At 44.8% G+C, this 56,299-nt stretch carries 64 protein-coding genes, 1 tRNA gene and 1 pseudogene (1 of these 66 cut by a window edge); 20 read left to right on the forward strand and 46 right to left on the reverse strand.

Features of this window, described 5'->3' with window-relative positions; genetic code table 11:
* Positions 1-584 (reverse strand): annotated as a pseudogene (locus tag AC3OH0_RS04510) (indolepyruvate ferredoxin oxidoreductase subunit alpha); the annotation flags it as partial.
* A 122-nt stretch (positions 585-706) separates the two neighbouring features.
* Here AC3OH0_RS04510 and AC3OH0_RS04515 point away from each other — a divergent pair.
* Positions 707-1,060 carry a hypothetical protein gene (locus AC3OH0_RS04515; RefSeq protein WP_193436046.1) on the forward strand — a complete coding sequence of 118 codons (354 nt, stop codon included), beginning with the start codon at positions 707-709 and terminating at the stop codon, positions 1,058-1,060.
* A 7-nt stretch (positions 1,061-1,067) separates the two neighbouring features.
* On the opposite strand, the gene AC3OH0_RS04520 is transcribed toward AC3OH0_RS04515, so the two are convergent.
* Positions 1,068-1,700: a hypothetical protein gene (locus AC3OH0_RS04520; protein WP_498344914.1), complete on the reverse strand. Its 633-nt coding sequence runs from the start codon at positions 1,698-1,700 to the stop codon at positions 1,068-1,070.
* 52 nt (positions 1,701-1,752) lie between these two features.
* Between AC3OH0_RS04520 and AC3OH0_RS04525 the strand changes: the two genes are divergently transcribed.
* From AC3OH0_RS04525 to AC3OH0_RS04535, 3 genes are all read left to right on the forward strand, one after another.
* Positions 1,753-2,256, forward strand: a complete 504-nt coding sequence (locus AC3OH0_RS04525; protein ID WP_498344915.1) for a hypothetical protein — start codon at positions 1,753-1,755, stop codon at positions 2,254-2,256.
* 33 nt (positions 2,257-2,289) lie between these two features.
* A tRNA-Lys gene (locus AC3OH0_RS04530) sits at positions 2,290-2,363 on the forward strand.
* Positions 2,364-2,392: 29 nt separating this feature from the next.
* Complete coding sequence (locus AC3OH0_RS04535) at positions 2,393-3,292, forward strand: metallophosphoesterase (RefSeq protein WP_498344916.1); 900 nt, start codon at positions 2,393-2,395, stop codon at positions 3,290-3,292.
* Between the two features lie 206 nt (positions 3,293-3,498).
* Here the strand turns inward: AC3OH0_RS04535 and AC3OH0_RS04540 are convergent, their stop codons facing one another.
* Positions 3,499-3,888 carry a putative metallopeptidase gene (locus AC3OH0_RS04540; RefSeq protein WP_498344917.1) on the reverse strand — a complete coding sequence of 130 codons (390 nt, stop codon included), beginning with the start codon at positions 3,886-3,888 and terminating at the stop codon, positions 3,499-3,501.
* A gap of 195 nt (positions 3,889-4,083) precedes the next feature.
* On the opposite strand from AC3OH0_RS04540, the gene AC3OH0_RS04545 reads away from it, so the two are divergent.
* Positions 4,084-5,226: a zinc metalloprotease HtpX gene (locus AC3OH0_RS04545; protein ID WP_498344918.1), complete on the forward strand. Its 1,143-nt coding sequence runs from the start codon at positions 4,084-4,086 to the stop codon at positions 5,224-5,226.
* 2 nt (positions 5,227-5,228) lie between these two features.
* On the opposite strand, the gene AC3OH0_RS04550 is transcribed toward AC3OH0_RS04545, so the two are convergent.
* The 6 genes from AC3OH0_RS04550 to AC3OH0_RS04575 form a co-directional block, all read right to left on the reverse strand.
* The gene (locus AC3OH0_RS04550) at positions 5,229-5,729 is read right to left on the reverse strand and encodes a hypothetical protein (protein WP_227410852.1); all 501 of its coding nucleotides are present in this window, start codon (positions 5,727-5,729) and stop codon (positions 5,229-5,231) included.
* A 33-nt stretch (positions 5,730-5,762) separates the two neighbouring features.
* A complete protein-coding gene (locus AC3OH0_RS04555; RefSeq protein WP_498344919.1) occupies positions 5,763-6,344 on the reverse strand; it encodes a TATA-box-binding protein in 582 nt (193 codons plus the stop codon).
* 48 nt (positions 6,345-6,392) lie between these two features.
* A complete protein-coding gene (locus AC3OH0_RS04560) occupies positions 6,393-8,078 on the reverse strand; it encodes a DUF2070 family protein (RefSeq protein WP_498344920.1) in 1,686 nt (561 codons plus the stop codon).
* Positions 8,078-8,596, reverse strand: a complete 519-nt coding sequence (locus AC3OH0_RS04565) for a hypothetical protein (RefSeq protein WP_498344921.1) — start codon at positions 8,594-8,596, stop codon at positions 8,078-8,080. Before AC3OH0_RS04565 ends, AC3OH0_RS04560 begins: the two co-directional genes overlap by 1 nt.
* Before the next feature lie 75 nt (positions 8,597-8,671).
* Positions 8,672-9,439, reverse strand: coding sequence for an ATP/GTP-binding protein (locus tag AC3OH0_RS04570; RefSeq protein ID WP_498344922.1), 768 nt, complete (start codon positions 9,437-9,439; stop codon positions 8,672-8,674).
* Positions 9,440-9,596: 157 nt separating this feature from the next.
* Positions 9,597-11,432: an ATP-dependent DNA ligase gene (locus tag AC3OH0_RS04575; RefSeq protein ID WP_498344923.1), complete on the reverse strand. Its 1,836-nt coding sequence runs from the start codon at positions 11,430-11,432 to the stop codon at positions 9,597-9,599.
* A 375-nt stretch (positions 11,433-11,807) separates the two neighbouring features.
* Between AC3OH0_RS04575 and AC3OH0_RS04580 the strand changes: the two genes are divergently transcribed.
* Complete coding sequence (locus tag AC3OH0_RS04580; protein WP_498344924.1) at positions 11,808-13,526, forward strand: hypothetical protein; 1,719 nt, start codon at positions 11,808-11,810, stop codon at positions 13,524-13,526.
* Here the strand turns inward: AC3OH0_RS04580 and AC3OH0_RS04585 are convergent.
* Positions 13,523-14,131 (reverse strand): uracil-DNA glycosylase family protein, encoded by a 609-nt coding sequence (locus AC3OH0_RS04585; protein ID WP_498344925.1) that lies wholly within the window; start codon positions 14,129-14,131, stop codon positions 13,523-13,525. The genes AC3OH0_RS04580 and AC3OH0_RS04585 overlap by 4 nt on opposite strands.
* 84 nt (positions 14,132-14,215) lie before the next feature.
* Here AC3OH0_RS04585 and AC3OH0_RS04590 point away from each other — a divergent pair, with 84 nt between their 5' ends.
* Together AC3OH0_RS04590 and AC3OH0_RS04595 are read left to right on the forward strand one after the other, a co-directional pair.
* Positions 14,216-14,983, forward strand: coding sequence for a GtrA family protein (locus AC3OH0_RS04590; protein WP_498344926.1), 768 nt, complete (start codon positions 14,216-14,218; stop codon positions 14,981-14,983).
* 10 nt (positions 14,984-14,993) lie between these two features.
* On the forward strand, positions 14,994-15,242 hold the full coding sequence (locus tag AC3OH0_RS04595; protein WP_193436059.1) for a DUF5622 domain-containing protein: 249 nt from the start codon (positions 14,994-14,996) through the stop codon (positions 15,240-15,242).
* 34 nt (positions 15,243-15,276) lie between these two features.
* Here AC3OH0_RS04595 and AC3OH0_RS04600 read toward each other — a convergent pair whose 3' ends face one another.
* The gene (locus tag AC3OH0_RS04600) at positions 15,277-15,933 is read right to left on the reverse strand and encodes a metallophosphoesterase (protein ID WP_498344967.1); all 657 of its coding nucleotides are present in this window, start codon (positions 15,931-15,933) and stop codon (positions 15,277-15,279) included.
* A gap of 65 nt (positions 15,934-15,998) precedes the next feature.
* On the opposite strand from AC3OH0_RS04600, the gene AC3OH0_RS04605 reads away from it, so the two are divergent.
* Positions 15,999-16,484, forward strand: a complete 486-nt coding sequence (locus AC3OH0_RS04605; RefSeq protein ID WP_498344927.1) for a hypothetical protein — start codon at positions 15,999-16,001, stop codon at positions 16,482-16,484.
* Positions 16,485-16,495: 11 nt separating this feature from the next.
* Here the strand turns inward: AC3OH0_RS04605 and AC3OH0_RS04610 are convergent, their stop codons facing one another.
* From AC3OH0_RS04610 to nucS, 8 genes are all read right to left on the reverse strand, one after another.
* The gene (locus AC3OH0_RS04610) at positions 16,496-17,365 is read right to left on the reverse strand and encodes an NAD+ synthase (RefSeq protein WP_498344928.1); all 870 of its coding nucleotides are present in this window, start codon (positions 17,363-17,365) and stop codon (positions 16,496-16,498) included.
* A gap of 30 nt (positions 17,366-17,395) precedes the next feature.
* Positions 17,396-18,061, reverse strand: a complete 666-nt coding sequence (locus tag AC3OH0_RS04615; RefSeq protein ID WP_498344929.1) for a TIGR00296 family protein — start codon at positions 18,059-18,061, stop codon at positions 17,396-17,398.
* Positions 18,042-18,578: a Mut7-C RNAse domain-containing protein gene (locus tag AC3OH0_RS04620; protein ID WP_498344930.1), complete on the reverse strand. Its 537-nt coding sequence runs from the start codon at positions 18,576-18,578 to the stop codon at positions 18,042-18,044. Before AC3OH0_RS04620 ends, AC3OH0_RS04615 begins: the two co-directional genes overlap by 20 nt.
* Complete coding sequence (locus tag AC3OH0_RS04625; RefSeq protein ID WP_498344931.1) at positions 18,571-19,395, reverse strand: CBS domain-containing protein; 825 nt, start codon at positions 19,393-19,395, stop codon at positions 18,571-18,573. Before AC3OH0_RS04625 ends, AC3OH0_RS04620 begins: the two co-directional genes overlap by 8 nt.
* Before the next feature lie 2 nt (positions 19,396-19,397).
* Positions 19,398-20,348, reverse strand: a complete 951-nt coding sequence (locus tag AC3OH0_RS04630) for a CBS domain-containing protein (protein ID WP_498344932.1) — start codon at positions 20,346-20,348, stop codon at positions 19,398-19,400.
* A 75-nt stretch (positions 20,349-20,423) separates the two neighbouring features.
* Positions 20,424-20,699: an LSM domain-containing protein gene (locus AC3OH0_RS04635; protein ID WP_193436064.1), complete on the reverse strand. Its 276-nt coding sequence runs from the start codon at positions 20,697-20,699 to the stop codon at positions 20,424-20,426.
* A 45-nt stretch (positions 20,700-20,744) separates the two neighbouring features.
* Positions 20,745-21,275: a class I SAM-dependent methyltransferase gene (locus AC3OH0_RS04640; protein ID WP_193436065.1), complete on the reverse strand. Its 531-nt coding sequence runs from the start codon at positions 21,273-21,275 to the stop codon at positions 20,745-20,747.
* Between the two features lie 2 nt (positions 21,276-21,277).
* On the reverse strand, positions 21,278-22,075 hold the full coding sequence (gene nucS, locus AC3OH0_RS04645) for an endonuclease NucS (protein WP_193436066.1): 798 nt from the start codon (positions 22,073-22,075) through the stop codon (positions 21,278-21,280).
* Positions 22,076-22,170: 95 nt separating this feature from the next.
* On the opposite strand from nucS, the gene AC3OH0_RS04650 reads away from it, so the two are divergent.
* Positions 22,171-22,806, forward strand: coding sequence for an RNA methyltransferase (locus AC3OH0_RS04650; RefSeq protein ID WP_193436067.1), 636 nt, complete (start codon positions 22,171-22,173; stop codon positions 22,804-22,806).
* An 8-nt stretch (positions 22,807-22,814) separates the two neighbouring features.
* On the opposite strand, the gene AC3OH0_RS04655 is transcribed toward AC3OH0_RS04650, so the two are convergent.
* Positions 22,815-23,102 carry a hypothetical protein gene (locus AC3OH0_RS04655; protein ID WP_193436068.1) on the reverse strand — a complete coding sequence of 96 codons (288 nt, stop codon included), beginning with the start codon at positions 23,100-23,102 and terminating at the stop codon, positions 22,815-22,817.
* Between the two features lie 65 nt (positions 23,103-23,167).
* Here AC3OH0_RS04655 and rqcH point away from each other — a divergent pair, with 65 nt between their 5' ends.
* Both rqcH and AC3OH0_RS04665 read left to right on the forward strand, forming a co-directional pair.
* Positions 23,168-25,162, forward strand: coding sequence for a ribosome rescue protein RqcH (rqcH, locus tag AC3OH0_RS04660; protein WP_498344933.1), 1,995 nt, complete (start codon positions 23,168-23,170; stop codon positions 25,160-25,162).
* A 65-nt stretch (positions 25,163-25,227) separates the two neighbouring features.
* The gene (locus AC3OH0_RS04665) at positions 25,228-26,460 is read left to right on the forward strand and encodes a methionine adenosyltransferase (RefSeq protein WP_498344934.1); all 1,233 of its coding nucleotides are present in this window, start codon (positions 25,228-25,230) and stop codon (positions 26,458-26,460) included.
* Positions 26,461-26,465: 5 nt separating this feature from the next.
* Here AC3OH0_RS04665 and AC3OH0_RS04670 read toward each other — a convergent pair whose 3' ends face one another.
* The 4 genes from AC3OH0_RS04670 to AC3OH0_RS04685 all read right to left on the reverse strand — a co-directional run bounded on the left by AC3OH0_RS04670 (position 26,466) and on the right by AC3OH0_RS04685 (position 31,847).
* Positions 26,466-28,397, reverse strand: a complete 1,932-nt coding sequence (locus AC3OH0_RS04670; RefSeq protein ID WP_498344935.1) for a DUF460 domain-containing protein — start codon at positions 28,395-28,397, stop codon at positions 26,466-26,468.
* A 62-nt stretch (positions 28,398-28,459) separates the two neighbouring features.
* Positions 28,460-29,335: an RIO1 family regulatory kinase/ATPase domain-containing protein gene (locus AC3OH0_RS04675; RefSeq protein WP_498344936.1), complete on the reverse strand. Its 876-nt coding sequence runs from the start codon at positions 29,333-29,335 to the stop codon at positions 28,460-28,462.
* Positions 29,332-30,477, reverse strand: coding sequence for an aminotransferase class V-fold PLP-dependent enzyme (locus AC3OH0_RS04680; RefSeq protein ID WP_498344937.1), 1,146 nt, complete (start codon positions 30,475-30,477; stop codon positions 29,332-29,334). Before AC3OH0_RS04680 ends, AC3OH0_RS04675 begins: the two co-directional genes overlap by 4 nt.
* 17 nt (positions 30,478-30,494) lie before the next feature.
* Positions 30,495-31,847, reverse strand: coding sequence for a RuvB-like helicase (locus tag AC3OH0_RS04685; RefSeq protein WP_498344938.1), 1,353 nt, complete (start codon positions 31,845-31,847; stop codon positions 30,495-30,497).
* 231 nt (positions 31,848-32,078) lie between these two features.
* Here AC3OH0_RS04685 and AC3OH0_RS04690 point away from each other — a divergent pair, with 231 nt between their 5' ends.
* Positions 32,079-32,909, forward strand: a complete 831-nt coding sequence (locus tag AC3OH0_RS04690) for a hypothetical protein (RefSeq protein WP_498344939.1) — start codon at positions 32,079-32,081, stop codon at positions 32,907-32,909.
* Between the two features lie 53 nt (positions 32,910-32,962).
* Positions 32,963-33,439 (forward strand): hypothetical protein, encoded by a 477-nt coding sequence (locus tag AC3OH0_RS04695; RefSeq protein WP_193436076.1) that lies wholly within the window; start codon positions 32,963-32,965, stop codon positions 33,437-33,439.
* 15 nt (positions 33,440-33,454) lie between these two features.
* On the opposite strand, the gene AC3OH0_RS04700 is transcribed toward AC3OH0_RS04695, so the two are convergent.
* The 4 genes from AC3OH0_RS04700 to AC3OH0_RS04715 form a co-directional block, all read right to left on the reverse strand.
* Entirely contained in the window at positions 33,455-33,856 is a 402-nt protein-coding gene (locus AC3OH0_RS04700; RefSeq protein ID WP_498344940.1) for a DUF2153 family protein, read from the reverse strand.
* Positions 33,857-33,953: 97 nt separating this feature from the next.
* Positions 33,954-34,325 carry a Trm112 family protein gene (locus tag AC3OH0_RS04705; RefSeq protein WP_498344941.1) on the reverse strand — a complete coding sequence of 124 codons (372 nt, stop codon included), beginning with the start codon at positions 34,323-34,325 and terminating at the stop codon, positions 33,954-33,956.
* A 14-nt stretch (positions 34,326-34,339) separates the two neighbouring features.
* Complete coding sequence (glmM, locus tag AC3OH0_RS04710) at positions 34,340-35,710, reverse strand: phosphoglucosamine mutase (protein ID WP_498344942.1); 1,371 nt, start codon at positions 35,708-35,710, stop codon at positions 34,340-34,342.
* 3 nt (positions 35,711-35,713) lie between these two features.
* Entirely contained in the window at positions 35,714-36,082 is a 369-nt protein-coding gene (locus AC3OH0_RS04715) for a hypothetical protein (protein WP_498344943.1), read from the reverse strand.
* Between the two features lie 80 nt (positions 36,083-36,162).
* On the opposite strand from AC3OH0_RS04715, the gene AC3OH0_RS04720 reads away from it, so the two are divergent.
* Positions 36,163-36,480: a hypothetical protein gene (locus AC3OH0_RS04720; protein ID WP_498344944.1), complete on the forward strand. Its 318-nt coding sequence runs from the start codon at positions 36,163-36,165 to the stop codon at positions 36,478-36,480.
* A 3-nt stretch (positions 36,481-36,483) separates the two neighbouring features.
* On the opposite strand, the gene AC3OH0_RS04725 is transcribed toward AC3OH0_RS04720, so the two are convergent.
* The 7 genes from AC3OH0_RS04725 to AC3OH0_RS04755 form a co-directional block, all read right to left on the reverse strand.
* Positions 36,484-37,644 (reverse strand): OBG GTPase family GTP-binding protein, encoded by a 1,161-nt coding sequence (locus tag AC3OH0_RS04725; RefSeq protein WP_498344945.1) that lies wholly within the window; start codon positions 37,642-37,644, stop codon positions 36,484-36,486.
* Entirely contained in the window at positions 37,610-38,356 is a 747-nt protein-coding gene (gene rnhB, locus AC3OH0_RS04730) for a ribonuclease HII (protein ID WP_498344946.1), read from the reverse strand. Before rnhB ends, AC3OH0_RS04725 begins: the two co-directional genes overlap by 35 nt.
* A gap of 26 nt (positions 38,357-38,382) precedes the next feature.
* Positions 38,383-38,784, reverse strand: coding sequence for an Hsp20/alpha crystallin family protein (locus tag AC3OH0_RS04735; protein WP_498344947.1), 402 nt, complete (start codon positions 38,782-38,784; stop codon positions 38,383-38,385).
* A gap of 11 nt (positions 38,785-38,795) precedes the next feature.
* Positions 38,796-39,587 (reverse strand): proteasome assembly chaperone family protein, encoded by a 792-nt coding sequence (locus AC3OH0_RS04740; RefSeq protein ID WP_498344948.1) that lies wholly within the window; start codon positions 39,585-39,587, stop codon positions 38,796-38,798.
* A 186-nt stretch (positions 39,588-39,773) separates the two neighbouring features.
* Positions 39,774-40,934 carry an AAA family ATPase gene (locus AC3OH0_RS04745; protein ID WP_498344949.1) on the reverse strand — a complete coding sequence of 387 codons (1,161 nt, stop codon included), beginning with the start codon at positions 40,932-40,934 and terminating at the stop codon, positions 39,774-39,776.
* A gap of 41 nt (positions 40,935-40,975) precedes the next feature.
* Entirely contained in the window at positions 40,976-41,815 is an 840-nt protein-coding gene (locus AC3OH0_RS04750; protein WP_498344950.1) for a hypothetical protein, read from the reverse strand.
* An 84-nt stretch (positions 41,816-41,899) separates the two neighbouring features.
* A complete protein-coding gene (locus AC3OH0_RS04755) occupies positions 41,900-42,589 on the reverse strand; it encodes a CdvA-like protein (protein WP_498344951.1) in 690 nt (229 codons plus the stop codon).
* 428 nt (positions 42,590-43,017) lie between these two features.
* Between AC3OH0_RS04755 and AC3OH0_RS04760 the strand changes: the two genes are divergently transcribed.
* Positions 43,018-43,263 carry a hypothetical protein gene (locus tag AC3OH0_RS04760; RefSeq protein WP_193436089.1) on the forward strand — a complete coding sequence of 82 codons (246 nt, stop codon included), beginning with the start codon at positions 43,018-43,020 and terminating at the stop codon, positions 43,261-43,263.
* Between the two features lie 37 nt (positions 43,264-43,300).
* Here the strand turns inward: AC3OH0_RS04760 and eno are convergent, their stop codons facing one another.
* Positions 43,301-44,614 (reverse strand): phosphopyruvate hydratase, encoded by a 1,314-nt coding sequence (eno, locus tag AC3OH0_RS04765; protein ID WP_498344952.1) that lies wholly within the window; start codon positions 44,612-44,614, stop codon positions 43,301-43,303.
* A gap of 25 nt (positions 44,615-44,639) precedes the next feature.
* On the opposite strand from eno, the gene AC3OH0_RS04770 reads away from it, so the two are divergent.
* The 3 genes from AC3OH0_RS04770 to AC3OH0_RS04780 are packed head-to-tail and all read left to right on the forward strand — an operon-like array spanning position 44,640 to position 45,776.
* Positions 44,640-44,966: a hypothetical protein gene (locus AC3OH0_RS04770; RefSeq protein ID WP_498344953.1), complete on the forward strand. Its 327-nt coding sequence runs from the start codon at positions 44,640-44,642 to the stop codon at positions 44,964-44,966.
* 2 nt (positions 44,967-44,968) lie between these two features.
* A complete protein-coding gene (locus AC3OH0_RS04775; RefSeq protein ID WP_498344968.1) occupies positions 44,969-45,289 on the forward strand; it encodes a chromatin protein Cren7 in 321 nt (106 codons plus the stop codon).
* Positions 45,249-45,776, forward strand: a complete 528-nt coding sequence (locus AC3OH0_RS04780; protein ID WP_498344954.1) for a signal peptidase I — start codon at positions 45,249-45,251, stop codon at positions 45,774-45,776. The genes AC3OH0_RS04775 and AC3OH0_RS04780 overlap by 41 nt, the downstream gene beginning before the upstream one ends.
* 164 nt (positions 45,777-45,940) lie before the next feature.
* On the opposite strand, the gene AC3OH0_RS04785 is transcribed toward AC3OH0_RS04780, so the two are convergent.
* The 4 genes from AC3OH0_RS04785 to thsA form a co-directional block, all read right to left on the reverse strand.
* Positions 45,941-48,016: a DNA topoisomerase I gene (locus AC3OH0_RS04785; RefSeq protein WP_498344955.1), complete on the reverse strand. Its 2,076-nt coding sequence runs from the start codon at positions 48,014-48,016 to the stop codon at positions 45,941-45,943.
* Between the two features lie 38 nt (positions 48,017-48,054).
* A complete protein-coding gene (locus tag AC3OH0_RS04790) occupies positions 48,055-49,179 on the reverse strand; it encodes a site-2 protease family protein (RefSeq protein ID WP_498344956.1) in 1,125 nt (374 codons plus the stop codon).
* On the reverse strand, positions 49,121-49,444 hold the full coding sequence (locus AC3OH0_RS04795) for a DNA-directed RNA polymerase subunit K (protein WP_193436969.1): 324 nt from the start codon (positions 49,442-49,444) through the stop codon (positions 49,121-49,123). The genes AC3OH0_RS04790 and AC3OH0_RS04795 overlap by 59 nt, the downstream gene beginning before the upstream one ends.
* Before the next feature lie 99 nt (positions 49,445-49,543).
* Positions 49,544-51,196: a thermosome subunit alpha gene (gene thsA / locus AC3OH0_RS04800; protein ID WP_498344957.1), complete on the reverse strand. Its 1,653-nt coding sequence runs from the start codon at positions 51,194-51,196 to the stop codon at positions 49,544-49,546.
* A 144-nt stretch (positions 51,197-51,340) separates the two neighbouring features.
* Here thsA and AC3OH0_RS04805 point away from each other — a divergent pair, with 144 nt between their 5' ends.
* On the forward strand, positions 51,341-51,691 hold the full coding sequence (locus tag AC3OH0_RS04805; RefSeq protein ID WP_498344958.1) for a thioredoxin domain-containing protein: 351 nt from the start codon (positions 51,341-51,343) through the stop codon (positions 51,689-51,691).
* A gap of 66 nt (positions 51,692-51,757) precedes the next feature.
* Here AC3OH0_RS04805 and AC3OH0_RS04810 read toward each other — a convergent pair whose 3' ends face one another.
* The 6 genes from AC3OH0_RS04810 to gatE all read right to left on the reverse strand — a co-directional run.
* Positions 51,758-52,441, reverse strand: coding sequence for a hypothetical protein (locus tag AC3OH0_RS04810; RefSeq protein ID WP_498344959.1), 684 nt, complete (start codon positions 52,439-52,441; stop codon positions 51,758-51,760).
* A 157-nt stretch (positions 52,442-52,598) separates the two neighbouring features.
* Positions 52,599-52,925 (reverse strand): hypothetical protein, encoded by a 327-nt coding sequence (locus tag AC3OH0_RS04815; protein ID WP_498344960.1) that lies wholly within the window; start codon positions 52,923-52,925, stop codon positions 52,599-52,601.
* A gap of 89 nt (positions 52,926-53,014) precedes the next feature.
* The gene (locus tag AC3OH0_RS04820; protein ID WP_498344961.1) at positions 53,015-53,938 is read right to left on the reverse strand and encodes a metallophosphoesterase family protein; all 924 of its coding nucleotides are present in this window, start codon (positions 53,936-53,938) and stop codon (positions 53,015-53,017) included.
* Between the two features lie 21 nt (positions 53,939-53,959).
* Entirely contained in the window at positions 53,960-54,874 is a 915-nt protein-coding gene (locus tag AC3OH0_RS04825) for a hypothetical protein (protein ID WP_498344962.1), read from the reverse strand.
* Positions 54,864-55,241: a hypothetical protein gene (locus AC3OH0_RS04830; RefSeq protein WP_498344963.1), complete on the reverse strand. Its 378-nt coding sequence runs from the start codon at positions 55,239-55,241 to the stop codon at positions 54,864-54,866. Before AC3OH0_RS04830 ends, AC3OH0_RS04825 begins: the two co-directional genes overlap by 11 nt.
* 159 nt (positions 55,242-55,400) lie before the next feature.
* Positions 55,401-56,299 carry the 3' portion of a Glu-tRNA(Gln) amidotransferase subunit GatE gene (gatE, locus tag AC3OH0_RS04835; protein ID WP_498344964.1) on the reverse strand. It continues 1,048 nt past the right edge of the window, so the window shows 899 of its 1,947 coding nt (coding positions 1,049-1,947); the start codon falls outside the window, past its right edge; its stop codon occupies positions 55,401-55,403.

Genomic DNA, 56,299 nt, shown 5'->3' on the forward strand with positions numbered 1-56,299 from the left:
CCCTTACATACCGGTGATTCTGGAAGGTCCTCGTCGAGGGTTACGGGTTGCCTGGTATGGCTAATCCTTGTAGTCGTCCTCAAGATGACGGGGTGTCCATACTTTTCACTCAGTTTAAACGCTTCTTTAGTGTAATGATATGCTTCCCTAGGGCTACTCGGCTCCACAACCGGGATGTGAGATATGAACCCATACCACCTATTGTCCTGCTCGTTCTGACTGCTGTAATGACCTGGGTCATCAGCTGAAACCACTACGAATCCTGCCTTAACGCCCGCGTAGGCGCTGCTCATTAAAATATCTGCTGCCACATTCAATCCCACATGCTTCATCGCTGTTAGACTCTTAACCCCTGAAATCGCTGCAGCATAGGCTGTTTCAAACGCGACTTTCTCGTTAACGCTCCATTCAACCCAGATCTTCAAATCCTTAGCAACTTCCGAGAGTGTCTCAACTATTTCAGTTGAAGGTGTTCCCGGATAGGCAGCGGCCATGCATATTCCAGACTCCAGTGCTCCTCTAGCAATAGCTTCGTTCCCCATTAACAGAACCGTTTCGCCTTTCCTCGCTAGAATGGGGTTCATCAATAATCACGCAATAATCTTAATAAAGAGTTGGGTTAATGAATATTTCTTTTATATAGTGGGATTAATTAGTGATAAAGTTTAAATATTTAGATTCCCACTAATTAATATATGGTGATAATATGGTTAAAGGGAAAATAGTGTATGAGGATTTCGACCTGGTTGTTGAGATCGCTCCTAGAGATAGCGAGCTCCCAGAAATGGTATTAAACGCTATTAGGAACAAGGGGAGACCGTTGTTCTTCGACGAATTGGTGAAAGAGTTCAGCGGTATTGCAGGAGAGGACAGGGTTAGAAGAGCTGTCAACCACCTCTTAGCTTTGAAAATGATTGTTGAATACCCGGATGGAAGCTTAGGAACTCCAGGCATGAAATGGGAGCCTAGAGCTGGTAAGAAGAGAAGGAGGAAGAGAACTCCACGTTTAATGACGGATATTGAAGAAGGCAAAACTTACTACAAAACTCCTATTCATTAAATCTTTTTTACCTCACCCTTCTCTTCCCATGGGTATCAAATACCGTAACTCCTTTCCCCTGAGCACATTTTTCAAATCCTTCCAAGACTACGCCGTAACGCTCCTGTAGTTCACATATAAAATCCTCTGGAACTATTGCGAGAGCGTTCCTACTGGTTTGGATAGAGTACGCTTTTGATAGAAGCGGGGAAACCTTTGCCTCCTCCACCACAACATCTAAGTATACTGGGAGCCTTGTGGTATTTACGAAGCCTCTCTGTCTTTTAACACCATACTTATCTATGAAAAATTCTCCCACTTTTATCCCATCAGTGCAGATACCCTTATTATCGCATTCAATAGGCTTTATTTCTTCCGCGAGAATCTGCTCCAGCAATTCATCTGCAAGCGGTTTAGAGGTTTTTAGCGATGACGCCTCTTTGCTAGATTCCTCCTCGACTAGGCTTCTCGTTTTTGATTGACTTGTTCTGGATTCAACCAATTCTAGAATGTGCTTTGCCACGTCTTCCTCATCACTAGAATCCGATGGTTTCAACTGCTCACTAACATTCCCGACAGGTTTTTTCTCGAAATCCTCCTGCGTGTTTTTCTTGAAAAACTCGGTAAGCTTCCTACTCCGCGGTTTCTCTCGCTGCGACAATTTCTCACACTCTTAAATAATGTCTACAGGGTAATTTAAAAATGGTGAGAAAATGCTGATGACTCCACGGATTTTGCTAATGCTCGCGCTGGGCTTGCTCCTATTATCCATAATCCTGTCATTTCTAGGAAGCTATGAAAGCATAAACGTTGTTGAAGGCGATAAAGATTTTGAAGTAAGTGGAAAGTCATTCTACACTCTCAGCATGCTCATACAGGATCCTAGAGTGTTTAATGCTAGAAGAATCGACTTTGAATTCCTTAATAAAGGGGCAAACCCGGTCAACATAACTTTTAAAACCAATGAAACCATCGTACATTCCACAGTCTTACCAGCTGGGGGATCTGGTTCTTTCCAGTTAACAAACTTTAGTGTCTTCGAGAACGTAGTCGTATTTGACTCGATGGGAACGCAGGTAGGAGTTGCTTACAGGCTTGAGACTACGTCTCTCCCGTATGCAGGCTTATCCATTATCGCATTGATATCGTTGGTTATAGGCACGATCCTCCTCATCCAATACGTTGCAGTGAAAGTTTCGTTGAAAACAGAAAAATAAATATAAAAGCTCTTGGATTATTAAAGAAGCTTGGGGCCCGTAGCTCAGCCTGGTAGAGCGGCGGGCTCTTAACCCGTAGGTCCCGGGTTCAAATCCCGGCGGGCCCGCTACCTCTTTTCTTAACGGTGAAGGATGCTTGCTACGGAAACTATTCCCAGAGATGGAAAGTCTCGAAATATACGTTATACCTGGCACGCCATTCCTCTACTTTTCAAGGAGAAAGACCTTAGTAATGGCTGATTTACACTTAGGCTTCGAGGAGGCAGCTGCGAGAGGTTTGGAGTATTCTTTGCGTGGAAAAAGCGGTTACTCAGGCATTTTCCTACCGAGAATCCAGTTCAGGAAGATTGTTGAGATGTTGAACTATGTTCTAGAGCACGTCAGCGTGGAAAGAGTAATCGTTAACGGGGATTTGAAACACGCTTTTGACAGGTTGCTTAGACAGGAGAAAATAGAGGTTAGGAGTCTACTCAAGCATTTTAAGGAGCGAGGTATAAGTGAGTTCCTGCTAGTAAGAGGGAATCACGACAATTTTGTGAGAAACATAGTTAAAGGTGAAGGCGGAAACATAGCCAATGCCCTTAGCGTTCCTGATAACAATGCTCAAGTCTTCATTACCCACGGACATGAGTATTTTCCCTCGGAAGAATACAACATAGTGGTAATTGGTCACGAACATCCTAGCTTGAAGTGTTTCGGAGGAAGAAGGTTTCCTGTCTTCCAGAAAATACCTCTAGACAAAGATAAGTGGTTGGTGATAATGCCTGCTACAGGACCATATCATCCAGGAACACAGGTTTCACCCAATCCTGAGAACTACTTATCACCCTATGTTAAAAAAGCAGGGCTCCTTTACAAGTCAAAAATCCTTCTGTGGATTGAAATAGAAAAGGGTGAGGAAATCGTTGAGCAAGTGTCTACAGTGCTTGAATCCCCTCTCCTCAGAATTGACCGCCTGGTATTCGGGGGTAAGGAATACGCATTAATAGAGTTTGCGGATTTAGAAACAGCCTCTATACTGTGCTCTTACGAGTAAGGATCCCTTGTTAAACTCAGTTAATCGACCCATCATCACTGTTCAGATTATGTCGGCTTCAGCATTCACGTAAAATATTGTGTTTATCACTTAAAATGATTAACCATGATGCGGAAAGTTTTATAATGTTAGAAGAAGAGGATTGGATGAAACAGCGCATTAGCTGGATCATTATCAAACATCTACAATAGGTTTCGCTGAACCCTCTATGCTTCGAGGATTCGCCGCTCCTGGAGTTTCCTGTAAAGCTGGTTAACCATCCTACCATTCACGTATTTACCGTGAGGTCTAAGACCCCCTTCGAAATTTCTGGGAATATGGAGGAGCTCGTGTATCAATACTTTATCCTTCTCCTCCTCTGTAAGCTTGTCATATCTCTCCGAAATCAACTCTATAATGTAGAAGGGTTTAATCCCCGTCGCGAACGCGTAAATGCGTGGGAAACCGTGGATTCGGGCAAGGGCTCTGGACTTGCTTCCTACCGATCGGACGACAACTATTCTTTTCAAATCTATATGATTAAACTCGGGCTGTAAATTTCTCACAATCTTTCTTATTCTTTCAAGAACATCCTCAGCACGAAAGTATTTAATCAACGCCTGCACCAGGACTCCTTGTATGTTAATCAAAGTATTAAAGAATCCTCCCTAGAGTCAGCCCCCGTGTTCGTTAACACGTACTGTATTTTAAACAGTGTCTCTAGGATGTGAGGCTGGCTAAAAGGTTACTTTGTAAACCATGTTTTAACATTTATTAAGAGTTAGAAGAGTTATCCAAAAAAGGTGACAGTAATGTGGTTGTTGTTTTACGATATAGGCTGGTTTATGGCTACGATCATCGCTTACGCTATTGGCTTCATTGCCCTTATGCTTCTGGCAGGGCTCGTAGCGCCAAAAGTTGCTAGGAAGCTGACAAACAGGTTTTCACTCTATACGTCAATGTACCTTGCAGGAGCACTAGCAGTTCTCTCAGGAATTGCCGGTCTCGTGCTTATATTTACAGCCCTAGCTGAGGTCGCCGGGTTCGCTGTTTCAGCACTGTTTATTGCCGGGTTCGCAGTATTCATTTTAATAATCAATCTACTATCATACCTGTTCTCACCGCTAATGATTAATCTAGCATACGGAGCCAAGCCTGACGCGGAGTTGCAGGGAATTGTTAACCGCGTAGCTGAAAAAGCAGGCTTCAAGAAGGCTCCCAAGGCAGTCGTGGTTAGAGGACCTCCTAACGCGTTCGCATACGGTAATCTATTACTAGGCAAGTACGTAGCGGTTTCAACAGAGATGTTGAGAATAACTAATAGAGAGGAGTTGGAAGCGGTCATAGGGCACGAACTAGGGCATCACAAGCACAGGGATAATGCTTTAATGCTGTTCATGGGGATATTCCCCAGCCTCATATACTATCTCGGTGTTATGCTGATACGGGCTGGCATACTCACCGGTGTTTCAAGACTATCATCCAGGGATCGCAGGGGAGGCGGGGGAGTGTTCTTAATGCTGGTGGGCGTTGCCGCGGTCGTTTTAAGCTTTATTGTTCAAATCCTAGTTCTCGCTTTCAGCCGGTTAAGAGAGTACTATGCAGACGCTCATGGAGCAAAAGTATCATCTCCGAGAAGCATGCAACGGGCTCTTGCGAAACTGCACCTGTATTACAACTACTATGAGAGAGGGTATGAGCAGTTATCGAATAGTAAGTTGAAGACGCTTTTCATATATGCTTTAACAGAGACCCTGGCCAACCCGTTCTACCACTACACGCCGCCGCCTCCGAGAGACTTCAACACGGATGTTGACCAGGTTATAGAGGAGTTGAAGAGAAAGGAGGAGGGAGGCTTCAAGGAGATAATGAGCACCCACCCGCCAATACCGAAGAGGCTCAGATTCCTTGATTATGTTGGATTCCGCCCGGTTAGGATAGAAGAATACGTTTAGCCTCAGCATTCGACGCGGAGAATGTTACCTCCTTTTTTCTTCAAATCTTTCAGGATTTTCACCGCTCTCCTTCTTCCTGGAGTGGCGTGATATGCCTCCCTCCTGTTTGAGGCCGGCTTGCCTGAAACATAGTCGTAAACAACTACTATTGTGACCCCAACTCCGTAACTGTTAACCCGGTTTTTCAGGTTTTCCAAGTCCTTGACTACCGAGCCCACCTCCTCGCATCCGAAAGGTATCTCTATCAATGCTTCCTCGGTTCCTCTCCCATAGTCAAGCCCGTAAACTACTACCCCCCTGTATTTAATGGCGAAGTCTTCTACAAGTCTCGTAAGCTCACCTGTCACGCTGTTAGGGACATACGGGTTTAACCCTTTCTCCATAGTGTATTCTTCGAAGCGATCTAGATCGATTAGGACTATTAATCCGGGCGTCATCTTGGAAAAGTGTTCAGAGTGAGCTGTAAGGTCATCATCCCTAGTAGGGTCCATGTGGCTGCCCACTTCATCACTAAAAAATAGTATCGTATAATACTCTTATAATTCCTCCCTAATCCCTGCGATACATCCTAGCTCGAGAAGCTGGTTTCCGATATTCACAACAGCCCTTTCTACTTCAACCTCTTCTTTCGCGCCTGTTATTACCATTTTCCCGCTACTAAATATCAAGAGGACAACTCTGGGATTCCTCATCCTATGAATAAGCCCGGGAAACTGCTCTGGCTCATACATGCTGTCTTCGAGAAGGTACGCAGCCTTCTCTAAGTGGACGTAAGCTCCAATATCTCCACTCGCAACTATATTTTGAATTTGTATCCTAGGCTTACCGGTAACCTTGATATCATATCTCAGTAACACCTTAATCATTCTCTTAACTGCTTCGATTAACTGTTGAGTGCTTTTAGCACCTGTTACAACCATTTTACCGGATTTAAAAATAAGGGCTGTTGTCTTAGGCTTGTCAAGCCTGAAGATTAAGCCGGGAAACTGATCCGGCTTATACGTGATAGCTGGGATACGTGTTTCAATAAGTTCAAGGTCAAGCTCATGCTCCAATATTACGGTAGCGACAATGTTCTCTATTTTATAGCTTGGTTTTAAAACAGCTCCACTACTCATGAAAACCCCCTGATGAATTTATTTATAAACCCCCGGGTTTAAAAAGGTCTAAAACCCTGTGAAGACCCAAATAAGCTTAAGCAGCACGGGTGTGAGGAAAGCGTAAGCTATTAGAAGCAGTGCCGACTCTACATAGGACTTCCTTACAAGTTGCTCGAGTTGAAAAGCCGAATCGCCGAGTAGCTTCACGTTCAGGTTTTCCTTAATCACACATAGTTTTCCACCGGGTTCAATATTTTTAAAACGCTCCAGCTGAGCCTCCAAGTCTCTTCTCAAGCTATCACTATAGTGGACGGGGATATATGTTATATTGGCTCTAATCCCTGTCTCCGTGTGCTCATCGTTTGTTAAAACTTCAGCAATCACTTCTCCACCCAGGCTATTCCTTATCAATTCAACTAAGGTGTCACGTAGTCCTGGCTCCATGTTATTACCGCGCAGTAGAAGCAGTACTAGCCTCTCGTAGTTTAAACTCCATATTTGAAGGAGACATGCTTCACCGTCAATGAGTCCAGGTGCATCAGTTTTAAAGCAGAGATGCTTAATCAATGGTTTCTCCGGCCTCCTGCTCCTCATTTTTTCAACCAAGCCGAGAGATTCCTCAAGAGCTTCCCCTAGTTCTTCGAAATCCATCTCCTCCTGTCTCTCCCAATTATGCGCGTCAACTAGTATTACGTCCCCGAGCCCAAGGTTTTTAGCTTTTAACGCATACTCGACCTGTAGCTCGTAAGGTAGGTCATCTATTCCTTTAACGGGACGTGAAACTATTAGGAAAGCAACCTTGTCGAATACTATTCCAGTTATCTCCCAGTAATCCCTGCTTCTCGCTTTGAAAGAGCCATGGTATTTTAATTCTTCTTCACAATCCTCAAGGATGACCGTCTCTAAACGAGAAAGATAGTCTTTAACGTATTTTGAGCTGGCAATATTTCTATCGTGTGAACCAAACCCGTGGAGAAGGTAAACATCTAATCCCAGCTTACTGTAAGCATCCCTGATCAGCAGAGGTAGTTGACTACTTCCCGTGTTGGAGAACGGGCCGTAGTGAAGATCAGTATATAATAGTGCAAAGCTGTTCGTTCTCAAAATGTAGGAAGTCACATTATGGTAGACCCCTAGGCTATCGAAGACTTTTTCTATTTCCCTGTCACCGTTTAGCCAGTTTCGTAGGAATAGGGATCCAAGGTCAGGGGCTTTAAAACCGTTAATCCTGTGTCTCCCCATGACAGCGTAAACTGTTAGATCCAGGAGCACGATCAGTAGAAGGGAAAACGAGAGGGAAGAAATGTAAATACTGGGGAACTCGAGAATTGCCTGGTCTATGAGGAGAAGAGTAACTAGTGGTGGAAGTACAGCGACTATGTAACGCCACCACCTGGTTCCATCAAGACCTTGGATAACAATGGTTAACAGTATTGCTGACGAAATAGTTGAAACCCTCCAGTCCCTGAGCAACACATAGTTTATGAGAGAGTATATCAGCACCGTGAGAGACAACCCCACTCTTCTCTTCAGCTTGTGGAAAACGGTGTTTTTAGTAATTCTCCTATAAACCTCCAAAACAACTAGTGTTATGATTGTATTAGTGATGAATGGGATTGACTCGTCCCGGAGGAGTGCAACAGTTAAAAGTAAAACTCCTATTATACTCGCGGCTAAGATTTTCCAGTGGGGTAGCGAGAAGAGTATTGAATAGTACTTACCCACAGCCGTCTTCGGGCGGTACAATCCCATTACAGCACACCCTTCGAGTCAAGAATCCACGCGATTCTAAACATAACTAAGAATGCTACTATTATGAGGGATAGAACACTGCCAGCCCAGGTAGTGAGAGCTAAATACATTAAAAGTGCTCCTACAAGGATGGCAACCCCGGTTATAGCCGACTCTACAAGAACGTAGAAGATTACTATCAAAATTATCATAACCAGTAGTGAAGTGGAGGAAATCCGCGGGATGTTCAGGAGCCCTGTTAAAAAATACCATGCAGCCAAACCTGATAGAAGGCTCAACGATGCCTTGAAAATCCACCAACCAATCAAAACTCCTATTATAAACATGAGAAGAAAAACTACGAGTCCGCCGCCCACGCCTGAAACCATGGTTGCGAGAACGAACCCCGCCGCCCCGAGGAAGCCTCCGAAGCCTATGCCCACTATTAGCTTAACAATACTCTTACCTCCGAACAAAAGTACAAAACCATACACGAATAGGAAAAACGCTGCAACCGGGTCAATCACAAAATCTGTCATTCCACCCGCCTTGACACCTTACCTGAATGTTAATTGATAATAAGAAGATTTTAACATTTAACAGGATTTGGTTCATCAAGTTAAATCGCCGCAGGCGCAGAAAGCCTCCTGGAGGATGTTGTGAAGACTCCTCAAGCTCTCCACGTCATGAATCGACACCATGACGGCCCTTAAAGCCCCCTTTGTTTTCATAGCTATCTGGATCAGCTCTGGGATAATCTCGCTTTGCAATCCTTCTATGAGGTTTTCTTTCGAAGCCAAAACGCCAGGATCCTCGATCAACTCTTTCAGCAATGATAGGTTGCGTGCCATGTCGGCCTTGCTTATGATTGGAACGGTTAACAAGCCCGTCTTCACCTGGATTAACACGTACATAAACCACGAGGTTACAGCATCTGGGACATTACTAATTATGGAGGCGTCTATCATGTACCCTACTACTAGATTAGTCCTACGAGAAATCTTTGCCAGGAATTCTCTTGCCTCGGGCTGGAAGATGAAGGCTTCCAGCTGACCTGGAGTATCGATTAAGACGTAATCCCATTTATCGAGATTTGAGAACGGTTCTTCACGCATGATTTCATCGGTTAGATGAGATATCATTTCGGCGGATTTGAGGAAGGCTGCGTTCGGGCCTAGCCCGTATTTTTTCATCAAATCCGTTAACGTAAAGTACTTCCTTATATCAAATACTGGAATATATGGTAATGCCTCAACCCCTGGGTCTAGATTTACACAGGCCACTCTTGCAAGCAAACTAGTTCTAAGCCACTTAGAGTAATGGGACACTATACTGGTTTTCCCGCTACCAGCCATTCCAGCGAAAACAATAACTGATACCAATTACTCCCCCCATCCCTAGCGTGACAATTTGTTTTGAGTTATGAGGAAATGTTAATATAACACTTAATCAAAATATTATTTCGTGAATCCCCGCGACACTCCGCAGACATCCCCGTAGAGGGTTAGGGTGAAGCGGAGGCTCGTTTATGCTTTCGACTCAGGCTTCCTCTCCGGTTTGAACCGTTTTCTCACCAATCCTTCTAAGCTGGAGCCTGTACATTTCAACAAGCTCATCACTTGTGGTAGCATCCTCAGGTTTTTTATCATCCCTCCACCGAATGAATCTCGGAAACCTTATTGAGACGCCTGCCTCAGGCTTGATCTTACCGTAGGCACAAGTGTGTACTGGTGAGAGCGTTAGCTCTGCACCTATTATTTCAGCAACCAAAGCCGGCTCAACCCAAACATCCGGCTCCATCTCCGCTATAACTCTTAAGGGTTTCCTATCCCGGATGAAAGGCTTGAGCATCTCGGGAATCCTGTCCAAGTCCTCATCTGTGAAGCCGGAGCCAACCTTGCACACGGTTTCGAATGTATCGTTTTCAGGATTATATGAAGCCATGAGTAAAGTTCCGAACTTACCTCCTCTTCTCCCCCTCCCGTAAAAAGCGCCGACCACTACTAAATCCACTGTGTCCACCATTTCACTTCTGTAGTCTCGTTTAAACTTAATCCATAGCCACCCTCTCGTTCCTGCCTGGTAAATCGATCCTTCGTGCAAAGCCTTAACCATGACCCCTTCCGCACCCTCGCTGATTGCTTGGAGGAAGAATTTTTCAAGCTCGCCTGGATCGGAGGTTCTAATATACTCTGCAACCCTGAATTCCTCTGTCTGATTAACAATCTCCTCAAGCCTCTTCCTTCTTTCAATAAGCTTCTTCACAGTATAGTCTACGCCATTCTCGTAGAGAAGGTCGAACAAGAAGACTTTAACAGGGTTTTCCTTCACCGCAACATGTATGTCGTATTTCCTCTTCCTATGCATTAATTCCTGGAAAGGTTTCAGCTCGCCAGTGCTGGGATCGTAAGCGACTATCTCCCCCTCAACTATTGCCTTATCAGCCTTCATGTTTTTCAAAGCCATCTCGACAACATCAGGGTATTGGTGAGTTATGTTTTCGAGTCTTCTAGAATAAATGATGATTTTGTTTCCGTCCTTGTGGATTTGCGCCCTCTCCCCGTCGTACTTATACTCGACAAAGGCTTCACCCTCAACCTTTTCCAGTATCTCCTTAGCGTCGCTCAACCTTTCCGCGAGCATCGGCCTTATTGGAATCCCAACCATGGGAGTTATTTGTTTAATAGCCTCCACACCCTGGGAAGCAAGTATTTTCGCAACCTCCCCTAGGTCCGCTCTTAAATTATAGGCTCTCTCAATAACGGGTCGGAGGTGAGCGCCCCCGGCGAAAACAATGCTGAGAGCATCCATTATCGTAGCATCCCCTATGCCCAGCCTCAGCTTCCCTTCAACAAACCTTACAATATACTTAGCTTCCTCAGGGGTAGCATCGGATAGTAAGCCTGCTAGAAGCCTTATCTTCAAGTCCTTACTGCCCTCACCCTGCGCTAGCGCTATCCTGGTTAAAACCTCGTACACCTTGTTAACCGTGAGCTCCTGTTTTTTCTCAACAAAAGAGAACAGCGTCGCCCCCTTGCTCTTCTCTAATAAACGAGTCTTTAACGCTTCAACCGTTAAGCCCGCGTCACCCTTGGATTTTAAAATCTCCTCGACAACTTTATCCGAGGAATGAGTGGATAAGGAGATGGCTTTAATTAATAATTTTTCAGCTATTCCCAGCTCGGGGAGGCCTTTCCAGTCAGGCCATAATCTAGCCTGTATCAAGTAGACGACTTTATCTATAACATCCGGAGGAGTTTGCTTAAACAAGTTCACTAGTATTGCAGTCAGCTGGGTTCTTGCAGTCGTTGTCTCCAGCTTTTTGAAGAAATCAACTATAACACTAAAGGGCATGTCTCGTTGAACCTGGGACATAACAGCTACGCCATAAAATATTATTGATTAAAGGACTGTTTTATACTTGGTGATTAGTTGGCGTGTTAGCGAATGCTGACTCCGTCTTCATGATTTAAAGAACTCCTCACTAGGCGTAGACGGGCTCCGTGTAGTCAGGCTCTACCGTCATTCATGATTCTGAGTGATAGGCTGGGGGAAACTCCTGGGCAATCTTACTTTCCTGGCAAAATTAATAAACAGAAGAACAATGGTCGAGGGAATCAAGGCGGTAATCGGTTAATTATTAAACCCTGTTTCAACTTAATTGTATTACAGTGATGACAACCCGGCAATTATGAGCTGGTAAGCTGTGATTGATCAGTGTTACGCTGAAAGCATTAGAGGGCGAGGTTTTTGAAGTTCACTGCGATAATCGCATTGATCATGTGTTTAACAACAGCTTTAGCAGGCTTTGGGGAATACAATACAAAAGAGTCTTCCACGTATAAGCTGAGCTTGCTAGCCATCGATAATGAGGGAAGAGGCAGGATAGTTGACGTCTACATTACTGTTTCAACACCTGGAAGAGGAGTTGTCACAGTAATCCCTTCGAACGCGTTCTCACAGGACACCCTTCTATCCTTCAAACTAGCCCTACTATATTCGTCGCTCCTAACCGGAGAAGACTATAAGCGGTTAGACTACACTATTTCGGTGCAGGGGATTGCCCAGGTTGAAGGCACTAGTGCAACACTTCTCTTCATGGTTTTCGCCATATCATTGCTGAGGAATGAGTCGTTCGATTCGTTGAAATCGGCTACAGGTGTAATCGGCCCCGGCGGGATCGTAGGTAGGGTGGGAGGTATCGCCCAGAAAGTGGATGCGGCTAAACATTCCGGGCTGAAGCTGGTTACTGGCCCGTTTACAGCAAACGTAACAGACGAGATTTATCAACCAGTACTGACAGTGTTCCAAGCTTATGAAAAATTCTCTGAAACCGGGTTATTCCCCGAGTTGAATTACGAGAACATGTATAGTCCCTCCCTAACCTCATATTTTGAAAAGGTTTGGATGGATTTCTATAATAAAACGAATCATATTGTTATGTTATTGAATGAGTCTATGTGGATGGATTCCTTCCTCGAGAACTCGTTGAACCTGTTAAGCCTTTCCACAAAATATGCTGAAGTGGAACATTTCTATACAGCTTCATCAATAGCTTTCCAAGCCTATTATTACGGGTATTCCAGCCTTCTAAACTACTCCTACCATACATCTCTAACCGATTTTGAGAATAATGTTTTGAATATTAAGAAAAAGATTAAAGAAGCACGACAATTTGTTGAGGAACAGGTCCAGCTTGAAACATGCTATAATCCCTTACTTATCGACTTGTACATGAACGCCTTGAAGAGAATAGAGGAGTCTGAGGAAGCTCTCAGAGCGGCTGATGAAAGCGTCGAGCTGATCCATAGGATAGGAAACTATTCATACTCACTAGCTCGGGCCGAAACCAGTCTGGCATGGGTTAATGCAAGTAATATCTATGGAAGACGTAATTGCATGGCTAGCCCATTACTCGACACCTACCTGGCCAGGATGCATGAGCTTCTATCAACAAGTAAATCATATTATGAAGCAATGTCTTATTTGATCGGTTTTGAACCCGCACCTCTAACTGGAAACAGTTTTCTAGACCTTGTTTACACTTTTAAAGCTTTTGAAGAAATGGCTGAACAGCTATATTACAATCCAGCCTTGATCAGAAATGAAATATTCCCAGCCCTGAATAACTCGAGCATAAAGGAAATTCTTTTCAACTCATTAAAAACTCTGAGCGTCTACGTGATGAGCAAGCTTGGCCTCGTCATACCTTCGATAATAACAATGATCGAATTCTTAACCGATGCTTCAACCATGGATTATAGAATAGACTATCTCATAGTCCAGATAATGATCCTCCACGCCTATGCGTACAGTTTTCTAACATTTACATTGCATAACACTGTTGAATATAGCCCCTCCTACCTCTTCGATCCCACTGTGATCCCAATCTCCCTGATACCCTTCCTTGTAATCTTATGCATGACTGGGTTTTCCCTCATAATTCTAAGTTTGAGGAAAACTGATTAAGGCTGGGAAGAACCCTTCTCCAGCCCGGCGATAATAGGTTTCACAACCTTGGTGAAGTCTTCTAGGATAATGTTTTTAAGTCTAGGATTATAGAGAGCGGCCGCAGGGTGAAACGTTGGAATAGACAAGGCTTCAACCCCGAAAACCTTGATTTCGAAAACCTTACCGTGATCCTTCATCACCCCGTGCCACTCAACCCCTGCTAAACCATAGATGGTCTCCGCGGCAGTGTTTCCCAGAAGTATTAAGACTCTGGGTTTCAACAATCTCAACTGACGGCTCAAGTATCCCAGACACTGAGAGATCTCATCTCTCCTAGGCTTCCTGTTACCAGGGGGCCTACATTTCACAATATTTGTAATGAAAACCTCCTCCCTTTTCAGCCCAGCGCTTTCCAGTAAAGTGTTCAAAAACTTTCCCGCAGACCCTCCAAAGGGAGTGCCTGACTCGTCTTCTTTTCTACCAGGAGCTTCCCCGATCACCACGACTCTCGCAGTTAAAGGCCCCTCGCCAGGGACGGGGTTAGTCCTGCTTTCATGCAGCCTGCATTTTCTACAACTCCTTATCTCGTTGAAAATCCCCGACCACTCCTCGTACAATGACACGATATCTGCACCATTTATGAATTTAACCCTATACTAGTATATGATAGTTATCGGTCTAGCCAACGACGCGAGCGGTTGAGCGTAATGAATTATGTGAAATGTGCTGAAAGAAACGGCTGGAAAATATTTGTTCGCAGAGGGTTTGAAACATTATGCGCAAAACTAACGGATATTAGTTACCCACCCGCGATAGATTGTGTAGAAGTAAGAACTCGTCTACCTCTCAGGGTTAAGCTTGCAATACTTATGAACTCTCTCAAGAGGCTTGAAAAACCCGGGTTTGAAAAGCCCATTGGTATCATGGTTAATAATAAAGAGGAAGTCATCCTGGAAAAACATAGTTGTGAAGCCTTAGAGATTTCGCTCAACCTGGAAGATGCTAATAGGGTTGTGAGAAGCATTCTCCCAGTATTCATCGCTCTACCGCTCATTGAACCCTTAAGAGTCATGAAGTTCGTAGTTGTCGGGGTTGCAGGAAGCGTTGTGAACTTGGCTGTTGCCCAATTCGTTTTCAACCTGTTCACAAGTATTGGGGTTTTTGAGTTGATTAAAAACCCTGTTTCATCATTAGCGGGTTTCGAATCAAGCGTATTGTTCAATTTCATCCTGCATGAGAAATGGACTTTCGCCGATACAGACATAGACCGGGGGTTCAGAAACGTTTTTGCTCGATTAGTGAAGTATCATGGAGCAAGCATTGCCAGCTTTTCATCCCAAATACTTCTAGCAACCTTCCTCCCAATACTCCTGGGTGTGGTCTTTTGGCTTGCACAGCTTACAGGAATCATCGTGGGGTTCGCCTTAAACTTTATATTAGGCTACGTGTATACGTGGAGTAGAAGTAGGGTATGAGGGGTTTGACATGGGGTTGAAACACGGGAAGTATGTCTACGTCGACAGGCTGGACGGGACTTATGTTAAGGTGAGAGTGTTAAACATAAGGTTTCATAAGAAGTCCGAGGAGAAAATAGATGTTACAAACCCGACTAGATATATAGTAACGGGAACCGTGACGACGAAGCCTCCTAGGAAAGCTGTTGTAATAAGCATTGAAGCTTTACCGGAAGAAGTGAGAAACCTGGTTAGAACCGTTTCTCCAACACCTCGGTAACGGCACAGACTCGCTGAAGTGCTTCCTTAAAACATTAACCCAGCCTTCTCACTTCCGCTACAACCTCGTTTTCACCAAGTTCCATTATCCCGTAGTATCCTCGCATTAAGGGACCAGGATGTACTATGGTTGTTCTCCCATTTTTCACCACGCCGCTGTGTTCGTGAACATGTCCTGTAACCCATGCAGTAGGGTTGCACTGGTGTAGGAACTCGCGGAATGAGATCGAACCAATGTTATACCCGTTGACCTCATCGAAGAATTGATTGATAGGCGTGTGAGTAACCATTAATAGTTTCCCGCAAACCCTGCTGTTTTCGGTTGGAAGCATTGATTTGAACTCGTCCTCGCTCCATTCGATCATGGTGTGGAAAGGAGAAATGTTGCCTCCACCTATTCCATAAATGTAGTGGCTTCCTAAACTTACGAGTTTACGATGCAAGTTAATGATATCATTTTCCCCCTCCCAAGTGAGAAGCCTGGGGCTGTCGCAGTTCCCGGCGACAAAGAACACCGGCCTGCCTGAGAAATCCCTCATTGATTTTAAAATCTTAACCCCGTGTTCGAAAGGCTTGAAATAAGTTAAGTCTCCAGCCACTATTGTCGCATCGAACTCGCTTCTCAAAGAAGCTACAATCTTCTGATATATTGAAACTTTATCATGAACATCGCTTACAACCAGTAATCGCAGGGCGCCCCACCATTATTATTCATATAATCCCTACAACATATCAAGTTTTCGTGTAGAGTGATAACATGGTAGTTAAGTACAGCGTTAACTCGGGAGTTATCGAGGTAGATGGAAGAGTTTTCATGACCCCTCAGGCCTCAGTTAAGTCTACCGGGCCGGTTACAGGGCTTGTTTCGCCGCAAAAACTCTTTATCGAGGGGGTTTTACCTGAAAACTTCAAAGTCATAGAGGAAGCGGATGCTTTAACCATTGAAGGAGCTAGCGTGGATTTTGAAGGTAAAACGATTGTGGAAAAATTCAACGTTGAAGTGGAGAAGTTAGACGGGTATTCCAAACCCTTAATCCTCTACATTGCGGGTGAGAAAAAGCTGGAGGTGAAAGTGAATAACAAATACGTCTTCCACACTCTCGAGGCATCCTTCAGTATTGAAAAAGGCTACTATGTTTTAAACTTTCTAGCCGCACCTGTCAAGATGGTTTGGATATACCTCGCGGAGGGAAGAATTGATTTGACAAGTAACATGCTGAAGACCATGATTAATGTTAGGTGAGCCGGCGGAAACTACAAATAGTCGAGTTCTCTGATCGGATTATTATTCCATGGAAGACTGGGCACTGGCGGAAACCGTCTCTTATGTCTTGATGAATAATGCATTTTCAAAACCTTTTCAACAGCTTTTCTTGGGACACCTGTAGCTTCCGCAACCTTGTCTGGCGGTAGTTTCTTGTCAAACAACCCATACAATATGAGATCTACTTCTTCATACTTCAAACCTATCTCCTCCTCGGCCAAGTGATCCCTCCACAACCTTGGTGAGCTAGGTTTCTCAGTTATTCTTCTCGGCAAACCCAAGCGCCTACCAAGCATTCTTACCTGGGTCTTAAACAAGCATCCCAGTGGGAGGATGTCCGCTCCTCCATCACCATATTTCGTGAAGTATCCGATTAAGAGCTCTGACCTATCACTAGAGCCTGCGACAATCCCGTTATAACGGTTAGCGTAGTAGTACATTATAGCCATCCTTACCCTTGCACGCAGGTTGCCCGTGTCAAGCCTCCCATCAATGTTGAACCCCGGTATGACCGAGAAAGAATCAACTATCCTATCTATCTCAATCACGTGATACCTTACACCATACTTTTCAGCCAGCGAAACAGCATCATCCACGTCTTCTTTCGGGGTAACCCTTGTATCTGGAAGTATTAAAGCGGTAATTTTCTCTCTATCAACCGACTCGGCTAACACAGCTAAAAGCGTTGATGAGTCAATGCCTCCACTCAAACCAATAACGAAGATGTCAGCCCGTGTTGCTTCGAAATAATTTATCACGAAATCCTTAATTACCGCTAAAGCTTTCTCATAATCTATTTCAAGCACATCCTTCACGGCTATTTTAATAATCCCACCCCCACCATTTGCTGGTTTAGTCACGAGTCATTCTCAGAGTTTAAAAGAGCCGTCTCATCTCTTAAAACACTCGTTCACGTACTCTTGAGACAGGTCTCTTTCGTAAATATCTCCTTTAGGTGTCTTCTCCTTGAAAACCCTGCCCTCATAATAGTATATCCTTGTAGACGGGTCAAGCCAGCAGTCAGGTCTTAGACCAGCTTTGAGACATGTTTCTGAGAGGAATTCCTCACGCTCCCAGCAGTACTCAACTGGAACAACAGGGAGTAGTGTTCCTTTATAAAACCCTTTTTCAACAACAAGCCCATGCTTCCCTATAGTTATCAGCCTGGGCAGTAATTTTCTATCAGAAACTATGATGGGCGTAGGGGTGGAGAGAACTGTTACCTCGACTAAAATCTTATCTAACTCCCAGGCAGAGACCGGGGGAAACCTGGGGTCTCCGGTGGCAGCCTCGATAGCGGAATATATTGTCGACTCCAACAAGCTGTATACAGGGGATAGGAACCCTATGCAACCCCTTAAACTAGTGGCCTTCTCCCCCAGGTATGTTTCAATAGTTGTGAAAGTCATCCCTGGTCTTTTAAACTTCTCTGGTACATCTTCAGGAGGCTTCAACGTCTCTCCTTCAATAACTATTTTTTCAATCGCCTTCCTAGCTAGCCTTACAAGGAACACTCCTTCATCAAGAGATATTTCGCTAGGATGAACCGGAAACATCTATGATCCCCTTTTTAACATCCATCCGATTCTCCTCTAATTTCTTTCTCGCTGTTTCAAGAACTTTCTCAATCATTCTCCAGTGACGCCCAATCCAGTAGACTTTTCCACACCGCGGACACTCCCAGAAATCCTCATGCAGTTTGTAAACTTTCTCGGGTACCCTGTCCTTAACCGCTTGCCTGCTAACTCTCCTCAACGGCGTATTGTCCTCTGGGCATCTGGTATTGTTGAAATCAACGCTGAGCTTAATGCCCGTGGTGAGCGCAATGAACGATAAACGATCCTCGAGATCATCCATCCAGAGATAAATGCTTTTCAATCCCTTGTTTAACGCGCGTCGGTGAAGCCCTCTATCCCTCGTAACGATATATCTTTTCTCCTCCTCCGCTATTTGAAGAATTTTCCAATCCTCAAAATCCTTGTTATACACGGTGTCGTAGCCCAGTATTCTAAGCCATCTAGAAAGAGACCCCAGCATGTTGTCTACTATGAATTTAACATCATTATTATCCAATTTGCCTTCCCGAGAGTAAGCTTATTGCAAGATAGTTTATTAACTCCGAGTCAGTGACCACGCCTTCGAAACCCTTCTCCCCTACTACCACCGCACCCTTTGTGTCTGACTCGTAGATAGATTTGGCAGCTTCACCAATGGAGGAGCTTACTTTAATTTCCAGGTTAATCTTGGTCATATAATCCCTTGCGATTAACTGGGATATCCGTTCTTTTCGGAACTTTTCCGGGACATTCTTTATGAATGTTGCAAAAGCGTAAGCAACCTCCTTGACAGTTAAATATCCTACGGGTTCCCCGGATTCGTTAACTACGATGACGAAGCTTTTATCAGTTCCCAGAATCTTCTGTCTAACATCTAGGAGTGAGTCGGAAGCTCTGGCCTTCAATGGATGATTATCCACAATATTTTTAACATGCGTGGAATCGTTAAACAGTAGCCTCAGCAGGGATTTTCTGATAATTGCTCCATGTAAAGCCTCATCCTCTACAGGTATAATGCCATACCCTCTCGAGCTCATAGTTTTCACAAGCGAGACGAGGTCTGTGTTTAAGGAGGCTTTATACGGGTTCTCAGTCATGAAGCCGGAAATCCTCAGCCTCCCGAGAGACGACCTCCTCAGTCTCTCCGAGACTATCTTCACTAAGACATCTCTCGAGGTAACTACGCCGCACACTCTTTTACGGCCGTCAGGCATGTACCCCGTTACCAATGCCTTATCAAGACCCGTCTTCTCTAGATGTCTTACAAACTCCATAAGTGAATCGTTCTTATCCAGCACGGGTATATCAGAGGAGATGAAATCCTTGATCATCATGATCATAACCTCTTAGAAGCTGTTGATAAGGCGTACAAAACGTCTCTCTCCGTTACTATTCCTTTCAAAACCCCTTCTTCATCAGTCACCAACACGGAGCTAACATTCCTAGACAGCATTTCATAAACTGCTTTCGCAAGGTCTTCATCCTCCCTTACAGTCACCAGGTTCTCGCTCATGATTTCCTCGACTGGTACAGATAATGCTTCGAGAATATTTCCAGTAATTGTTTTCTTAAAAGCTTCGTGAGAGCCGAAGTACCTTACCACGTCCACGGCTGTTAACATTCCCACAACAACTTCTCCATCAACCACTGGCAGTCTTCTAAATCCCTGGGTGATCATTTCCTTCATTGCTTTTTTCAAACTAGATTTTCGATCAATAACGGCTACAGGGGTTGACATAACATCCTTAACAATGAGCCCCGTGGAGACTACGCCTGATAAGTAAACCACCATGTCGTGTTCTGTGACTATTCCCTCGAGACCTCCCTCCTTGTTAACAACAAGGACGACGCCCGACCCTGTCACAGCCATTGCTTCGAGAACATTGATTATTTTAGCAGTATCCGGTACTTGAACCATTCTACGGGTCATTATAGTCTCTACAACCTCTCTCTCCAGGGCGCTGTAAAGGTTAAGCCCATACCTCTTCTCCACTATATTGAATAGCGAACCCCCTCCCAGGTAGTCCACGATGTTTGAAGCGTGCAGAATGCCTAGGGGGCGGTTTCCCGTGGTTACTACGAGGGATCTAAAACTACGAGACATTTCTTCAACAGCTTTCATGATGGTTGCAGAGGGGCTTATTACTTTTACTTCACGCTTTACAACGAGTTGAAGCTCTGAAGGAGCCTTGTAAATGTGATCATTAAAGTTGGGGGTGCCGTCGCTTCTCAACCACCGGTAATGATCAATTCTGCGAGAAATGGGTTTACGCGAAGAGTGTGTCATTAGGCTCACAATTATAATATTATTCTTTAGGCAATATTAATTTTAATAAATTCCCTAAAACCCTCGTGTTGTTCATTACAAGGAGACTTTTTCAGGCGCAACCTGTCCATAGTTAACGCTTATGTATTGGATGTGGCTTCCACGAATTATCAGCTTCCCATACCTGGCAACCGGTTTCCCATCCTTCGAGTACTCTGTGCAGTTGCTCATGACCACGTTCATAGTGTTGTCTATTAGATCCAAATTCCCAACGTACTCGTACCCGCCCTTTATCTTTACGAGAACGATCTGCCCCTCAGAGCTCTTCAAAATTTTGAAAGGGCTTTGCGGCCTAGCTAGTCTGGCAGCCATGTTAAACACCTTCTCTTAAACTCTCTTAACCACTATTCGAACTATTTAAAGATATCTTTTCCGGAAAACGTAAACCTCATCAATCAATACCCCCACATGCTCGAAGCGGTTGTCAAATACTTTTGGAGGTAGAGAAGCAGTTTTAGAGTGCTTAGTGATTATGACACTGTTTCTTGCAACCCTTTCTAGCTCGGCAACAGCTTCTAAGGGGTTTTCAAGATTATCCCAAACCGTTATCATAATCGCATCGTCCACAGAACCGTCCTTAAGGGGGAGGTTTTCAGCGAATGATACGATGAAAATTACACGGGGATCCCTAGGGTTCTTCGAGGCTGCTCTACGGATCATTCCCTCGCTCGCATCAATACATAGGTACCTCAACGGTGTTTGTTTAAAAGCTTTTTTCAAGAACTCGTAAAGTAGTCCGGTACCGCACCCGATATCCGCTACATCACGACCGAGCCTCACACTTAGTTTGCTGAAAATGAAGTCATACTTCAAGAACTGCTCCTCACCGTATAATTCATCGTAGGAGTTGCTTGTTATGTCGTACTTGCTGACCACGCTGGGCTCCAAGGCTAACCCTTCCTCCCATCATTCATGTATTCGAGAAGGGTGGAGTCGGGTTTTTTCCTGCCTGATTGGCTCAACATTCTTAATTTCTTTAAATCAATCTCCTTAAACTCCAGCTTCAGTTTCGCGAGTAGCTCCAATGCTCCAGGGGTAAATGATGGTGCGAGCAAGATCCCCCTTACATTGCTGTTTACCCCGCTCTTATAATTCTCCACATAGTTGTATAATTGGAAAACCGCGTCGCGATCCCCCATCACTCTTTTAATCTCTACAAGGACATGGTTGTTATTCGAATCCAATCCAAAAATATCCACAGCTCCCTGCCCTATCCGCTTCTCCTTCTCCAATGGTTTAAACCCCGGTTCCAGCAGGTCAGGATTGTCGAATATTATATCCCTTATCTCCGACTCGCTCAGATACATTACGAACTCTGCAGCATCATGGAAGACTCCTTCAATGATTAGAAAAATCCTGGTGAAAAGTATCCTGAGATATTCGCGAGGACGGTTTCTAACCGCCATTAAGGATAATCCTTCACCACTTCTCAGCCATACTTCAATGGTCGTCGTTGATGGCTGCCAGTTAACAGGAGAATACCCCTTAGGCCTATGCACGAGTACAGCCCCGTCTTGTTTTACAATTACCATCCTTTCTCCCAATCCAAGCTTAGACGCGCTTCTCCCCTCGTAGTCGATATAGCATTCGCCGATAACGATGAGTAAGTGATTTCTAGCCAAACCCTCCTTAATCGTTCTCAAAGCCGATTCCAGGTCAGGATTTTCCAAAACCTTGGCGACAGCCATGCATTATCACTAACGGGTTTATCGCAATCACTAAATATTAATCCCACATGTAAATATTTTACTCCGAGAACACCACGTTAGACAAGGGGGAGTTCTTGACGCCCTCCAAGCCATTGATAGTGATAGAGCACTTGGAAACCGGGGTCAGCCCCTGGTTACTGCTCGAGTATCGGCACTGCTCTAAAATCTATGGGAAAGACTTTCTACTCATCACGAACCTTCCTGCTAAGTATCATAGACTAATCGGAAAGTACGCTAACGTGTGCGAGAAAAGCGTTAAAACCTTGATCTCCGATGGCAAGTTGGAAAAGGATTCGACAATTATTCTCGACCCTAAAAGCCCTGTTAAACTGGATTTCAACGCTCTGAGCAACGCTAAGCACGTAATAGTTGGGGGTATACTAGGCGAACACCCGCCTAAAGGCCGAACGTACGAGTTGCTGACTAAGGAGTTGGAAGGTGTTAAATCGTTTAACATCGGGAATGGGCAGTTCAGCATTGATGGAACCGTTTACTATGTTAGCTACCTTCTTAACCATAGGAGCGATGAAGGCTTATCGTTTATCGATGGTTTGACCATTGAATACTTCGAGCCTGTTTACCGTATCGTAAGCCTGCCATTTAGGTATCCTCTGGAGAATGGTGAACCGGTTATCGCGCCGGGGTTAAAATACTATTTACAGTACAGGAGGCTTCCCGAGGAAGTGTGGAGGGAAATTAATGATCCATAATTACTTCTTCACATGATTGAGTAGATCTCGTTCAACACGTATGACGTCAGAAGCCAAGATGCATAGTACGTTAACAATCCTCTGAGGTATAGGTTGAAAGCCTTAGAAGGTTTGTAAAACCGGTAGGTTAAGAAGATCGTTACAGCGTATAGGATGGCTGCACCAGTCCAAGCAAACGTGTTCAAATCCTTTAGTGAAACAATTCTCAATAGTCCGAGAAGGTAAACCAGAAATCCGTAAGAAACCCCCGCGATAAGCCTAAGCAAAACAATCTTATCCTCCGCGCTCAGCACCATGATTCATCCTCTTCAAGAGATTAATTAGAGGAGAAGATTTTATAATAAACTGCTGGTGCTCGATAGTGCTTAAAAAATCCATGGACATCTTAGACGTCTACGCCTGGATATCTACCAATAAAAACAAGCTACTGGAGTGCTTCGTGGATAACGCCTACTTCTCGAAAAACAAGTGGATGTTGAAACTGAGAGGTAAAAACCTTGGAACACCCTATCTCACCATACAGCCCGGTGCAAGGATAAACCTGTCCCAGACAGAACCAGCGTTGAAAACCATTGATCATTTCACAAGATTCCTTAGAAGCAGGCTGAGGGATTCTAGGATTGTCGAGGTCTCCATGCCAAGGTGGGAGAGGATTATCGAGTTTGAGGTTGAGAAACATGGTGAGAAAACCAGGAATATTGTTGAACTTCTCCCGCGGGGACTATGGGTTGTTACTGATTCAGAGTACAGAATAAAATACGCGAGCAAGCTAGTCGAATACAGGGATAGGGAGATAAAACCCGGTCTCCCATACAAGCCACCCCCGTCTAAGGGAGTGCCCCCTAGTGATGATTCACTTGCAACATCACTACTCCAAGGCAAAGACCTTGTGAGAGCACTCGTGTTCAACTGGGGCCTGCCTGGACATATTGCTGAGGAGATTATCTATCGTGCAGGGTTATTTCCACGGAAAAACGACAGCCCTAAAACCTTGTCCTCGAGCGACATAGAAGCATTGATAAATAACTACAAGCTACTCGCAGATGAAGCAGGAAGAGGGAAAGGATACCTCGTACTGGAAAAGGAAAACCTTCAATTATTCACTGCCTACAACCCGTCATTGTTTAAAGAGGAATACGAGTTTGAAGTGAAAGAGCTGGACTCGATCGATAGCGCGATAGACATCTACTTCACTCGGTTAGAATCGCTCCTGGAGCTCGCGGAGAAACAGGGTGAGATGAAGGCAAAGCTGGATAGTTTAAACCAGAGAATACTTCGGCAGAAAGAAATAATCTCTAGTTACCAAAGCCGGTTAGAGGAGTTAAGCAATACGCTCTCCTTAATATACTCCTACTTCACAGAGGTCTCTAACATTCTAGAATGCGCGAGGAAAACCAGGGAGGAGAAAGGATGGGAGTACATTGTTAAGGATTGCCCGGGAATAGTAAAAATCCATAAGGATAAGGGAGAAGTAGAGCTCTCGGTAAACGGGAAAGTCATCACCTTGTCGATTAGAACACCCCTTGAAAAAATAATAGTAGAGCTTGAGAAGACTAAGGGAGAGTTAAAGAGGAAAATAGAGGCTGCTTTAAACGCTTTAAAAGAGATTGAGAAGGAATATGACTATACGAAGATGGAGCTAAACAAGGTCTCAGCGTCAAAAATAATCTCGATCAAGCCTAGGTCATGGTATGAAAAATTCCACTGGCTTTTCACAAGGAACGGCTTCTTAGTAATAGGTGGACGTGACGCGTCACAGAATGAAGTGATAGTGAAAAAATATTTGCGGGAGAAAGACGTCTTCCTCCATGCTGATATACACGGGGGTTCTGCAGCAGTCTTACTAACAAACGACAAAGACCCATCCCCCCTGGATATAGAAGATGCTGCATTAATACCGGCTTGTTACTCAAAGGCTTGGAAAACCGGGATGGGGTTCATAGAAGTATTCTGGACCATGGGTTCAAGCGTGTCGCTTACACCTCCTTCGGGCGAGTATCTTCCGAAAGGGGCTATTATGGTTTACGGGAAGAAGAATTACCTGAAAATTCCTTTAAGGCTCGGTCTAGGAGTAGACGTGGTCTGCGATGAAATCTACGGACCTTACTACAAGGTTTTCATATCACCGCCGGAAGTTGCGAAGGACAAGTCAGTAGCATACGCGATTCTCGAGCCAGGAGATGATAACGTTCAAGAGGTTGCAAGCAAGATAGCCAGTTTCTTCAGCGAAATTCTTGGAAACTTTCACGGGTTCTCCATTTCAATAGCTCCTGCAGAGATAAGTGGTTTCATACCGGGGAAATCCGTTGTTAAGCTAATCCAACGCGGGGATAAGCGGGTTGATTGTAAAGAATAATTTAAAATTTACAATGCTATTACCTTATTATTGATTTTAAATTGTTTCAGACTAGGTGACTCGGTATGGAGAGAAACATAGAGGTAGAATTGTTGAAAATGCAGAGCGTCAGAGCGATGAAGGTTGAATTAGTTGAGAGGAAAGGGTTGGGTCATCCGGACTATATCGCTGACTCCGCAAGCGAAGTAGCCTCAAAGGCTCTATCTAGATATTACTTAAAACACTTTGGAACAATTCTCCATCACAACCTAGATAAGACACTGCTGGTCGGAGGCCAGTCTTCGCCGAAATTTGGAGGAGGAGAACTACTTGAACCTATTTACATCATTGTCGCTGGCAGGGCGACTACTGAAGTTAAAACTAACGATGGCGTTGAAAAAATTCCATTCGGCAAAATAATTGTTGAAGCAGTTAAGGACTGGATAAAGAATAATTTCAGGTACCTGGATCCCGAGAAACACGTGATAGTGGACTATATGGTGAGAAAGGGGAGCACCGACTTGGTAACCGTTTTCGAAGCCGGTAAAAAATCCATACCATTGGCAAACGACACTAGTATTGGAGTAGGATATGCGCCCTTAACAACCCTTGAAAAACTTGTATACGAGACGGAAAGACTGCTCAATTCACCACGATTCAAGGATAAGCACCCGGCTGTGGGTGAAGACGTTAAAGTCATGGGGTTAAGAAGGGGGAAGACCGCAGCATTAACGATCGCCGCTGCAATAATCGACTCGCAAGTAAGAGACATGGGAGAATACATCAACACTAAGGACCAGGTGAAGGAAGCCGTCATAGACATGGCATCCAAGATCGCGCCGGATTTCGATGTAAAGGTTTTCGTAAACACTGCAGATCTTCCAGACAAGGGGAGCGTATATTTAACTGTAACTGGGACATCCGCAGAGCACGGTGACGATGGTGCCACAGGCCGGGGGAACAGGGCGAACGGGTTGATACCCCCAATGCGCCCAATAAGTCTCGAAGCCACGGCAGGAAAGAACCCGGTTAACCATGTAGGGAAGATATACAATGTAGTAGCGAGGCAAATAGCTGAAAGGGTTTACAGTCAATTCAGCCATGTGTTCAGCGATGTCTACGTTGAAATCCTCAGCCAGATCGGGAAGCCAATAGATAAGCCGCTAGTCGCTAGTATAAAGCTGATACCGTTGGACATAAACATGGCGGAAACCCCGTCTCACATCATTAACGAGATTCAAGCAATAGCTAATGAGGAGCTTGAAAACATCGTCTATGTAACTGAGCTTGTATTGAATGACAAGGTCTCACTGTACTAGGATACTTACTCCTTGATACCTCTTGATTTTTGATATTCCTCTATAAGCTTCCTTATTCTTGACCTGGTTTCAAAAGCCTCAATTAGTTCAAGTTCTTCCCAAATATGACGAGCTGTTTCTTCAACACTCCTTTCCAAAACCACGTAATCTTCTAATTCACCTAGTACTTCAGCCCTCACAACGGGAATCCTCAATACCCTGGAATCCACGGCTTGATCCTTTGAAGTCACAACATATCCCTTGATGGATTTTAAAAACTCTATTGTTTTTGACTCGATAATTCCTAATTCGGGTGTGAAAACCCCTTTGTGCCTTCTAACCTTTTCCTTCAACAAGTCGTCTTCAACGATTTTGTTCAAATTAACAGCTTTAGGCAGTAGAATATGACTCCCTTCGGAAACCTTTACTATCAAATCTCTCAGCCACTTACGCTCTTCCTCCAAGGCTTCGATAAGGTTACGAGATTCCTCCAGTCTCCTGGTAAGATTCACCAGGTTCACCTCTAACAGTGAGATTTTTCTCTCGTAGTCTTCATCGTAGGTTTTCCTTGACTTAAGGAGTCGGACCTCGGTTTCAAGATCTTTTAGCATCTTCTCCTTTTCCTTCAAGTCGTTCGAAAGCTTGTGAACAATTGCTTCTAAAGTCTTAACTCTCTCCTTCAACCCGGAGTCGCCAGCTTTCTCGAAATGGGTTGAGGGTTTATGCTCGATTTCTACCGGCTTAGAGTGTTCTTGAACCCTTCTCCGATATACTTGTTCCAGAACCTCCGAGAGAGACCTGCCCTTGATTACTTCCGAAATCACTGAGTAGGCATCAACACCTTCAATATTTCTCAACTTAGATTTCACTTCGAGAATAATGTTTAGGTAATGCCTGTAGGCTTTCAGTGCCGCCACTAATGCGTCCCTGGCGTGAGAATCCTCGATCTGAAAATCATAAGTCTCTTTCAACTCGCTAACGAGCTTATTCTTCTCATCAACAGTTATATCGCGTTCAGGAGCGTAAACTATTGCACCCAGAAGGGTGCCTATCTTCTTAACTAGTTCCGGTGGGTTTGAAACATCGGTGGCTACAACAACCACTTTGCCATAACTGGAAATTGTGGAGATTATTTCATATCTATCGATGGTTCTCCAGCTTTTCGCGAACACAGGGCGGCCGTCTAAATCAACGAGCGCTACGCCAACAGTCATCCCAGGGTCAATACCCATTATTAAGGGTCTTTGAAGCCCTGCGCTCGCCATTAATGGTGTGGACTTGAACGGTTTCACCACGATCTTAACGTTCTTATAGCTTACTGGTTTGATCAAGCCGTAGAGGCTTTCCCTAGGCGCGTAAACTATGAAAACACTTTTTTCAAGCCCCCCGCGGCTTTTCTTAACCATCATGTCATATTCAAGATTGTTCTCATCCAGTATCTTCTTAACCTCCTTGGTAGCTTGAAGTATTCCTGCTTTTATACTGCGTTTATAACGCTCCTGGCTCATCCCTCCCTGCGAAACACTCCTCCCTCTTGTGATGATAATCTTTGTTTTGTTACTGAAAACCTGAACCTCCGAACCATAACCCTTGGAAGCCGCTACGGCGTTTAGATACGCTGTTTTTAGCGGGGTTAAATCCATCCTGCTTCCAAACAACTCCTTGGAAAGCTCCCTTGTGCTCACAAATTCTGCCCCTACCTTAGTTACCTGGACAATTTTACACGTATGAGGTATCAGCTCCATTAATTTCTCAAGCTTATCAACACTGCTTGCGAGTTCGAAAACATTGTCAACCGCTACTACGTCAACATGGTGTTCAATAACCAACCGTAGAACCTTGTACAACGGGAGGTCCTCGTATGAAGCTACTATTTCACCATCTTTAAGAATCACTGCTGAGTATTTGGGCTCCTTAGAGCTGAGAGGGGAGCTCCCGGCTTGAATATCGATTCCCATTATCGTGGTAATCCTAGTCCACCATCGTGTTGATTATCCACTTGAATTACTTATGAGTTATACTACCCTAATATTTTCTTCAACGCGTCTTCAACCTGTATGTTGACTCGATAAACTTTACTGAAGAACTTAACCAAATACTCCACATCTCTTCTCAACAATTCCATCGATGAAGGATGGTCTTTGTAAACATACTGGGGCCAATCGATTATAAATGGAGCCTCATCATCTATTTTTATTATTATATTGTACTCGCTTAAATCACTGTGAACTATTCCAACCTCCTGATACGCTATTCTCAACGTATCTATAGCCTTCCAAAAAACTTCTTCAGGGTTTTCGAGTTGAGGCCTTCTGTAAAGCTCCACGCCTTCCACGTACTCGGTAACGACAACGTGTCTGTCATAACCGAACGGGATGGGGACAAGAGCCTTCTGCAAGGATAGTTCTTTCAAAGCCTTAAACTCTCTCTCAGCCGCAATCCTCGCTTGCTTATACCATGACGTGTGCGGTTTCTGAACCCATGTCCTGAGTATTTTAGTCCTGCGAAAACTTGTACGCCCTATTCTGAGGAATTTAACCGCAACCCTTACTCCTCCGGGCGCGAGGCCCACGTATATTTCGCTCTCTTTTCCAACACCTATTTTATCACCCAGAGCTTCCAGAACGTTTTTCCTCACCAAGCCGTTGAGAGCCAGCATATCATAACCTAGGTAGGTGAGCCTATAACTCTTGTACCCAGCTACCGTCTCTTTTTTCACCATTTTCAACCTGCTCAACTTGCTAAGGATTAGCGTCAAGTGTTCTTCGATGATCCTGGTTCTTTTCTCAATTAATTCCAGCGGAACATACTCGTATTTTGAAGAGTACTCTTCAATCGCTTTCAAAACTGCGAGGTCTTTTTCCGTTAAGCTTTTATAAGCGAGCCCTATGTTCAATCGAAACCACTCCTTGCATGGATTTTGTCCAAAGCCTTCAGCAATGTATCAACATGCGTTTTCGTTACATGAGGCATTATCACCGCCCTAGCCGCTTGAAGGGAGGGAGACTTGTAAAGAAATATTCCTTCGTCAAACAGCTTCTTAACCATCTCAACGTAGTCGTAGAGTTTAGATTTCCAAACCACGATAGGCAATACTGGTTTGAAAACCTCTACAAACTCTCTACTATCAAGCTCCTTGAATAGATACAGAGCCGTATCCTGCTGTAGGAGCGCCTGCTTTTCATAACCCTCTAAACCTATAGCTTTAACCACGGCCCATGAGGCCACCAGGGATGCTCCAGGTCTAGTGCCTAACAGTCCACAATTCATGCCGGATGGTAAATAGTTCATTTCAAAACAGGCTTTTCCAACATATGTTTCATCCCTGAAAAACAATAGGCTTGATGGGATAGGCGCTCTACCATTCTTGTGCAGGTCTACCGAGATGCTGGAGACGCCCGGGTAAAACGAAAGGTCTGAATCAATGATCCCATGTTTATGGAGGAAGGGGATTAGCAACCCGCCGAAGGCTGCGTCAACATGCAAGTAGACATCGTGTTTCAACGCTACTTCCGAGGCTTCTTTAACCCTGTCGACAACTCCTGACTCAGTTGTCCCAGCGGTCACGACAACGGCGAAGGGATTGTAATCTCTAACATATTTTTCAAGAATATCGGGGTCGACAGGGCTTAAAGGATTCACAGGTATCTTAACCAGCCTTGAACCCATGAGTAGACACGCCTTGTCGATGGAGGCGTGAACGGTGGAGGGAGCTACTACTACATCACTCTTACCCTTGGAAACCCTTTTTGCCACGAACAATGCTAGAATATTGGACTCCGTACCTCCACTGGTGAACAATCCGTATCGAGAGCCATACAGGGATCCTACTGTCGCGAGCAGTTCTTTCTCAAGCTCTTGAACTATTGGAAACACCACTGGATCGTTACCGTTAACATGAATGAACAATTGGTAAGCGTAAACCCCTATAGGATGAGGCCACGTGGTCATGGAGCCGAGGATTGCTCCTTCAAAATGTTTCGGCGTTCGTGAATACCATTCCTTCAACTGGGAAACGATCTCATCTAAATTATCCAACAAAATCCCTCGAGAATTTATTTTAAAAACAACTTTTCATACTCTCTTAGATACTCCACACTCGTGGATATGTCGATGAATAGCTTGCGAGCCTCCTCAACGTCTTCTACATTGATTTTTGAATCGCCTCTCTGCTCAGCCAGTATTCTAGCAGGCTCCATCAGTTGGACAGCATACCTTAAGCTGTGTTTCGAGCCCATTTCCACTAGTTTCTCAAGGGCCTTGGGATCTAGCTCAACCTCTTCCTCCTGGGCTCTTATCTTAATGATCTCCCTTATCTCGTCCGCGTTATATGGTCTCGTGGGAATGATCAACAATCTGTCGAGCAAGTCCAGCGGCATGCCGTGAGGAGACTCCATATCGGTCCCCCTTATCCTTGCAACCCCCCTGTTGGTAGCCAGTATTAGAATAGGCGCGAACTCGCTCTCCATCGCCCTTGTTAGGAAGCTGAAAGCCTCTATGTCTAACATGTGAGCATCATCGATAAATAGAACGCCGGGAACTATCGCTGCCTTCTTCTCCTCAATCCATTTCCTCACAGTTTCATCAACCTGTTTCCTAGCCTCTGAAGGAATCTCCCTCTCCAGTGTGAAACCGAAAATGGAGACTAGAGACCTCTGAGCTGCAACATACACGTCTAGATCGTGAAGTGTTAGAACATTCACTATTTCCTTCTCCTTTTTCACGGGGCCCGAAGGAGCTTCAACAATCCTCCTTGTTTCAACATCATAGGTTTTAACATCCTGGAATTCTCTAACCCTCCCCTCCCTGTGAACCCTGCCTGTTTGAGCATCAATCCATATGACATCGCCTTTCCTCACACCCAGCTCTACTATCTGCTGGGTAACCTCCTCCGGGACTGTTAAAGTGACTTCCTCATCCCTTGTAGCCAGCGTTATCTTCGCCTCACGTGGAACAACCAAGTAAGGAACCAGAGGGTGTTTAGCCCTTCTTATCACGATGTTTTTCACAACGCCTTCGTAGACAAGCCTTCTCTCGGTTAGTCTAACGCCAAGAGCTTTTCGGACGGCCTCCATTAAAATCTCGGTCTTTCTCTTCTCGCTACTGTAAACCTCGCTCCCGCTCATTATTACGAACGGGGTGTCTTCCCCAAGTTCTCTAGCGATGGCAACAGCCAGTGCTGTCTTACCAGTGCCCGGGGGCCCGACGAGCAGTATACCCCTTCCAGAGATACGGCCCTCCCTTATCATCTTAACAACTATTCCAGCAGCCTCCCTGGCCTCAGCCTGCCCCACCAACCCGTCTGCGACCATAATGGCTTTTCCATTCTCGTCGAGACCTAACCCTCTGATATGGCTGTGTGCACTAATCCTTTTAATCCTGTATGATTCGACCCTTATCTCGCTCATCCCCCAACCCCTAGAGTACTATTATATCATAAAATAGTTAATTCGGAAACACTGTTTTTAACGCTAAACTCAGAGCCGCTGAATTCTTCATCAACCCCAGCCCCTAAGGCTTCGAAACGAGGTCTTCATCATCGCTGAAAACATCACTTGAACACTATTTCTAATCTTAGACTAGAGAGGTTTAAAAAAGCGTTTACATTTAGCTATTAACAAGATGGGCGTGCGAGATAAATGAAATCTCCGAACGAGATATTGAAGCAACAAGTCGAGGAAGTGTTGAAGCGGTTGGGGGACAAGGATTCTCTGAGAAAAGAGATAGAGAGGTTAAAGCATTTAAGCTCGGCCCTTGAATCAGGAGAATACCCTCCCATAGTGAACAACATCTTATACTACTCCTTCAACGCGGCTTTGACCAAGCTGTTTGAATTGAAAGAGTATTTGAAGAGTAGAGATAATGAAATAGAGCTCTACTACCTCCTCCGCGAGGCAAACACTGCGTTAGAAACATATGTTGGTAGTTTGAGAAGCTCGCGTAGGAGAGAGATAATTCAGCTTTCACTACCAATATACTTATCCGTAATTGTCTACCTGATCGGGGCGATAACGGACCCCGTGGATATAAACATTCTTACATTGGTTTTGGGAGTATTGGGCGCAGGGCTCACATATCTCACTATTATTGGGGGTTACGTTGCGATAATTGGTGCGTCACTATTAAACATTGCCATAACGTTACTCACCCAGGGATTAAAATCCCTTGGCAATGTCGTAATACACTTGCTGATACTTGTCTCAGCGGTTACTTACGTATACATAATGTTCTCGCTAAAATCCGAGGAGTACCGTGAGAAGCTGAACAAGTTGTTCACAGATACTTCGCAAGTGATTGAGAAGGTTGCGGAACCCGCGGATAAGCGGGAAGTGGAGGAGTTGTTGAAGGAGATTCAGGCAACCCTTTCCGTTTCCACAAAGCAATTACTCAGCTATAAAGCATCTGTCATGGTTATGAACGGTTTCAGGCCTGAGGAGCTGAAGAAAATCCTTTCAAAATATGTTTATTAGCTGATAAACTATATTACGGATTATTTGGTTCTACAATTATTGAGGTGTGCGTGATGCCCAAAGAGCAGGCTCAGCAACCCACGGCTGAAAAGAGTAAAGAGGTTAAGATTGTTGCGAAGCAGGTGTTTACCCTATCCGATGTTGAGAAAAACCCGAGAGCCCTGAGACTTCTCTACGTCATAAACAACGTAGGGAGCATAAGCGAGAAAGCGCTCCAATACCTCCTATACTACATGAAGGAGTCAGGGGCCGATCTTAAATACGCGTTTACAATGATAGGCGGCGTGCCAACTTCTAGAGAATTGCTGAATGAAATCCTCAGCCTCAAATACGTCGGCCTGTTAGAGTCCCTGCCGAACAGGAAGATCGTTCTAACAGGGCTTGGGAAGGAATTCCTGGCAAATCACTTAAACACTTTAAGCGAGGAGGAGAAGAACTTGCTAAACAAGGTTTTGGAAGATGTTAAGCCGAAAATCGTTCCAATCGATGCTGAAGTCGATATAAGGTTGAAGAGGCAGGGTAGAAAGTAGGTTTTCGATTCTCACTCAAATAGTTAATTGAACAGGAGACCTCCTAGTCTCCTTCTCCGTTTTCTCGAAACCAAACAGCGGGTTGATCTTGCCCTCTGATGCAAGGTTTTTCAAATGCTCACTGAACTTGCTGGTGTGCTCAATATCTAATTCTATCAGATCATAAAGCATTACTCTCAGTCTCTCCCACAGCTCAACAAGCATTTCACGAGGCATGTGATTAGTTATCATAGGGTCCCTTAGCCACTGGTCAAAAGCCTCAATAGTTCTCATCATATGCTGGAACGCGGTTCTTGAAAGTGTGATCAGTGTCAAACGGTCGGCTTCCTGATAGTTTACCTCTGCTTTCTCAAACAGGTTTTTCACCTCGTTCTGACGCTTAACCCATGCATCTAAACTTGCAAACATATCACTCATCTCGCTCCCCATGTAAAATATGAGTAACTCCTACTTTATACTTAACCGTTAATTGAACCTTCAACTAGGCTTAAAAGCGGATCAAAAACTTCAGGGGTCACTCAGAGAGATTATGTGGCAATCCTTTCTCCACAATAACTGCTGGAAGCTTATCCCTGAACGCTTGAAGGAATTTCTTATCGTTCTCAGGCTTCCTCCTGTTATCCGTCAGCAAGTAAACTATCCCCTCCTTCACAGGGTACCATCTGTTGCAACTGGGGCAGTAGAGCACACCGGTTTTAATCCCAGTCCTCAGGCATTCGCTACAAGGGTATTGTTCTGAAGGCTTAACCTCTTTCTTCAGGTATGCGCAATAAGTTTTGCAGAGCGGAAACTCCATGTTCGACGTGTCTACATTCTGCACTTCGCTCTCCAAAACTATGAGTTCAAGCGGGTGGTGCTTGCAGTGAACGCACCTGATGAAATCCATACCCCAATATCTCATCATTCTGAGCCAGCCTCTTTCACTATTTTGTCAATCCTCTCAAATATACTCTTGGCTTCGCTTTCGCTTCTAGCCTCCAGCATTACTCTTAACAAGGGCTCAGTACCGCTGGGTCTTACCAGCACCCAGTAGTCTCTCCCTATTACTTTAACACCGTCTATTGTTATCAGCCTTTCAGTCTTGAACTCTTCTTTAACGCGTTCAACAACTAATAGGGCTTTATCCCTCCCCATCTTATACTTCGTCTTTATTGAATAATAGTGTGGGAGTGAATCATACAGCTCTGATGGAGTCGCCTTAAACCTTGCCAACATCTCAAGGTAGAGGGCCAGGGTCATGCCGCCATCCCTCACATACTGGTGTGGCGGATACATGAACCCCCCGTTTTCCTCGAACCCGCACAACGCGTCCCCGCCTTTCTTCATAGCATGAGCTATGTCAACGCTTCCAACTTTCAGCCAGACGACTTCAACACCGATCCTTTTCATAACGTCTTCGATAACCATGCTTGATGACACAGCCGTGTAGACTCTTCCCTGCTCGCCTCTTTCAGTCTTTAGATACTTTGCCAGGAGAGTGGCAGTTCTATCGCCTGATTGAATTCTACCCAGGTTATCAATGAAGATGGATCTATCCGCGTCACCGTCGTGAGCGACTCCAAAGGTAAGTTTCAAAGACTTCACCACCTGTGCTGTTTCAGAAATATTATCAGGCGTAGGCTCCGGGTTTCTGCTAGGGAAGCGCGGGTCTAGGCTACCGTTTAAAACCACGTATTCCACGCCAAGCCTTTTAGCTATCTCCGGCGTGGTTAAAGCGCCAACACTGTTAGCAGGGTCTATGAGTATTCTAAAATTCCTCGACGCTATCAACTCCCTATCAACTTTTTCAACAACCCCATCCACGTACACTTGGTTGACAATGCCGTATGGCTCAACAGAGTGCGATATGGCTTTCCAGTCAATGCTTCTGAAACGCCCATCCCAGAAAATCTCCTCTAACTCCTTCTCTCCATCCCTGTCAAGCTCTATTCCATCAGGACCTATTACCTTAATCCCATTATACTCTCTCGGGTTATGGCTTGCCGTAACCACTACTCCCCCGTCAAACCCGAGTGTTTTAACAGCATACTGTAGCGCAGGCGTTGGAGTCAGCCCTGCATCGTATACTTTTATTCCAAAGTAGAGAAGCGTTCCCGAGATTATGCGAGCATATGCCTCGCCGCCAGCCCTTACATCGCGGCCCACAATCAACCTAGAGCCAGGGGGAAAGAACGTGGCGATGGCTTCTCCAAGCCTAACCACGAACTCAGGGGTTAGCTCCGTGATGAGTCCTCTAACCCCGTCGGTTCCGAACAAGCCGTGCTTGAACAATACCTACCCCTCCGTTACCTCAAGAATGTCTTCCAGCATTTCCATGATATCTATCTCACCGTCTTTGAGCTTAATATTGATCTCAAACCCGTTATCCTTGAACCATTTGTAAAGACTTGCCGTGAGCTCGTTGAACTCGCCTATGACATCCTCGACCAAGTCTCCCACGTTCTCGCTACCGGATAATACAAGGTCTTCTATAAACTCCCGCAAACTATTGTCGAATGAAAGCTTCACCACAACTTTATTCCCGCTGAAAACTATGTCTAGGTAGACGGGCAGTAAATGATGTAAAACCCTGAGCTTGTTGCCAACACCTTGTACTTGATACCCCTTGGAAACAATCATATCTACCAACGACTGTATGCTCATCAATGAGCACCGTTGGAAATCATTTTAAACCTCTTATTTCACTAATCACTATAAGTGTATATTTTCCCAAGGGATTATAAGTGGTTAAGCTAATGATTGTTTCGGTTAGAAGCAGTGACAAACTCGGAAAAATTGTGCAAATACTTAGGGACTCCGATAAAGACGTCTTAATAACTGACAGGGAAACTCTTAACATGCTGGTAGGGGAGAAAATAGTAGGTAAAAACTTCAAGGGAAGCCTGTACTTATTTAATTTCTCATCCCCGGAAGAGGATTCTTTGAAACTCTTCACAATGTCTAAACCTAGCGAAGTATTCATTTGCGATGAGGCTGGAAAATTAGAAGCCTTCTCCAGGTTCGTTAAACTGGTTCCCGGTTTGAAAATCTCCGTATGCTAGTTTTCAACCCCTAATATGTATCTCAACAACATCCTTATCCTCAACCACATGGTCCAATCCAACTCTCTCCCCAGGGTATTTTGAAGACCTGCCCCAAACCCTTGCGTACTGGAATTTCTCCACGAAATCCTTGTGAATACTTATGGCAACATCATAGATGGTTGCTCCTTTGCGGAGAACAAGAGGTTTCTGCGACGGCGGAGCGTTAGGTGCTTTAGTGTAGACTCTTACTAGCTCCAAGTACCGGAAGATCTCGGCCCCTATCTTGTCAAGCCCTAACCCTGTTTTAGCTGAGCCGACTAGTATGGGCCCGTTAAACCTCCTCCCCAGCTCTTTCACCACACTATCATCGGGATTGTGAGCATCGGCTTTGTTGATAAACAATATGGAAGGCTTGTACGTTATGTTCTCGAAAATAGCTTGTTCAACATCATCAATAGTAACCTCCCCGTAAATCTTAACATGCGCGTTGTAAATCTTGTAGCTCTCGAGCAGTTTTCTAACATCCTCACTTGTCGCATCGATTAAACGACCCATTAACGTAACCCTGATCCCGGACTTCCCAGACCTGTATGTTTCTAATACAACGCGTCCCCTCGGCTTGGTTAAAAGTATCCCTTCCTCTTCTAATATCTCCTTGACAACGGTGAACTGGTCTAAAACAGCCTTAGTGGCGTCTAAGACGATTAAGAGTGCATCTGCATTCCTGGCCAAGCCGATGATTTTAGACAGTAGCTTGCTCCCGGGGCTTAACGGTGGAGTATCAACTAGTTGTAGCAAAACATCCTCATACCTTAGCATACCCGGTACTGGGAATGTCGTGGAGAACTCGTAATCAGCAACCAGGGTCCTAGCACCTGTCAACTTATTTACCAGCAGGCTCTTACCAGTATTAGGCAATCCTATAACGCAGATTTGGGCGGAACCTTCTTTCTCTATGAAGAAAGTTATCCCTCCGCCTGTCCTCCTCCTTTTCTTCTGTTCTAACTCCTCGCGAAGCTCCGCTAGCCTCCGGCTTGCCCAATGCCTTAAATTCTCCGTTCCCTTATGCTTTGGAACGCTGGATAAAAACTCCTCTATAGCAGCTATCTTCTCCTCTGGAGTCCTAGCCTCCATTACCTTTATCCATTTAGCTTTCGCCTCGGCGGGGAGATTTGTCGGCATTTTTTAACCCTTTCGACCCTACGAAATCCCATAAAGTCCTGGGCTTTCTCTGCTTCAAAATAAACCAACCAGGTGCTTTATACTTTAGTATAGACCATGATTTTCTAACAATAGGAGGCGGGTGTTCAAATGAGCTATATGCTCTATTAAGCCACTCAACAGTCCTAGAGTCAGATGGATATCCCGAGCCGAAGTCTCCGTGAACACAAATGTTTGAACTAATCGACAGGTCTCTCGATACTTTCGCAATAATACTCGCAAGGGAGACCACAGGGTATTTAGAATCTGCTTCGCTCTCAAACACGAGCCTGTATTGTTTCCAGAACAATTTAGAACACTCTTTCTCAACAACCTTTTTAACACCCTTTACCTCGTCAACATAGATTTCCACCAGTTTTCCATCAAGGTTTGAAAGAAGAGTTTTAAAGAATCGAAGAATCCTGATTATGCTTCCAGCAGTTAGAAGATTCAGGTTTTCACGATCGATTTCCGCAGGTTGAATATAGTCTATGTAGAACGAGATGTTAGAGTTTTTCAAAGAAAGGAATGATTCAAGTCTCCCCCTAGGAGTCATGGTTTTACTGTCTCTAACCTCAATCCTCTCAAGCAAATCCTCAATTGCATTCTCCTCAGCCATCACTCCTGCTACAACCATGTCTCCTACTAGAGGGCCCCTCCCGGCTTCATCTATACCGATAAGATACTTCTTCATTAGATTTCTCCTTAACTAATGAAAAACTATTTCTTCTTAGGGAGGACGACTTTTATGAAGTGTTTGCTGGGATCCCGGTTTATGGTAGCTCCGGAGATATCCGCGTCAGAAGGTATTTTCAGCTCAACCTTGTATCTTTTAAACGATATATTCCTGTGAATACTCCACTTCTCAAATTTTATTTCTTTGACAAGGTCGCACTCGATTTTCAAAGTCGATTCTGAAATCCTTACCGATAAAGCATTGAGATCTCCGTATGGCAGGTCTAAGACTATTTCGTACCTGTCAGGGTATTCTGTAACCGTGTACAGTGGCTGAATAACGCCTGAGTAAGTCTGGCCCAACTCCTCTTCAATCTCAGCCTCAAACTCTTCCATTAAATCCCTCATCCTCCTCCTAATCCTTTCGAAAACATTGTGGAAGCTCATGGGCACCCACCTTACATGTACATTAGCGGCATTTGACGCTCCATCTGCTTCTGCATATCTATCATCGCCTTCCTCGTCTGCATCATTAAATCCCTAGTCCTAAGCTTTATCAGCTCTGCCTCCTCAAGTAACTTCTTAGTATCAACCTGTATCCCGGCAAACCTGCTTAAGGCTGCTATTCCAAAAGCAGCTGCCTCCGGATCCGGTATGTCTAGGAAGGATTCAACTAGAAATACTACTGTTGAAAACCCTTTCCTCCTCCCTTCTTTCAGTAAGAGAGCGTAGGGACCTACTACGAAGCCCTCGCGCAATGCTTCAATGTTTTCCCCTTTAAAAGAAGCGTAGACTTCCTCCTTGCTTGATGCTACGAAAACCTGGGGTTTCTCCAGCTCAAGCCTGTTTGGAACCGCGAGCCCGGTGACGGCTAAGAGGTATTCAACACCTACTTCATCAGCGTAGCTGGAGATAGCGTTGACAAAGGGGTAAACACTCCCCGGGATTAAAGGTATCTCGGATAAGACCATGAGAAGGCTCCTGTCCTCCGGCATGTAGAGCTGTACAGGGCTTATAGGGGAGGATTCATGGATGACTGAAACAGGTGGGAGAAGAGTTGGAGAATCTATCTCGCCAACTAATCCCAGTTTCTTCTCCATTACAATGTGGCGGCATGCAATAGATGATACGAGTCCGACGTCAGGAAAGCATAGAATCATGTATTTAGGGATTGGAGTAGCGTATGCATCATAATATTCATGTATTTGAAGCTCGTTAAACGAAAGGGTTCTTCTAGGACGCCCAAGCATTCAGCACTCCTCAAATTTAACCATAGGCGTGAAGGGTTTAATAAATCGTCTTAGAAGCCCTTGGGAAAGGCTCAGCTACCCCAGGGGATGGAATTCATCTATTAATCATCCTGGCACGACTCTCTTCATCGCTAATATTCAGTATTGCGATTCAAAGCTTTTAAGCGCTAAAAACGTTTAGAACGTTTACAATGCTCCGTATCTCTCCATCCATTCCCTGTAGGATTCAAGCCAGTTAGGGTCTATGCTAGGTTTCCTAGTCTGAATCACCTTGATAATGTCTTCAGTTGTGATTACCCTCTCGGGCTTACCCTTGTTCTCGCCCTTGGTGATAATCATCTCGTTAATCTCCTCGGCGACATTGTTTTGTACCTCCTTTATTATGCTGGAAATATCCGCGGGAGTGTAGTACTCTGTTATCTCTGCTAGCTTATCGTAATCTATGTTTTCCACAGGGTACACTTCCTTCAGCTTGCTCACGTAATGTATGAAGAGTTGCTTCCTAATCTCCTTATTCGGCTGGGGAACATAGATTCTTTTCTCAAACCTTCTGATAAAACCTATGTCCAGGTTCCAGGGTTTGTTGGTAGCTCCAATGATGAACAAGGGAAGCCTGTTATTCTCCTTTTCCTTTAACCCATCCATTTCCTGCAGGAACTGGTTCCTCATCCTGCTCTCTCCGCCTATCTCGTTCCCGTAAACCTGCAGCAAGCCGTCAACCTCGTCTATGAATATTATGACAGGGGTTCCATTGTTCGCGATTTCACGCGCCTTGTCAAATACTTTCTTCACGTTTTTCTCAGCATCACCGAGCCACTTACTCATGATGGTTGCTGGGCTAACGTTTATGAGGACCGCGTTAATCTCGTTTGCCAGTGCGAGAGATATTTCTGTTTTACCGCAACCAGGTGGGCCGAATAACAGTATGCCTTTGGGCCAGCCTAAAGGATAGAGATCGGGCGTTCTAACAGGGTAGATCACTGCTCTTTTCCATGCTTTCTTAACATCTTCAAGGTCGACCAAGTCGTCGAACTTTTTCTTATTAGCCCTTTTCTCCGGAGTTAAAACCTCTATGTCATCAGAATCGCTATACTTGACCTCTCCCCCCACTTTCTGCATTTTGTCAAGAGCTTTTGTGAGAACGTTTATCCGCTCCTTATATTTTTCGATCAACTCCCTATACCAGTCACTCATTGCAGCGTCAGGGTAAAGCTTCAAATACTTGCTGAAAAACTCTATAGCGACTTTATAGTATTTAATAGCGGTCTCATAGTCCCCGCTCTTATCGGCAGCTACGGCTTTATGCGCGTATTCAACTCCTTTGTCAACCAAGTACTGCATGCTCATGAAGATCACCGGGCAAGGTATTGTTTAAAAAGTGTTGAATTTTAGAACCTCTTCAGCTTGATAACTCCTTTAGCCTCAAGGTTTCTGAGAGCTAGGTAAACGGCTTCCTTCTTAACCCTGTACTTGCTGATAAAGTTTGATACGTCTAGTATTCCTCCTTTCGACCTGAGCTCGTCGAGAAGCCACTGCTCCACGACGTGGAGGGGTACATCAACCGGCTCAGGTTTCTTAACCACTATAGCCTGAGGTTGCTCATTCACCACAGTAGTAGTCTCTGGCATCTTGACCTCACTGGGCGGTGGAGGTGGGAGCAGTGTAGAATCCTCCTTTTTAACAGAGGGTTGTGAAACAGTTTTAACAGTAGGGGCTGCCGTTGCTTTCCCCGTTAAACCGGGAGAAGGCTCTGCAGCTGTTTCAATAATTATATCCTCTACTTTCTTCCTCAAGCTTCTCAGCTGGTTAAGTAGGTCTGGAGCTATCTTCGCCACTTCAGGCTCTATTCTCTGCAACTCCTCCATGACCGCTGGTAGTTCTTTCATCGGCTCCTCAACGTATGCGAGGGTTTCAAGCCTGTATCTTACTCTGGCGAGGTCCAGTATTGCTTTTTCAAATAGTGTCTTATACCCTACAATATTGTTGATCTCCTCGTTTATGATGTCTTGGAACTCTTTGTCTCCCTCAGAGTTTAAGAGTTTGGCTCTTTTCTGATGTTCTTCGAGAACGGAGTCAAGGCTCTTCTTTGAAGACTCTATAGTCCTAATCATCCTGTCTAGTGTGGCAACTGATTCGAGAATGCTCTTCTTCATTGGATCCCTAGCCTTGATTAAACCGGTAAGTTTTCCAAACAAACCAATTCTAGAGTAACTCGTGGATGCAGACATGTTTCAAGTACCCCGTGCAAGCCTGTAAGAAAATGCCCGTGAAAAACATTTTTAAATACAAGGATGAATATTAATGGGGTATTACTAGCCTTCTAAAACAACAACCTGCATGGGCTGCTTAGACTCCTGGGCTGCAACGCCTTCCTCTTTCTTCACAATGATATCCTCCGGCCGGGTCTCAAGAGCTTCGATCCTCTCCAAATGCCTCTTAACGCTTTCCTTCTCCAGCATTACCACATCCATGTTCTTCCTGACAAGGTCTATCGCCATCTTATAGGATTTCTCGGGTATTTCACCGCCCATGTAGCTTACCTTTAAATTAGTCATACATTTCTCAAGCTCAACCACAATATCCTCTATCTCGTAAAGCCTCTTCCTCAACATCTCCTTCACGGTCTTAGCATCCTCTTTAATCTTCATCAACATCTCGTCGAGCTTTTTCTTGTATTCTTCGTAAGCGTGCTTTGGAACCTCATTGTTGGTTTTCAGCTGCTCCAGTGCTGCTACCCTCTTCTTTAACCTCTCAAGCCTGTTCTCTGTTAAAACAGCATTATACTCCCACTCCGACAGCAGGATGATGTTACCGTTTTCAAACTTGAACCTGTCTATTGAGAACTGCTTGAACTCGAAGTCGCCGATGCTAACTTCTAGCGAGGTAACGTTGCCGTCGGAGTCGCTGTAGAAACTTATCAGGTAGCCTATTCTGCGGCCGTAGGGATCATTAACCGGCTTACCGAGAAACTCATCTATGTTCTCAACCTTCACACCCATCATTTGATCCACCGTTGAGGTAATACCAAGAGAATACTTTAAAAATCCTCAGCCCAATTGAGAGAGCATTCTTCCATGTCCCATTAACTCACGGGCTGAAATAGCTTGCACTGTGTAATGATTGAGGATTCGTTTCATGTTAATGTTACGCGATTTCTAAAATCTAAATAAAGTTTATCATCATGATTTCCTTTCATTAATAATTTACAATGTTATAAAAATCAATAAATTGTTAAAAACATGGGTATTGTAATATTGTCAGAAGCCTGGTAGCTGGCATTGCCGTAGCGGCTGCCACGCTTTTAACCATCATCATCACTACTTTTTAAGTCGAATAAGGATTAATAAGTTATTGTTAAAAATCCTCTCCCGATTTACCTGCCCGAGGTTTTAAATTCCTATCCAAAAGGATCAGTGTCCAGGGACCAGGAATGGGGTTCGAAGACGCATACAAGATATTTAACGCGCTTGGAGGAGTCGTGGACAAGATAACGGGTGTTGGCGGAGTATTATTCTTGGTAGGGTTCATAATAGTGTTTACAATATTCATGGGATTCGTGGTTACACTACTGGTTAGAGCTATTAAAATGTTGCCGAATATGACGCCAAGCCAGTTTCTAAAGTTCACCTTGATAATGGCTATTAGCTTGATGATAGTTGGCCTACTGATTCCTTAGGAAACATGATAAAAATGTTTTTGAAAAAACATTATTCTCACGGCTTTCTCAAGAAAACGCTGAATCCAGGATACCTTGGATTATCTAGCTCCTCTTCAATTTCTAGTAGACGGTTGTATTTAGCCGTTCTCTCTCCTCTCGCGGGAGCACCTGTCTTGATGAGCCCTGCGCATACTCCTACTGCGATGTCAGCTATGGAAGTGTCCTCTGTCTCGCCGCTCCTGTGGCTTATCACGGTTTTATAGCCGCTGGTGAACGCTGTTTTCACGACCTCAAGGGTTTCCGACAGGGTTCCAACCTGGTTGACCTTGACCAGTATAGCGTTACCTGCCTTGGAATCTATGCCCTTCCTGAACCTTGCGGGATTAGTGGTGAATATGTCATCGCCAACAATGAGCACCTTGCCTCCCAACCTTTTAGTGATCTCGGCGAATCCTTCGAAATCCTCCTCTTGCAAGGGGTCTTCAATACTGACTATTGGATATTCATTCACTAGTTTCTCATAAAACTCTATTAATTGATCCCGGGTGTACTCAGACCCTTCTAGAACGTACACTCCTTTATCCTCCCTATAGAACTGGCTGCTCGCCACATCCAGCGCTATGACAACCTGGTTCCAGGGATCGTATCCAGCAGCTTTAATCGCCTGGATTAAAATATCGAGCGCATCCCTCACTTTCTCTATCGGAGGAGCATACCCGCCTTCATCCCCAACGTTAATGGCCTGGGGGCCGTATTTCTCTTTCAAAATCTTCTTCAAGTCAAAGTAGACCTCAACCGCGGCCTTAATGGCATCTCTGAAAGAGCTGAATCCTGCTGGGACGATCATGAATTCCTGGAAGTCTAGCTTGTTGCCCGCGTGAACTCCCCCATTTATTATGTTCAGCATGGGGACGGGCAGCGTGTCGGCCACGTACCCTCCTAGGTAGGCATACAAGGGTAACCCCATCGTGGACGCGGCTGCTTTAGCAACGGATAAGCTGGTCGCCACTATCGCGTTGCCGCCGAGCCTGCTCTTATTGGGTGTTCCATCTATCTCGATCATCTTCCTATCAATCAACTGTTGCCTACGGGAATCCAGTCCTATCAAAGCAGGGGAGATTACTTTGTTAACGTTTTCAACAGCTCTTGAAACCCCTCTGCCTTTAAACTCCTTCCCCCCATCCCGTACCTCGACTGCTTCATGGATACCGGTTGAAGCACCGCTTGGCGCGTTGGCGATTCCCACGCCCATGCCTTCCGTCACGGTTTTAACCTGCACGGTTGGATTGCCTCTGCTGTCAAGGATCATTCTGGCCTTTATGTCTTTTATAGCGAATGATTCATCATATATGTATGACGTAATGTACAAGCTCAACCACCAAAGGGATTGATGAATGAACCAGATTATAGGTTTAACCATATACGTGTACATTCCCTACCTGACGTGGGCTTTAATGACTAAGTTGTTTTTCGATAAGATCAAAAGCCCAAATGTCTACTGCTTCATCACGCACAGTCTTTACATCTCATCCATATTGTTCATCGGGTTTTACAAGCATGAAGAAGGCTTGATAAGGGAGATAGCGGTCTTGAGCACAGTGCTTGGGCTAGCACTCTACCTCTATTTCATCAAGTCGAAGAAAACCCTCTTGAAAACCGTTTTAACGCCCTTACCATATTTAATATTCTACACCATATATTTGATAGCAGGTGCTTGGTGATAGTGTTGAGTAGCCCTAAGAAAGAGTCAAGCCTCAAATGCCCTAGGTGTGGTTCAAACAACATTGAAGTCATTAAATCATGGCAACTAGTAGCTCCTATTCCAGACGCTCAGGGAAGGATCACGGTTACTATGATGGGTGTAGTGAAGTGTGGAAGCTGTGGATACAAGTGGAAAACCACCATTAGCAAGCTCAAAGTTGGCGGGAAATCCGTTGAGATCGAGGGCGGGAGCAGTAAAAAGGTTTTAGAGAGTGAAAGCGAGGAGAGAGAGGTAAAGGAGATTGTCCTCGACATATCGGACATTCTCAACGAAAAGGATTGATAAATCGAGGATAAAGCACTTCGCGTGGATGATTGAAGCCGCTTTTTCAATCCTGCTCATAATCGTTATCTTAAATCCTGCAGTACTTTCAAGCCTAACAGGTTCGCAAGCCCCAATGGCGGTTGTTAAAGGGGAGAGCATGCTCCCCGTTCTAAGAGAGGGCGACATAGTCTTCACATACAAGCCAAGCCCCTCAGAGATAAGGGTGGGCGATGTGATCGTTTACAAGGCTTACTCAAACAAGCTGATCATTCACAGAGTCGTAGATGTTAAAATCGTGAATAATAAGTACTACTATGTTACAAAAGGCGATAACAACTCCGGACCCGATGTAATATATTTTGATGTGGTTAATAATCGCCCGTTAGGGATCAGTTATGAAAGAGTTGTTGGAAAAGTCTTAAGCATTAACGACATCGTTGTTAAGATACCGTATCTTGGTTATATCTCCCTCTGGTTTCAGGAAATCCGTTCCTCACTTACCTAACTCATTCCTACTATACAGCGTTTTCTAACCCAGGCCGTGTTCAACCCGCTGATCCCTAATCATTTTCCATAAGTGAAACCCGGAGGACCTTAAATGTTTAAGTATTGTTTGCTTCGCAAGTATTGAAGAGGTTTCGCAACAATGTTGTTTTAAAGCATTTAAAATTATTTGCCACCATAAACATACTCAATGACTTCCACGACCCATTTTCCTGTTGACTTAAGTTTCTTAATCTTCTCTAAATAATCCTTAAACGAGATCCCTTCTCTTTCCCTCCACTCCTCATACACCGAGTCAATCTGTTCCCTAGCTTTGTAATGATACATGCAGAGACCGTTGGAAAACTCTTCCCTGTTGCAGATGGCGCATTTATTGGGCGGGGTGTATACTCCGAGTCTTGATGAAAGCATTTGCCCCACTTTCTCCCTGTTTTCATTGAATTTCTTAATTAACACGTCCAGCGTGTTCCTAGCCTCACTTATCACTTGCTCTCTTTTCACAGCCCCTTTCTTAATGTCGTTCATTAATCTTTCGAAATGCCTGGTTAACTCAACTTTCACCAATTCGGGGAAGAATATTTCAAGTGTTTCAACAATTCCTAATCCCAGGTCTGTGACAACAACGCCTCGAGTAGTGTTAACCAAGTATTTTCTCTCGAAAAGCTTCTCTATAATTGTAGCCCTCGTAGCCTCCGTACCTATTTCAACACTCTCCATCCATCTCAACATCCCGATTTTACTAATCCTCTGAGGCGGCCTAGTATACGCGGTTTTAACGCTGACCTCGACAACCCTAACCTTCTCTCCTTCCCTAAACCTGGGCAATGCTTTGACGCTTGGTTTGTGGAATGGATAGTATTTGTACCAGCCGAGATTTTCAATACCTTGCCCTGCTGCCTGGAAAACAATGTTCACACCTGGCAAGGCAAATTTCGCCGTTGAACGATAGATTGCTGCACTACCTGCGAAAGCTGCTAGGAATCTTCTAACTATTAAATCGTAAACAGCCCACTGATCATTGTCCAGTTTAACTGGCTTGACTCCCGTGGGATATATGGCTGGATGCGCTGGATCCTCCTTGTCGCCTTCAACGGGTTGTAAAAAGCCTTTTGTCTCTTTTAAAAGCTCTGAGACAAGGGCGCTGTAGTTTGAAATCTGCGAGATCTTGGTCAATAAGCCCTTGAAATCCAGCCCTCTGGGCAGTTTCTGGCTGTTAGTCCTAGGGTAGCTGATGAGAGCGTCGAGATAGAGTTGCTCAGCGATTGACTGGGTTTTAGACGGGCTGTATCCATAGATTCTCGCAGCCTCCTCCTGGAGGTCGCCAAGATTGAATGGAGGGGGAGGAGGTATCGAACTAGTATGTTCCTCGTAGGATTCCACCGTTAAAAAGCCCTCATTCCTAATCCTCTCAGCCAGAGCATATGCTTCATTTTTCCTCTTGATCGAGTTGTTAACTAGTTCCAACGTTATTTTCACGCCATCCTTAGCGATGGTTGGGATAACGCTGTAGACCGGGGTTGGAATGAACAGGTTCCGCTCCTTCTCTATGTCGGAAACGTATTTTAGAGTAGGGGTTTGAACCCTGCCAGCGCTTAGGATGATTTTTTTCTTTGAAAAACTTTCCACAGTTCTCATTAAGGCTCTACTTACATTGATACCCCATAACCAGTCTAATTCATGCCTGCAAAGCCCTGCCTCAATCATTTCGTAATCCAGCCGAGTTAGCTTCTGGAACGCCTCCCGCAGCTCTGAGGGGGTCAGGCTTGAGAATTTTGCTCGGAAAGCCCTGCTGGGGTCGCCGTTGAATTTAATTATCAAGTACCCTATCACACTACCTTCGATATCGTAATCGCATGCGTTCACGAAGTAGCTACTGGTGATGCACAGTTTTCTCAAAGCCTCTAGGTAATTGAACGAGTGCGTCTTTCTCTTTTCAACCTCGTATAATGGAGCCCACTGGTAGGTGTAAACGGGGTAGCCGTTTTCCAGAGTTGTCAGCCCGTACAAGTGTCCAACGGAGCTTGCGACAATTATCTGGTGGATGCCGTCGCGTATTTCAAAGTAGGTTACGTTATTAATATTTCTTACAAAATACTTCTGGCTTAACGCGTCAGCTATTTTTCTCGCAGCCTTAGGCTTTTCAGCAATTACGAGTACCTTTCCCTTTAAATCCCATATACTAATGTATCCCGATCCCCGTTCAACCGCGTTGGAGGCGATTTTCGCGTCCGCCCTGAACAATCATAAACCCCGTGGAAAACTCTGTTTTTCGACCAACCCTACCCTACCGGTATTGGCGTGACCAATACTAGTAAAACTACGTAGGGAATTAAATAATGCCATGGCCTCTCATCATCATACTGATCCGCGCTACCGGGGTGTTGTCCTTTAGCAATAAAGCCTCTTAGTATGAATACTACTAGGGAGAGCAATAGGTAGTAGTAGCCGGCAGCATAATTCATCAACATTAAGGACAGCCCGGTTACAGCTAGCAGTGCAATAACAATTTTCCCTAGTTTTTCATGAGCCCTAGGCGACATCAAGCTTCGCAGAACATGTCCTCCGTCGAGCTGACCTATCGGTAGTAGGTTTAGAAACGTCACTATGAATATTATGTAGGTTATGAAGAGCAGTGGATGTATCAGCAAAACCTCCCCGTTCACAGGCTTCAGCATTAGAAGTAGCTTAAACCCTAGCGTTGTAAGAGGCATCGCCCCTATTTCCCCGGCTTCAGCTAGTTCAACAGCCTTCTCGTACGGGATTGACACTGAGCTGAACACTCCTACAACCCCTATCAGCAACCCTGCTAAGACCCCTGATAACGGGCCTGAAATACCTAGCCTCGCTAAATCTCTTCGAGAAGGTGGAAGAGTCTTCATCATTATCACAGCTCCGAAGGTTCCGATGAAACCCAGCTGAATAGGGGGTGCCGGTATGAATATAGGCCCCTCTATCAGCACGCCCTCCCTCTTGCTGGAGAACACGTGTCCGAGCTCGTGAACGCCTAATGCGAGCAGGAACAGGAGAGTGTACACTAAGGCTGTTGCAAACGGGTTTAACCCAATGGGTATTCCAAGCTTTGACGCTATCTCTGCGAAGCCGCTTGCCAGTCCGTAGCCTGTTAACCCGACTGTGAAAAACGTGGTGATCGTGAGCACTTGCTTGAACGGGATCCCTCTCTCGGGAATAGGTAGAAATCTTAGAACAGGGCGCTCACTCTTTATTTGTAGAACCATGTAGTGGTGGTTTTCAATGAAGAATTTGTAAATGTTCGAGAAAGCATCCTTGCCAACCGGTTTCTCAACATAAAAGTCGAATACTTTTCCGAGGCTACTCTGATACTCACTATACCCTACTACTAATATTCCATGTTTCGAGAATTGTTGATAAATACTTTCTAACATCTGTTGTGATGAGTTTGCTAACTGGAATGAGCTCGTATTTTCCATCCTCAACCCTCCTACGAATAGACATTGGTAAACTTGTTTTTAACAGCTCATATATGGCTACTGCAACAGGGTCTTTGATTTGGATACCGCTAACATCTATGAGGGTTGGCGCCCCAAGCGAGAGCTGGAGGGAACGTGCCCCGATAATTCTCGCTAATTCAAACCTTGTGAGCCTTGATGCAAATACTTCCGAGTATATTTTCCTAACGTCCACACTCATTCTCTTAAACACCTTCTTAAAGCAGGGCATTATTGAAAAATGGTGTAGAGGATTTATAAATTAAAATCTTTTTGATTGAAAAAGAGGTTTACGGGCTCCTTACTCGAAGCTCCCCGGAGGTGGTGTTTCGCCGCCTTCTTTCTTGCCCTTTTCCTCCTTCTTCACGGGGCTTGCAGCAATTATGTCGTCAATCTTCAATATCGTTATAGCAGCCTCCGCTGCAGTCTTCACCATGGATTCTTTAACAAGCAGAGGCTCTACTACGTTGTACTCAAGCATATTCTCCCTTACCTCTCCGGTCACGACATCGATCCCTGCGTACTTTTTGCCTACACTGTGGAGCTGCCTCAGCTTCATCAATGTTTCTAACGGATCCTTACCGCTTGACTCTGCAAGTATTAGCGGAATCTCCTCTATGGCTTGTGCGAATGCCTCGATTGCCAGCTGCTCCTTCCCTCCAACTTTAGCTGCGAACTCCCTTAACCTCATAGCCAGCTCGATCTCGACGGCGCCGCCTCCAGGCACTATCTTCGGAACCTTCATAACATTCCTCAGCACGTTTAAGGCGTCCTTTAGGCTTCTCTCAATCTCATCCATCACCATGTCGTTTGCTCCGCGAATAAGTATTGTCACAGCCTTCGGATTCTTGCAGCCCTCGATAAACACCATTTTATCATTACCTATTCTCCTCTCCTCTACCAGCTTAGCATAGCCTAGGTCCTCGGGTTTCAAATCCCTAACGCTACTGACTATTTTACCTCCGGAAGCTCTCTCCAACTTCTCAAGGTCGCTTCTCTTAACTCTTCTCACAGCCATTATCCCCTTCTTGGCGAGGAAGTGCTGGGCTACTTCATCAATGCCTTTCTGGCATATCACAACGTTAGCGCCGGTGGAGGCTATTTTCTCAACCATCTCCTTAAGCAGGTTCGCCTCCTCATCGAGGAATGCCTTGATCAGCTCGGGGCTGGTTATGTTGATTTTAGCGGTTATCTCTGGTTTCTCAACCTCTAAGGCCGCGTCCAGCAGTGCTATCTTAGCATCCTCAATCCTTCTCGGCATCCCTGGGTGAACAACCTCTTTATCGATAACGATGCCTTTTATCAGCTGAGTATCGATAACGTTTCCTCCCTTCTTCTTCTCTATTTTAACGTCATCGGTTCTGAAATCAAATGTCCCGTTCTCCTTAAGCTCTGCAACTGTTAAAGCGGCCTCAATAGTCATGTCAGCCAGCTTGTTGGATATCACGTTCCCTCCAATGTACTTGCTGGAGATTGTTGTCATAACCACTTTCTTCAAAGACTCCCTGTCAGTGGGCGATACCTTGTACGCTATGTCGCTGAGTATTTTGAGCGATTCTTTCAGAGCCTTTGTGTATCCTTCAATAATAATGCTGGGGTGGATGTTCTGGTCTAGGAGCTCCTCAGCCTTCGCAAGGAATGCTCCGGCAAGGACTACGGCACTGGTTGTACCATCCCCAACCTCAGCATCCTGGGCCTTAGCCACCTCAACTAGCAACTTAGCAGCAGGGTGTTGAACCTCCATCTCTTTTACAATAGTGGCTCCGTCATTAGTCACAGTTACGTCTCCAAAACTGTCGACCAGCATTTTGTCAAGTCCACGGGGGCCGAGACTGGTTCTTAAAACCTCAGCCAATGCTCTCGCAGCAGCGATGTTCCCGCGCAATGCCTCCCTGCCAATGGTTCTCCTCGTCCCTTCCTTCAACACGAGTACAGGTATTCCATACATTGCCATTTCTTCTCACCTAATCATTCTATAGAATCCATAAATTAATAGACATAAGGGCTTCTATATAAATTTTTCGCATCGGCCAATACTACCTGAAAACTATTAAAGTGTTGAAAACAGATTTAAAACAAGAACCGTAAAGTGAGTTCAATGTACGAGCTCAACAGCAGGGAAGAGTTTGAAAGAGCACTAACCGGTAACGAGTTAGTTATCGTAGAGTACTACTACCCGGGGAGTCAGGACAGCGCCATCTTAAGCGAAGCAGTGAAAGAGTTAGAAAAGCTGATCGACCCCAACATACTAGTCTGCAAGGTAAACGCGCTAAGGGAGGATGTAACAGGTGAAAAACTATCTCACACTCCAATGGTAAGGGTTTACTACCAGGGAGCATTGATTTTCGAGCAGAAAGGGGTTTTCGAAAACCTTGAGATGAATATCCAGGTTTTAAGACGGGGAATCCGCTCAACGCTCGCTTCAAAGGGCGTGAAAATAAGAGTTTGACCCGTGAATCAATCCCCGTTTAATTATGCTGAATGATTCTTCACCAGGTTGAACTCTCCAGGTTAATTAGACCTTAACGTCACGCTGGTTAATGTTCTCTATTATAAAGGAGATGTCCGATGGTTTCAAATATAACTGGTAGTAGATTCTTCCAGGGACTATGCTTTTCGAGCGGGGGGAGTACACTCCCGTGGAATTAGCTAAGACGTAGCCTAGTTCTAGAACACTTCTCAACTCGGCAACGCTTGCAGATTCCACGTACATTTTAAACTTATTGGCAAAGTCAAGCCGTGTTCTAACGTATTGCTCGCTAACAATATTGCCGCAGACATTGCAGGAGAGGTCGGTTGAGATAGAGTTGAAACCGCACCTTGGGCATTCTATGAGCTCTCTTGACATGTGCTTGTTCCATACTGCCTGGAGAGTAAGGATAAGGTCTTCTCTACCATATTTGCGGGCAAGCGAGTAAAGCTTAGAAGCGCCCGGTATGGTAGCCTTCCCTCCCCGGTAGATTACGTATTCAAGAATCTTCTCGTCGAAAGCGTCTAAACTCTCCAGTATTTTGAAAACGACTAGCTCATATATGTTTTGCATGTTTCTCTTAATTCTCTTCAACACTGTTTCAACATCCGGCTTACTCGAATACCCGGATGTAACTGCCTCGATGACTTCCCGGGAAATCGCTGTTTTCAAGTCGCTGGGAATGCTTAACTCGTTCAATCCCAGATATTCCAGTACTTCGCCCGACATCTTGTCTACTAGGTCATCTATTGAAAAGCTTTTGGAAGGCTTTCTCCTAGCCGACGTCTCTTTTGACTTGCTGGTTGCTACCTCAGGAACCTTATCACCCGAAGTTTTAGAATCCGATCTCTTGGAGCGAGGAATTAAAAACACCCCTTAAAAAGGGTTAAAGCGAAACTCCTTCAGGTATGCGTGCGTGCCTTGCAAGGCTTCCTGCCTTCTCGAAGTAATTACCTATAATGTAGCTCAACACTAGTTTAGCGATCTGTGGTTTCTCCCTTAGCTTGTATAAGAATTCCCTTATCTCTGCAACATCGGCTTTTCCTTTGAAAACTTCTTTCCTTATGGAGCTGACTATGTTGTAAACCAACTCATCGTAATCCTCCTCCGACTCCAAGTTGTCACCATAGTATTTCTCCAGTAATTCCTCTAAGATGTCCCCGATCGCTTCGTCGACAACGTCGACTACCGATTCTTCAGCGTCACTGCTCAACGTGTTTCACCTGAGATCCATTAAAAGAATACTAACTTATAAACTGATTTTAAACAACCTTACTGTTAGACCGTCTTCGTCAAGGAATGCTAGATCTTCGGGGATTTTTTGACGAGATCCAGCCTGTACTGGTCTCTCACAGCATCGTATAAGTATTCGACCACGCCTATCGAGTCCAGGCCATAGGGGATTGCAGCGTCGAAAACCGTGATCACGAGCCCGTCGTGCCCTACTCTATAGCCATTAACCATTTCATGACTCCTCACGATGTACTTACCATTTATCAAGCCAAGGGCCTTTGAGGAAACCTTCTTCCCGTATAAAACGCCCGCGCCTCTAGGTGAGTCAAGGAATTCAACGTTAAGCTCCACGGGATCACTCCATAGTATTTCCTCCAACATTTCAGGACTGGCTTTCCCCGTGTTTAACGAGAATGCCTCCTCGAAGCTAGAGGCCTCTAATACTTTAAGAGGTGGTCCACCGTGAAGCATTAATAATTCGCCGGAAAGGTAAGCCGTGAGAGGGAGGGTGTTGAAGAGGCTTAAAGCCTCACTGTACACTTTCTCCCCTTCCTCCCCGTATCTTTCAACTAGGACGCTCGGGAAATCATGCGGGTGTGGTACGAGCCAAGTAGGGGGCTCGTGATTTCCTCGTAGAAGAATGATTTGATCGTTGAAAGCTGCTTTCAAATAGAGGAGCAAGGCCAGGGTTTCAATTTGGTAGTCCCCTCTGTCAACATAGTCTCCTAGAAAAACCATTACATCGCTACCTCTCCCCAGTAGTTCAAACCTCTCTCCCAGTATTGTCAAAAGTGAGTGGATATCGCCGTGAAGGTCTCCGATAATGTGTAAGTTAACTCCTCTTTCAACCTCGATAATCCCTGGCTCATGGAAGACGTAGTTCTTGGTAGAGCTTTTAATTCTACCCGAAACGTTTCTCATCAATTCAATTACCTTCCTAGGATCGGATGCCTTATCCAGCACGTCTCTCAATATTTCATCCAGCCTACTCATGAATGTTTCCCTGGAAATATATCAGAGAAGTGTAATATAAGGGTAGACCTCGTACGAGGCTCCTTCAACAGGCTCGTGTGAAATTTTCGGGTTGTTAAGCCTCAAAGGATCACACCATCCGTGAAGGATTGCTAACATTGGGTGCTTGCTTAAAAGATGAATCTGATCCACACCGGTTAAGATTTCACTTTTAAACAGCAGGTTCACCAAGGTGTTGAGTATCGAGAGAGTTGGAGCCGCGATCCTTACCAGGGAATACACTCCTTGAGCCCTATACACTAGTCGAGGGTATAGTTTATTTTTAACATGCTTGTAGTAGTGGAATGGAATGCTTTTAAGCATGTATTTCTTCACAATATCCTTCAAGAACTCCGAAGTCTTGACATTGTTTTGAACCGGGGGATTGAAGAAATTAAATATTTCAAACAAGATAAGCTCGTCAATCTCATCCCTCACCATGGAATATTTTTCCTCGTCCATGGTTTTGAAAACTATCTTACGCTCGAGATGTTTTTCAATAGGTATCACGACTTCTTCCACATACCCGGAGAAGACGACGTGGCAGAGCTGATTGTTAATTCTCAAAACCTCTTCTGGGATAACCACTGGTTCTAAAAGATACATCATTATCAACGGTTTCTTGTTATAGGAGTAATACAAGGATAGTGTTCTAACGTTCTTATCAATACATTGCAAAACATCTGCCTTCTGAGACATCTCTATCATTACGAAGGATGGTTTATGCTTTCCCAGAGAGCCCAGGTTTACGTTATAATACTTGTAAAGAACCTCATTCTCCAACCCCTTTGTGATTAGTGATGAAATATAGGATGGTTTCAATCCAAGGGTTTGAGATATTTCCTTAAGCCTCATACCTGAATTATACAGCTCTATAATCCTCCATAAGTCGTGTAGTTTTGAATAGCTAAGTCTCATTGAAGACTCCTTCCAGGACCAGTGTTAATATAGTCTCCAAGTCACCGATGTTTAAGGCTTTGACTATCTCCTTGTAATACGCTGTAAACATGTCGTCTGTTTCCTCCACTAGGAGGCCCAGTTTCTCGAACAATTCCTTCCTTTCACTGCTAATGCTTCTACCAGTGTAGTTGATTCTTAGAACCCCGTCTCCAAGCCTGATAAGTATTGTCTCATCTCCTCTTGCAACCCTGAATATTGTGAAATAGTGTAGAGCACCCCTTAGGTCCCTCTCCCTTATCCTCTTCTCCGTGAATCCATCAGCACCCAGTTTCTCCCTTAAGAAACTCCTTATCCATTCCCCAATTACTTCTTCAGTGGCTACCATTTTCTTCACCACCATACGGTTCAGACGCGGCCAAGGCTCAACATTAGCTAAATCAGCACGCTCGTTTAGAGCTCATCGCGCTAGCTCGCACCGGGGATACTCATCACTTTTAAGCTTAAAACCGTGGTTTTGCTCGGTCAAATGCCTTCAAATCATCAATCATTGTCGGGAGTACTCGTCATCGCTGCCAATGTTAAGTTTTTCCCTTAGCTTCTTTTTAACGTTTTCAGCCACTATTGCTCCGTCAATCCTCCCTCTCACAAGCTTCATGGTCTCGCTCATCGCGATCGCGAAGGCTTTCTCTTTCTTTGCTAGAAGCTTCTCCCTGTGCTTCTCTATAACATCCTCGATAATTCTCCCTAATTCATCCATGCTAAGCCTGGTGATGCCTAGCTCTTTCACTAATTCCTCAAGCCTTTTCCCAGGGTTAAGCAATGCTTGCTTCATCAAATCCGGTATTGCTTCCTTGGAGATTTCCCCCCTGGAGAGCAAGCCCACTATTTCCTCAATCAACTCGTCTGTAACGTTCTCAACAGGAACATTCTCCTTCCTAAGAGAGGGGATCGTGTTAACTAGTATTGAAGCAATAATGGAGGGCTGAACGCTTCCCCAGTACTTATCGACGAGCTTCTCATACAGGTCAAGCCTGAGATCCTTGATAAGCGTGCTCGCTAATTCAGCGCTCAACCCGTGTACTTCAACGAACCTTTTCAACTTAACATCGGGTGGTTCTGGAACAATTTTCAAAGCTTTCTCGATCAAACCAGGGGTGACGTACACGAGCGGGATATCCGTCTCCGGGTACATTCTCGCTGCTCCTGGACGCGGCCTCGTATACTTTGATGTTCCATCAGGGTTTGCACTCCTAGTCTCCTCTGGAACTCCTACTACCGCTTGCCTCGCCCTCTCCACCACTGCTTTCAAGGCTTTGATACACTTATCACGTTGATCAGCAACGATTACTATCGCATCTTCACCCGGGTTCGCGGCAAGCGTCTTGTAGAGTGTTTCAACCTCCTGAGCCGTTATCCCATAGTTCGGCAACTCATCCGTGTGGA

It is taken from the genome of Thermosphaera sp., assembly GCF_059755995.1.

Coding starts and splice junctions, on each gene's coding strand:
- AC3OH0_RS04760 (WP_193436089.1), top strand. CDS start 43,018: ATGGGGTTCGAAGACGCATACAAGATATTTAACGCGCTTGGAGGAGTC.
- AC3OH0_RS04700 (WP_498344940.1), bottom strand. CDS start 33,856: ATGAGTGATATGTTTGCAAGTTTAGATGCATGGGTTAAGCGTCAGAAC.
- AC3OH0_RS04545 (WP_498344918.1), top strand. CDS start 4,084: ATGTGGTTGTTGTTTTACGATATAGGCTGGTTTATGGCTACGATCATC.
- AC3OH0_RS04605 (WP_498344927.1), top strand. CDS start 15,999: ATGGTAGTTAAGTACAGCGTTAACTCGGGAGTTATCGAGGTAGATGGA.
- AC3OH0_RS04830 (WP_498344963.1), bottom strand. CDS start 55,241: ATGGTAGCCACTGAAGAAGTAATTGGGGAATGGATAAGGAGTTTCTTA.
- thsA (WP_498344957.1), bottom strand. CDS start 51,196: ATGGCAATGTATGGAATACCTGTACTCGTGTTGAAGGAAGGGACGAGG.
- AC3OH0_RS04790 (WP_498344956.1), bottom strand. CDS start 49,179: ATGTTAGAAAGTATTTATCAACAATTCTCGAAACATGGAATATTAGTA.
- AC3OH0_RS04705 (WP_498344941.1), bottom strand. CDS start 34,325: ATGGATTTCATCAGGTGCGTTCACTGCAAGCACCACCCGCTTGAACTC.
- AC3OH0_RS04685 (WP_498344938.1), bottom strand. CDS start 31,847: ATGAGCGAGATAAGGGTCGAATCATACAGGATTAAAAGGATTAGTGCA.
- AC3OH0_RS04820 (WP_498344961.1), bottom strand. CDS start 53,938: ATGAGTAGGCTGGATGAAATATTGAGAGACGTGCTGGATAAGGCATCC.
- AC3OH0_RS04750 (WP_498344950.1), bottom strand. CDS start 41,815: ATGTCTGCATCCACGAGTTACTCTAGAATTGGTTTGTTTGGAAAACTT.
- AC3OH0_RS04795 (WP_193436969.1), bottom strand. CDS start 49,444: ATGAGTGTGGACGTTAGGAAAATATACTCGGAAGTATTTGCATCAAGG.
- AC3OH0_RS04805 (WP_498344958.1), top strand. CDS start 51,341: ATGTACGAGCTCAACAGCAGGGAAGAGTTTGAAAGAGCACTAACCGGT.
- AC3OH0_RS04515 (WP_193436046.1), top strand. CDS start 707: ATGGTTAAAGGGAAAATAGTGTATGAGGATTTCGACCTGGTTGTTGAG.
- rnhB (WP_498344946.1), bottom strand. CDS start 38,356: ATGAAGAAGTATCTTATCGGTATAGATGAAGCCGGGAGGGGCCCTCTA.
- AC3OH0_RS04565 (WP_498344921.1), bottom strand. CDS start 8,596: ATGACAGATTTTGTGATTGACCCGGTTGCAGCGTTTTTCCTATTCGTG.
- AC3OH0_RS04695 (WP_193436076.1), top strand. CDS start 32,963: ATGCCCAAAGAGCAGGCTCAGCAACCCACGGCTGAAAAGAGTAAAGAG.
- AC3OH0_RS04825 (WP_498344962.1), bottom strand. CDS start 54,874: ATGAGACTTAGCTATTCAAAACTACACGACTTATGGAGGATTATAGAG.
- AC3OH0_RS04560 (WP_498344920.1), bottom strand. CDS start 8,078: ATGGGATTGTACCGCCCGAAGACGGCTGTGGGTAAGTACTATTCAATA.
- AC3OH0_RS04625 (WP_498344931.1), bottom strand. CDS start 19,395: ATGATGATCAAGGATTTCATCTCCTCTGATATACCCGTGCTGGATAAG.
- AC3OH0_RS04555 (WP_498344919.1), bottom strand. CDS start 6,344: ATGAGTAGTGGAGCTGTTTTAAAACCAAGCTATAAAATAGAGAACATT.
- AC3OH0_RS04635 (WP_193436064.1), bottom strand. CDS start 20,699: ATGGCTGCCAGACTAGCTAGGCCGCAAAGCCCTTTCAAAATTTTGAAG.
- AC3OH0_RS04715 (WP_498344943.1), bottom strand. CDS start 36,082: ATGAGCATACAGTCGTTGGTAGATATGATTGTTTCCAAGGGGTATCAA.
- AC3OH0_RS04740 (WP_498344948.1), bottom strand. CDS start 39,587: ATGCTTGGGCGTCCTAGAAGAACCCTTTCGTTTAACGAGCTTCAAATA.
- AC3OH0_RS04670 (WP_498344935.1), bottom strand. CDS start 28,397: ATGGGAATCGATATTCAAGCCGGGAGCTCCCCTCTCAGCTCTAAGGAG.
- AC3OH0_RS04630 (WP_498344932.1), bottom strand. CDS start 20,348: ATGACACACTCTTCGCGTAAACCCATTTCTCGCAGAATTGATCATTAC.
- AC3OH0_RS04595 (WP_193436059.1), top strand. CDS start 14,994: ATGGGGTTGAAACACGGGAAGTATGTCTACGTCGACAGGCTGGACGGG.
- AC3OH0_RS04655 (WP_193436068.1), bottom strand. CDS start 23,102: ATGGTGCTGAGCGCGGAGGATAAGATTGTTTTGCTTAGGCTTATCGCG.
- AC3OH0_RS04690 (WP_498344939.1), top strand. CDS start 32,079: ATGAAATCTCCGAACGAGATATTGAAGCAACAAGTCGAGGAAGTGTTG.
- AC3OH0_RS04745 (WP_498344949.1), bottom strand. CDS start 40,934: ATGAGCATGCAGTACTTGGTTGACAAAGGAGTTGAATACGCGCATAAA.
- AC3OH0_RS04525 (WP_498344915.1), top strand. CDS start 1,753: ATGCTGATGACTCCACGGATTTTGCTAATGCTCGCGCTGGGCTTGCTC.
- AC3OH0_RS04590 (WP_498344926.1), top strand. CDS start 14,216: ATGAATTATGTGAAATGTGCTGAAAGAAACGGCTGGAAAATATTTGTT.
- AC3OH0_RS04615 (WP_498344929.1), bottom strand. CDS start 18,061: ATGTTTCCGGTTCATCCTAGCGAAATATCTCTTGATGAAGGAGTGTTC.
- AC3OH0_RS04725 (WP_498344945.1), bottom strand. CDS start 37,644: ATGCCGACAAATCTCCCCGCCGAGGCGAAAGCTAAATGGATAAAGGTA.
- AC3OH0_RS04735 (WP_498344947.1), bottom strand. CDS start 38,784: ATGAGCTTCCACAATGTTTTCGAAAGGATTAGGAGGAGGATGAGGGAT.
- AC3OH0_RS04755 (WP_498344951.1), bottom strand. CDS start 42,589: ATGATGGGTGTGAAGGTTGAGAACATAGATGAGTTTCTCGGTAAGCCG.
- AC3OH0_RS04575 (WP_498344923.1), bottom strand. CDS start 11,432: ATGTCCCAGGTTCAACGAGACATGCCCTTTAGTGTTATAGTTGATTTC.
- AC3OH0_RS04770 (WP_498344953.1), top strand. CDS start 44,640: ATGAACCAGATTATAGGTTTAACCATATACGTGTACATTCCCTACCTG.
- AC3OH0_RS04665 (WP_498344934.1), top strand. CDS start 25,228: ATGGAGAGAAACATAGAGGTAGAATTGTTGAAAATGCAGAGCGTCAGA.
- AC3OH0_RS04810 (WP_498344959.1), bottom strand. CDS start 52,441: ATGTCGGGCGAAGTACTGGAATATCTGGGATTGAACGAGTTAAGCATT.
- nucS (WP_193436066.1), bottom strand. CDS start 22,075: ATGGCTGTCGCCAAGGTTTTGGAAAATCCTGACCTGGAATCGGCTTTG.